Annotated in this window: 56 protein-coding genes and 1 tRNA gene (1 of these 57 only partly in view); 30 read left to right on the forward strand and 27 right to left on the reverse strand. The window is 30.8% G+C overall.

Annotation, left to right across the window (positions count from 1 at the left end):
* Positions 1–9 precede the first annotated feature (9 nt).
* From DPIF8902391_RS09845 to DPIF8902391_RS09880, 8 genes are all read left to right on the forward strand, one after another.
* Entirely contained in the window at positions 10–774 is a 765-nt protein-coding gene (locus DPIF8902391_RS09845) for a hypothetical protein (protein WP_172505721.1), read from the forward strand.
* Between the two features lie 2 nt (positions 775–776).
* The gene (locus DPIF8902391_RS09850; protein ID WP_193706203.1) at positions 777–1,409 is read left to right on the forward strand and encodes a leucine-rich repeat domain-containing protein; all 633 of its coding nucleotides are present in this window, start codon (positions 777–779) and stop codon (positions 1,407–1,409) included.
* A 32-nt stretch (positions 1,410–1,441) separates the two neighbouring features.
* Positions 1,442–1,753 (forward strand): hypothetical protein, encoded by a 312-nt coding sequence (locus DPIF8902391_RS09855; RefSeq protein ID WP_172505723.1) that lies wholly within the window; start codon positions 1,442–1,444, stop codon positions 1,751–1,753.
* Between the two features lies 1 nt (position 1,754).
* The gene (locus DPIF8902391_RS09860; RefSeq protein WP_172505724.1) at positions 1,755–2,198 is read left to right on the forward strand and encodes a M23 family metallopeptidase; all 444 of its coding nucleotides are present in this window, start codon (positions 1,755–1,757) and stop codon (positions 2,196–2,198) included.
* Positions 2,195–2,812: a hypothetical protein gene (locus DPIF8902391_RS09865; RefSeq protein WP_172505725.1), complete on the forward strand. Its 618-nt coding sequence runs from the start codon at positions 2,195–2,197 to the stop codon at positions 2,810–2,812. Before DPIF8902391_RS09860 ends, DPIF8902391_RS09865 begins: the two co-directional genes overlap by 4 nt.
* A gap of 75 nt (positions 2,813–2,887) precedes the next feature.
* Positions 2,888–3,631: a hypothetical protein gene (locus DPIF8902391_RS09870; protein WP_172505726.1), complete on the forward strand. Its 744-nt coding sequence runs from the start codon at positions 2,888–2,890 to the stop codon at positions 3,629–3,631.
* On the forward strand, positions 3,624–4,145 hold the full coding sequence (locus tag DPIF8902391_RS09875) for a hypothetical protein (RefSeq protein ID WP_172505727.1): 522 nt from the start codon (positions 3,624–3,626) through the stop codon (positions 4,143–4,145). The genes DPIF8902391_RS09870 and DPIF8902391_RS09875 overlap by 8 nt, the downstream gene beginning before the upstream one ends.
* 27 nt (positions 4,146–4,172) lie before the next feature.
* The gene (locus DPIF8902391_RS09880) at positions 4,173–4,727 is read left to right on the forward strand and encodes a hypothetical protein (protein WP_172505728.1); all 555 of its coding nucleotides are present in this window, start codon (positions 4,173–4,175) and stop codon (positions 4,725–4,727) included.
* A 67-nt stretch (positions 4,728–4,794) separates the two neighbouring features.
* Here the strand turns inward: DPIF8902391_RS09880 and DPIF8902391_RS09885 are convergent, their stop codons facing one another.
* On the reverse strand, positions 4,795–5,061 hold the full coding sequence (locus DPIF8902391_RS09885; RefSeq protein WP_172505729.1) for a helix-turn-helix domain-containing protein: 267 nt from the start codon (positions 5,059–5,061) through the stop codon (positions 4,795–4,797).
* A gap of 127 nt (positions 5,062–5,188) precedes the next feature.
* Between DPIF8902391_RS09885 and DPIF8902391_RS09890 the strand changes: the two genes are divergently transcribed.
* The 6 genes from DPIF8902391_RS09890 (at position 5,189) to DPIF8902391_RS09915 (ending at position 14,118) form a co-directional block, all read left to right on the forward strand.
* Positions 5,189–5,722 carry a phage antirepressor N-terminal domain-containing protein gene (locus DPIF8902391_RS09890; protein WP_172505730.1) on the forward strand — a complete coding sequence of 178 codons (534 nt, stop codon included), beginning with the start codon at positions 5,189–5,191 and terminating at the stop codon, positions 5,720–5,722.
* 167 nt (positions 5,723–5,889) lie between these two features.
* Entirely contained in the window at positions 5,890–6,141 is a 252-nt protein-coding gene (locus DPIF8902391_RS09895) for a hypothetical protein (protein ID WP_172505731.1), read from the forward strand.
* 103 nt (positions 6,142–6,244) lie between these two features.
* Complete coding sequence (locus DPIF8902391_RS09900; protein WP_172505732.1) at positions 6,245–6,688, forward strand: hypothetical protein; 444 nt, start codon at positions 6,245–6,247, stop codon at positions 6,686–6,688.
* On the forward strand, positions 6,688–10,263 hold the full coding sequence (locus DPIF8902391_RS09905; RefSeq protein WP_172505733.1) for a phage tail tape measure protein: 3,576 nt from the start codon (positions 6,688–6,690) through the stop codon (positions 10,261–10,263). The genes DPIF8902391_RS09900 and DPIF8902391_RS09905 overlap by 1 nt, the downstream gene beginning before the upstream one ends.
* A gap of 1 nt (position 10,264) precedes the next feature.
* A complete protein-coding gene (locus DPIF8902391_RS09910; RefSeq protein ID WP_172505734.1) occupies positions 10,265–12,343 on the forward strand; it encodes a hypothetical protein in 2,079 nt (692 codons plus the stop codon).
* Positions 12,340–14,118, forward strand: coding sequence for a hypothetical protein (locus DPIF8902391_RS09915; RefSeq protein ID WP_172505735.1), 1,779 nt, complete (start codon positions 12,340–12,342; stop codon positions 14,116–14,118). The genes DPIF8902391_RS09910 and DPIF8902391_RS09915 overlap by 4 nt, the downstream gene beginning before the upstream one ends.
* Here DPIF8902391_RS09915 and DPIF8902391_RS09920 read toward each other — a convergent pair.
* Both DPIF8902391_RS09920 and DPIF8902391_RS09925 read right to left on the reverse strand, forming a co-directional pair.
* Complete coding sequence (locus tag DPIF8902391_RS09920) at positions 14,115–15,293, reverse strand: tyrosine-type recombinase/integrase (protein WP_172505736.1); 1,179 nt, start codon at positions 15,291–15,293, stop codon at positions 14,115–14,117. The two genes, DPIF8902391_RS09915 and DPIF8902391_RS09920, sit on opposite strands and share 4 nt — an antisense overlap.
* A 128-nt stretch (positions 15,294–15,421) precedes the next feature.
* A tRNA-Met gene (locus tag DPIF8902391_RS09925) sits at positions 15,422–15,495 on the reverse strand.
* Between the two features lie 112 nt (positions 15,496–15,607).
* On the opposite strand from DPIF8902391_RS09925, the gene DPIF8902391_RS09930 reads away from it, so the two are divergent.
* The gene (locus DPIF8902391_RS09930; protein ID WP_058886225.1) at positions 15,608–15,991 is read left to right on the forward strand and encodes an START-like domain-containing protein; all 384 of its coding nucleotides are present in this window, start codon (positions 15,608–15,610) and stop codon (positions 15,989–15,991) included.
* A gap of 150 nt (positions 15,992–16,141) precedes the next feature.
* Positions 16,142–16,972 carry an aminotransferase class IV gene (locus DPIF8902391_RS09935; RefSeq protein WP_058884533.1) on the forward strand — a complete coding sequence of 277 codons (831 nt, stop codon included), beginning with the start codon at positions 16,142–16,144 and terminating at the stop codon, positions 16,970–16,972.
* Here the strand turns inward: DPIF8902391_RS09935 and DPIF8902391_RS09940 are convergent.
* The 8 genes from DPIF8902391_RS09940 to DPIF8902391_RS09975 form a co-directional block, all read right to left on the reverse strand.
* A complete protein-coding gene (locus tag DPIF8902391_RS09940) occupies positions 16,969–17,526 on the reverse strand; it encodes a YqgE/AlgH family protein (RefSeq protein ID WP_101915887.1) in 558 nt (185 codons plus the stop codon). The genes DPIF8902391_RS09935 and DPIF8902391_RS09940 overlap by 4 nt on opposite strands.
* A 75-nt stretch (positions 17,527–17,601) precedes the next feature.
* Complete coding sequence (locus DPIF8902391_RS09945; RefSeq protein ID WP_058884535.1) at positions 17,602–18,351, reverse strand: LytR/AlgR family response regulator transcription factor; 750 nt, start codon at positions 18,349–18,351, stop codon at positions 17,602–17,604.
* Between the two features lies 1 nt (position 18,352).
* The gene (locus tag DPIF8902391_RS09950) at positions 18,353–20,344 is read right to left on the reverse strand and encodes a sensor histidine kinase (protein ID WP_172505737.1); all 1,992 of its coding nucleotides are present in this window, start codon (positions 20,342–20,344) and stop codon (positions 18,353–18,355) included.
* A gap of 88 nt (positions 20,345–20,432) precedes the next feature.
* Positions 20,433–20,648, reverse strand: coding sequence for a hypothetical protein (locus DPIF8902391_RS09955; protein ID WP_058884537.1), 216 nt, complete (start codon positions 20,646–20,648; stop codon positions 20,433–20,435).
* Positions 20,649–20,763: 115 nt separating this feature from the next.
* Positions 20,764–22,968, reverse strand: a complete 2,205-nt coding sequence (locus DPIF8902391_RS09960) for a PepSY domain-containing protein (RefSeq protein ID WP_172505738.1) — start codon at positions 22,966–22,968, stop codon at positions 20,764–20,766.
* Positions 22,969–22,981: 13 nt separating this feature from the next.
* The gene (locus DPIF8902391_RS09965) at positions 22,982–23,455 is read right to left on the reverse strand and encodes a DUF2271 domain-containing protein (protein WP_058884539.1); all 474 of its coding nucleotides are present in this window, start codon (positions 23,453–23,455) and stop codon (positions 22,982–22,984) included.
* Positions 23,456–23,503: 48 nt separating this feature from the next.
* Positions 23,504–24,994, reverse strand: coding sequence for an ankyrin repeat domain-containing protein (locus DPIF8902391_RS09970; protein ID WP_172505739.1), 1,491 nt, complete (start codon positions 24,992–24,994; stop codon positions 23,504–23,506).
* A 5-nt stretch (positions 24,995–24,999) separates the two neighbouring features.
* Positions 25,000–25,902 carry a DUF6607 family protein gene (locus DPIF8902391_RS09975; RefSeq protein ID WP_058884541.1) on the reverse strand — a complete coding sequence of 301 codons (903 nt, stop codon included), beginning with the start codon at positions 25,900–25,902 and terminating at the stop codon, positions 25,000–25,002.
* A 100-nt stretch (positions 25,903–26,002) separates the two neighbouring features.
* Between DPIF8902391_RS09975 and DPIF8902391_RS09980 the strand changes: the two genes are divergently transcribed.
* Entirely contained in the window at positions 26,003–28,072 is a 2,070-nt protein-coding gene (locus tag DPIF8902391_RS09980; RefSeq protein ID WP_172505740.1) for a TonB-dependent receptor plug domain-containing protein, read from the forward strand.
* 30 nt (positions 28,073–28,102) lie between these two features.
* A complete protein-coding gene (locus tag DPIF8902391_RS09985) occupies positions 28,103–28,738 on the forward strand; it encodes an HmuY family protein (protein ID WP_172505741.1) in 636 nt (211 codons plus the stop codon).
* Between the two features lie 79 nt (positions 28,739–28,817).
* Here DPIF8902391_RS09985 and uvrA read toward each other — a convergent pair whose 3' ends face one another.
* A complete protein-coding gene (gene uvrA / locus DPIF8902391_RS09990; protein ID WP_172505742.1) occupies positions 28,818–31,616 on the reverse strand; it encodes an excinuclease ABC subunit UvrA in 2,799 nt (932 codons plus the stop codon).
* Positions 31,617–31,840: 224 nt separating this feature from the next.
* Between uvrA and DPIF8902391_RS09995 the strand changes: the two genes are divergently transcribed.
* A complete protein-coding gene (locus DPIF8902391_RS09995; RefSeq protein ID WP_058884545.1) occupies positions 31,841–32,428 on the forward strand; it encodes an RNA polymerase sigma factor in 588 nt (195 codons plus the stop codon).
* 239 nt (positions 32,429–32,667) lie between these two features.
* Here the strand turns inward: DPIF8902391_RS09995 and DPIF8902391_RS10000 are convergent, their stop codons facing one another.
* A complete protein-coding gene (locus DPIF8902391_RS10000; protein WP_058884546.1) occupies positions 32,668–33,342 on the reverse strand; it encodes an endonuclease III domain-containing protein in 675 nt (224 codons plus the stop codon).
* A 139-nt stretch (positions 33,343–33,481) separates the two neighbouring features.
* Here DPIF8902391_RS10000 and bcp point away from each other — a divergent pair, with 139 nt between their 5' ends.
* Entirely contained in the window at positions 33,482–33,934 is a 453-nt protein-coding gene (bcp, locus tag DPIF8902391_RS10005; protein ID WP_058884547.1) for a thioredoxin-dependent thiol peroxidase, read from the forward strand.
* 139 nt (positions 33,935–34,073) lie between these two features.
* Here the strand turns inward: bcp and DPIF8902391_RS10010 are convergent, their stop codons facing one another.
* From DPIF8902391_RS10010 to DPIF8902391_RS10025, 4 genes are all read right to left on the reverse strand, one after another.
* On the reverse strand, positions 34,074–34,712 hold the full coding sequence (locus DPIF8902391_RS10010; RefSeq protein ID WP_172505743.1) for an alpha/beta hydrolase: 639 nt from the start codon (positions 34,710–34,712) through the stop codon (positions 34,074–34,076).
* A 77-nt stretch (positions 34,713–34,789) separates the two neighbouring features.
* Positions 34,790–35,116 carry a hypothetical protein gene (locus DPIF8902391_RS10015; protein WP_058884549.1) on the reverse strand — a complete coding sequence of 109 codons (327 nt, stop codon included), beginning with the start codon at positions 35,114–35,116 and terminating at the stop codon, positions 34,790–34,792.
* 2 nt (positions 35,117–35,118) lie between these two features.
* Positions 35,119–36,378, reverse strand: a complete 1,260-nt coding sequence (locus tag DPIF8902391_RS10020; protein WP_172505744.1) for a dihydroorotase — start codon at positions 36,376–36,378, stop codon at positions 35,119–35,121.
* Entirely contained in the window at positions 36,375–38,318 is a 1,944-nt protein-coding gene (locus DPIF8902391_RS10025; protein WP_172505745.1) for a BatA domain-containing protein, read from the reverse strand. Before DPIF8902391_RS10025 ends, DPIF8902391_RS10020 begins: the two co-directional genes overlap by 4 nt.
* 565 nt (positions 38,319–38,883) lie before the next feature.
* Between DPIF8902391_RS10025 and DPIF8902391_RS10030 the strand changes: the two genes are divergently transcribed.
* Genes DPIF8902391_RS10030 through rlmF form a run of 3 tightly spaced genes read left to right on the forward strand, consistent with a single transcriptional unit; the run spans position 38,884 to position 41,993 of the window.
* The gene (locus tag DPIF8902391_RS10030; RefSeq protein WP_172505746.1) at positions 38,884–39,537 is read left to right on the forward strand and encodes a class I SAM-dependent methyltransferase; all 654 of its coding nucleotides are present in this window, start codon (positions 38,884–38,886) and stop codon (positions 39,535–39,537) included.
* 4 nt (positions 39,538–39,541) lie between these two features.
* Entirely contained in the window at positions 39,542–41,134 is a 1,593-nt protein-coding gene (gene bshC, locus DPIF8902391_RS10035; RefSeq protein WP_172505747.1) for a bacillithiol biosynthesis cysteine-adding enzyme BshC, read from the forward strand.
* A gap of 1 nt (position 41,135) precedes the next feature.
* Positions 41,136–41,993 carry a 23S rRNA (adenine(1618)-N(6))-methyltransferase RlmF gene (gene rlmF / locus DPIF8902391_RS10040; protein ID WP_058884554.1) on the forward strand — a complete coding sequence of 286 codons (858 nt, stop codon included), beginning with the start codon at positions 41,136–41,138 and terminating at the stop codon, positions 41,991–41,993.
* Positions 41,994–42,214: 221 nt separating this feature from the next.
* Here rlmF and DPIF8902391_RS10045 read toward each other — a convergent pair whose 3' ends face one another.
* The 6 genes from DPIF8902391_RS10045 to DPIF8902391_RS10070 form a co-directional block, all read right to left on the reverse strand.
* Positions 42,215–42,826: a WbqC family protein gene (locus DPIF8902391_RS10045; RefSeq protein WP_172505748.1), complete on the reverse strand. Its 612-nt coding sequence runs from the start codon at positions 42,824–42,826 to the stop codon at positions 42,215–42,217.
* Positions 42,827–44,407: a signal peptidase I gene (gene lepB / locus DPIF8902391_RS10050; RefSeq protein ID WP_058884556.1), complete on the reverse strand. Its 1,581-nt coding sequence runs from the start codon at positions 44,405–44,407 to the stop codon at positions 42,827–42,829.
* 93 nt (positions 44,408–44,500) lie between these two features.
* On the reverse strand, positions 44,501–45,202 hold the full coding sequence (dapB, locus tag DPIF8902391_RS10055) for a 4-hydroxy-tetrahydrodipicolinate reductase (protein WP_058884557.1): 702 nt from the start codon (positions 45,200–45,202) through the stop codon (positions 44,501–44,503).
* A gap of 1 nt (position 45,203) precedes the next feature.
* Positions 45,204–45,740 carry a DUF5683 domain-containing protein gene (locus tag DPIF8902391_RS10060; protein WP_198912941.1) on the reverse strand — a complete coding sequence of 179 codons (537 nt, stop codon included), beginning with the start codon at positions 45,738–45,740 and terminating at the stop codon, positions 45,204–45,206.
* Positions 45,741–45,963: 223 nt separating this feature from the next.
* Positions 45,964–47,082, reverse strand: a complete 1,119-nt coding sequence (gene dnaN, locus DPIF8902391_RS10065) for a DNA polymerase III subunit beta (RefSeq protein WP_058884559.1) — start codon at positions 47,080–47,082, stop codon at positions 45,964–45,966.
* A gap of 84 nt (positions 47,083–47,166) precedes the next feature.
* Positions 47,167–48,114: a lipid A deacylase LpxR family protein gene (locus tag DPIF8902391_RS10070; protein ID WP_172505749.1), complete on the reverse strand. Its 948-nt coding sequence runs from the start codon at positions 48,112–48,114 to the stop codon at positions 47,167–47,169.
* Positions 48,115–48,183: 69 nt separating this feature from the next.
* Here DPIF8902391_RS10070 and ppk2 (DPIF8902391_RS10075) point away from each other — a divergent pair, with 69 nt between their 5' ends.
* Both ppk2 (DPIF8902391_RS10075) and ppk2 (DPIF8902391_RS10080) read left to right on the forward strand, forming a co-directional pair.
* Positions 48,184–49,041, forward strand: coding sequence for a polyphosphate kinase 2 (gene ppk2 / locus DPIF8902391_RS10075; protein ID WP_101915865.1), 858 nt, complete (start codon positions 48,184–48,186; stop codon positions 49,039–49,041).
* A 1-nt stretch (position 49,042) separates the two neighbouring features.
* Complete coding sequence (gene ppk2, locus DPIF8902391_RS10080) at positions 49,043–49,822, forward strand: polyphosphate kinase 2 (protein ID WP_058884561.1); 780 nt, start codon at positions 49,043–49,045, stop codon at positions 49,820–49,822.
* 1 nt (position 49,823) lies between these two features.
* Here the strand turns inward: ppk2 (DPIF8902391_RS10080) and DPIF8902391_RS10085 are convergent, their stop codons facing one another.
* Positions 49,824–50,456, reverse strand: a complete 633-nt coding sequence (locus DPIF8902391_RS10085) for a low molecular weight phosphatase family protein (protein ID WP_172505750.1) — start codon at positions 50,454–50,456, stop codon at positions 49,824–49,826.
* Between the two features lie 82 nt (positions 50,457–50,538).
* Between DPIF8902391_RS10085 and DPIF8902391_RS10090 the strand changes: the two genes are divergently transcribed.
* The 3 genes from DPIF8902391_RS10090 (at position 50,539) to DPIF8902391_RS10100 (ending at position 53,371) form a co-directional block, all read left to right on the forward strand.
* On the forward strand, positions 50,539–51,087 hold the full coding sequence (locus DPIF8902391_RS10090) for a Smr/MutS family protein (RefSeq protein ID WP_058884563.1): 549 nt from the start codon (positions 50,539–50,541) through the stop codon (positions 51,085–51,087).
* A 15-nt stretch (positions 51,088–51,102) separates the two neighbouring features.
* The gene (locus DPIF8902391_RS10095; RefSeq protein ID WP_058884564.1) at positions 51,103–52,266 is read left to right on the forward strand and encodes a cysteine desulfurase family protein; all 1,164 of its coding nucleotides are present in this window, start codon (positions 51,103–51,105) and stop codon (positions 52,264–52,266) included.
* A 181-nt stretch (positions 52,267–52,447) separates the two neighbouring features.
* Positions 52,448–53,371 (forward strand): PorP/SprF family type IX secretion system membrane protein, encoded by a 924-nt coding sequence (locus tag DPIF8902391_RS10100; protein ID WP_172505751.1) that lies wholly within the window; start codon positions 52,448–52,450, stop codon positions 53,369–53,371.
* 109 nt (positions 53,372–53,480) lie between these two features.
* Here DPIF8902391_RS10100 and DPIF8902391_RS10105 read toward each other — a convergent pair whose 3' ends face one another.
* Positions 53,481–54,251, reverse strand: coding sequence for a zinc ribbon domain-containing protein (locus tag DPIF8902391_RS10105; protein ID WP_058884566.1), 771 nt, complete (start codon positions 54,249–54,251; stop codon positions 53,481–53,483).
* A gap of 6 nt (positions 54,252–54,257) precedes the next feature.
* A complete protein-coding gene (locus DPIF8902391_RS10110) occupies positions 54,258–55,352 on the reverse strand; it encodes a Nif3-like dinuclear metal center hexameric protein (protein WP_172505752.1) in 1,095 nt (364 codons plus the stop codon).
* Between the two features lie 572 nt (positions 55,353–55,924).
* On the opposite strand from DPIF8902391_RS10110, the gene lpxK reads away from it, so the two are divergent.
* Complete coding sequence (gene lpxK / locus DPIF8902391_RS10115) at positions 55,925–56,953, forward strand: tetraacyldisaccharide 4'-kinase (RefSeq protein WP_172505753.1); 1,029 nt, start codon at positions 55,925–55,927, stop codon at positions 56,951–56,953.
* Between the two features lie 56 nt (positions 56,954–57,009).
* On the forward strand, positions 57,010–57,483 hold the full coding sequence (locus DPIF8902391_RS10120) for a thioredoxin family protein (protein WP_058884568.1): 474 nt from the start codon (positions 57,010–57,012) through the stop codon (positions 57,481–57,483).
* A gap of 63 nt (positions 57,484–57,546) precedes the next feature.
* Here the strand turns inward: DPIF8902391_RS10120 and DPIF8902391_RS10125 are convergent, their stop codons facing one another.
* On the reverse strand, positions 57,547–57,671 hold the final stretch of the coding sequence (locus tag DPIF8902391_RS10125) for an ABC transporter ATP-binding protein (protein WP_172505784.1). It continues 553 nt past the right edge of the window; 125 of the gene's 678 nt are visible here — the last part of the coding sequence; its start codon lies beyond the right edge, outside the window — the gene reads right to left on this strand; its stop codon occupies positions 57,547–57,549.

Below are 57,671 nucleotides of genomic sequence, written 5' to 3' on the forward strand. Positions count from 1 at the left end.
CTAACATCAATGAATGAGGTTGTTCAAATGCTGCTTAATAATCCTGACGTTGAAATTAATTCAATACAGGAGTTATTAGCGGAAATGACCACGGCAGATAATGCTTTAATTTCATCAATCGCTAATAAAGTTAGCTACGTCATTTCTCAAAATTTAACGCCAAACCAAAAAAAAATGGCCCAGGCGAATATTGGTATTTTTAATACCTTCTTAAAACTGTCAGGTGGAAGAGTTAAAGGAGATGTCACACTTGAAAATTCAAGACTTTTTATTGAGAAAACAGGATCTAGTAAGTTTGGCTTTACCGCGGACAATCTAGGTATGTTTATTTATGATTATATCAGAGGTGGTTTAGCTGTTCGAATCAAAAACGATAAAGATGTTGATTTTTATGGCGTAACGTCAAGTTTAGGTGGCTTTAAAGTAGGCGATAAAGACGTTTATCACGAAGGAAACTTACCAAAACAAACCGTTGCACCAATATCAACAATAACAAGCTACACGGCAAAAGCTTCTGATGTTGGTAGTGTCGTACCACTATCAAACGCAAATGCACAAATAATCCTAAACACCGCATCATTCCCACGAATTGGCGACACAGCTAAATATTTATATAAAGGAACAGGAACGTGTAAAGTAGCTACGTCAGGAACGGCAACTGAATTGTGCAATATAAACGATACGCTCGAATTTGATGGGCAAAATTCAATGATTGAAATAACCAAAACAGGAGCAAATGAGTATTTCGTTTGCGGTCAATTAATTAGAGCGTAATTATGGGAATGGCAAGTTCAAGAAGATATGGGGGGCAAGAAATTACGATGGTTACTACGAGTAATGCGAGTGATTGGAAGGTTTCTAAAGATAAAAGTCAAAGACTTGTTAAGTGGAGTGTTTTGGGTAAGCTTCATACTCAGGAGGTTACTCAAAACGGAGTAGGGATACTAATAATTGATTTTAGCGGAAATACAGGAAGTGAAACTGTTGTTGTTACCTCTAGTCGGGGTTTGACTAAATTCTATTGCAACAGAATCCAATTAACGGCATTAGATGTTAGTAGAAGTATTAGTCTGGAGAATTTATATTGCTTCAACAATAGACTAACAGAATTAGATGTAAGTAAAAATGATGAGTTGATTTATATACATTGCGCAAATAACCAATTAAAGGTGTTGGATGTAAGTAAAAATGTTAAACTGCGTCAGTTGATTTGCTTCAACAATAGACTAACAACATTAGATGTAAGTAAAAATGTTAAGTTGACTCATCTCAGTTGCACCAATAACCCAACCCTAACAACAATCTACGTAAACCAAAATCAATTAAATATTTTAAACGGCGTAGCGCCACAGCTTATCGCCTGGGATTGGTTAAAACCCGCACATACAAAATACATACTAAAACAGTAATAAAATCATCAAAAGAAATAAATAAAATAAAAATGAAGGAAGAATTAATAAATATGGTTAATAAATATAGCGGATATGTTATTGGCGGATTAATTGGTGCAATTGTTCATCGGATAAGAAACACGATGAGTTTCGTTACGTTCTTAGGAGTATTATTCATATCAGCATTTATAGGATTTTGCGTCGGAGTAATCATGCGAAACTACCTGAACGCTACAGATGAAGTAATATTCGTTGCTTGCTCTATATCTGGAGTATTTGCAAAGGATATATTGACGGAAATACAACAGGTAATTGCATTTATCTCTATTTATATAAAAACCAAATTGAAAATTGAAGAATAAAATGCACGCACCACTAAAAAAAATAATAGACAGAGGAAACGACCCAACAGGATTTGGGCATTTTGGCGCCAAAAGAGGCTGGCGAAATGGAAAAAGACGATACCATCGAGGACACGATATTCTTTCCGTTCCTGGCGAAAGTATTACTTCCATGATTTACGGAACAGTTACAAAAGTTGGCTATATGTACAGCTCGCCGAAATCATCACATTTGCGATATGTAGAAGTTACCAACGATTTATTCAGAATAAGACTTTGTTACTTGGAATCTTGTGTAAAAGTAGGGGATGTAGTTTGTGCAGGGCAACGTGTTGGATATGCCGAAAATGTGGCTAAATATCACAATAGAAACAAGAAAAAAGGGCAATCTTTAATGCTTAATCACTTGCACGTAGAAATGTATAAAGATGGTGTTTTAATTAATCCTAAAGAATATTTGATATGATGCAGATACTCAGTTTACTTAATTCTAATTTCATTAAATATGCGTCAGTAGCAGTTGTTATTGGTTATGTTATTTTACTGCAAAAGCAAAACATCGAGCTTTTAAAAGATAATGAAAGAATTGCAGATAATTATACGAGTGCTTTAAAAATAGACTCCTTAAAAGTTGCTGTTTTTAAAGTTAAAAATCAAAATGAATTAGAAGAATTAATTAATCAAAATAAAGAACTATCCGAATTATTAAGCAAGACGAACATCCGCAAAAAACGCATTCAGAATTTATATTATCAACAACAAAAATATGTAGATTCAGTAAAAAAGAAAATGGATGTTAGCGGTTTAGTTTCATCAATTAGAAAAGATATTCCTGCAACGCTAAAATGGAAAGACAGTTCTGAATGTTTGTCGATAAAAGGCACCGTAAATTATAATAACGATAGCCTGAATGTTACTGTAAACGATAAGAAATATCAAAATAATATTATTCTACTGAAGCATAAAACCAAGCGAAAAAGGATAAAATGGCTATTAAATTTACGACTTGGCGAACGGCGGTTTAATTTTACACAAAAATCTAAATGCGGCACGGGGAAAGTTACTGTGATTGAAAAATAAAACAAGCATGAAGCAATATTTAATAAAGCTGGGGGGCGGTGTAATATTGTGGAGTGCTTGTTTAATGTGTTAAATATGAAAAAAACTATAAATATTCCAACATCTTGGAATGAATTATCGGATTATCAATTAAAGAAAATAGCAGGTATTATGTATGGAAATCAAGGTGAATTAACTGATGTTAGGATATTTTTTACACTTTTAAATATCCGATGGTGGAATTTCCTAAAAAAGAAAACAGCACGTCTTATTTTAAGAAATGTTAGTTTATCAGAATTGAAGAAGCATTATTCTTTTATTTATGAAAATCAAAAACGAGCCAATTTTATAAAATCATTTAAGGTGAAAGGTAAAACTCTCTACGCTCCTGGTGATCGCATTAACAATTTAACGGTTGATGAATTTTCGCATACTGAAGATTTATATTTAGGATGGATGCGAACGCAAAATATAGAATTCCTTCATTATTTAACGGCTGTTTTGTATCGTATTAAAGGTAAGGACGGCAAGCGTGTTTTATTTGATAAAACCACTTTAGAAAGTGATGCAAAAGCACTATCTAAAATTGATAAAAATAGATTTTATGCAACATTAGTAACTTATCAAGGTTGCCGTGAACATTTATATGCGCAATTTCCAATTGTATTTCCGAAATCAACATCAAAAAACCCTAAAGTGCCAAATTCTAGTGGTTTTGGAAAATTAGCATTGCATCTGTCTGGCAAGAAATTCGGAACGCATCAAGAAACCATCAGTACGAATATTTATGTTTTTTTAAGTGAATTTGAAGAACAATTAAAAGCCCAACCAAATGCCTAGAATAGATTTTAAAACAATCACAAATTACTTAGAGAATTTAGCAGATGCAAATATTGATATTGCATCCAAATACCGATGGAATGTTACGGAGTTTACAGGGAATCTAAGAAGCGGCATTGATTTGCCTGTTAAATTAATTGACGCCGTAGAAGTGCAAACTTCAGGAAATAACACGCAACGTTCGCATAATAATATTGTAGCGTTTACTGTTTTAGACAAGCCAAACACAAGAACAGGAAATGCCAACGAATACGATGCTCAAAACGAGGTTTTAAACCGTTGCCAAAATATTTGTTTTGATATTGAAACAAGAATTTTACACGATGCCACCAATATTAAAGATGCTGATGGAAATAAAAACTGGCTTTACGGACGTGTTGAAGAAGGTTCTTTTCGCTTTTACAAGATAGGACCCATTTTTACAGATACTTTATATGGTTATCGTTGTGAATTTGCCTTGAAAAATCAAGTTTGTAAAATTCCTGATGCGTCGAAATGGAATGATATGGAATAAATGTACATTTGTTGTAAAAATTAAATTATGAGAATATTATTATTACTTATCGTTGTTTTATTTACTGGATGTAAAAAACAAGTTCACTATATAAGAGGGTCTGAAATACAAGAAAACTTCATCTCTTTTGTATATCAAAAATACCCTCTTTTTTCAAAAAATGAAATTCAAAAAAATGAAATGGAAAAAGTGTTTACAGAGGACATGAAAAAATACATTTCTGATAGCTTAACTAATATTGATGGTTTTTTAATGAAAATTAAAAGGATTGATTTCCATCAACTCAAGCATGAAAAACAGATTAAAGTTGTTTTAACTGATTACAGAAAGCACTTACTAGATATTGATTACCATGATTTCAATCGTATAGATGAAACTGAGAAAGATGAAACAAGTGCGTTATATAAATCTTTTATTGATAAAAAAGTAAATGATTATGTTTTCGTCTATGGAAAACTAGATAAGGTTCTAACCTTAAAGAAGCCTTTTCAGAAAGAAGATTACAAGATAAATATAGATTCTGTTCGGTTAGTTAAAAATATAAAGCTAATTTATGAAAGAAGAAAAAAATTATACTATTAATATAAAAAATCATCTAAATAAAAAAACCACTCGTAATTGAGTGGTTTTTTTATGATTTTTAATTGCTCTATATTTCTTTTGCAAAGTTTTTAAAATCTTCCTTTGAATGAAACGTAAATAGTTTTTCTTCGATTACGACAGTTATTGTTGCATCTCCTTTAAATAATTCTTTGATATTTACATCTAATATTTTTGCTATTGCCTGAAGAGTTGCTACGTTAGTACTATCTCCAGAGTTTATTCTACTTAAAGTATTAGCTTCAACACCTATTTGTTTAGCTATTTCTTTCATTTGAATTCCTTTACTCTTTGCTATTTCTTTGATTCTATACATGTGGTAAATATACGTTAAATGGTTATTTATAATAAAAAATATACATTTAATTAGTATAGATGTAAATTAAATGTATATTTGCGATAGGTAATCATCATTAAATGATTATTTATAAAAACATAAAGCAATGAGTACTCAATTAATTACAGTAAATGAAAAACAAATTCCGATTGTAACTTTATCAAATGAAAAGTATGTGGCAATTAAACCAATTTGTGAAGCGATTGGTGTGGATTATGATAATCAAATCGATAAAATAAATAATGATGAAATCTTAAAGCAACTAACCCCCTTAAAGGGGGTAGTTGCAGCTGATGGTAAAACTAGAAAAATGCGTGTAATTTCTTTAAGATATGTTTTCGGGTGGTTATTCACTATCAACCCAAACAAGGTTAAGCCAGAAATTAAACAAGATGTTATAAACTTCAAAAAAGAATGTTACGATGCTCTTTTTGACACTTTCACAAAACGTACATCTATTTTAAAAGAGAAAACTAATTATCAAATAGAAATTGAGAGATTAGAAGCTAATTGGAAACAAACAGATGATTATAAAGAAATAGAGAAATTAAAGAAACAGCAAAAAAATGCAACACAAAGATTAAATAGTTTAGATAAAAAAATTGTTACCGAACAATTTGATTTGTTCAAAAAAGAATAACAATTAATTCATATATTTGCAACGCCAGATAAAACAAATATTTAAAATGTATCCACAAAATAAAAATCAAATCCCGTTCATGACAGATGTAAAAATCTGTAATCATCAATTCATTTTGAATGTTTTTTCTGGCGAACATGTTCGGGTATTTATAAAAACAAATAATCATGCCAGAAAAAACATTCAAAAACACTCCAAACGACCAAGCATTACATTTATTAGAGGATTTACTTTCTAAAACTGATGCTAAAAATTTACGAGAAGATTTAAATAGAATTTTTTACGGTTATATTTCTTCTGATGAAGCAGATGACCAACGAGAACGAAACATGAAAGGTAGTACTTATATGGCTCTTGTTAATTTTTTAACTAAAATTTCAAACATACCAGAAATTGACCGCTGGTCAAAAAAAGCATAATATATTTTATTTCACCCCAAAAAAACACTCCTAGCTGAGTGTTTTTTTTGTGTCCTATTTTAAAAAGTTGCCCGCACTTAAATTGCAATAAATTAAGTGCAATATGAGTAACAATATTGATTATAAAGCTATAAAAAAAGCAGAACGTAAAATAGGGCGTACAGCTTCTAAAATGATAGAAAGCCGTATAACCCAACAGCTACGCTCCTACGGGTTAATTGATACACATGAGTTAGAAGAAAGTGTGAAAACAAGACCTGTAATGGGGGAATTGCGTTTGTTTAGAATTAGCACCAAGATGGAACGCCACGGTTACATTTTGCAACAGGGTATAAGTAGTAAAAGAACAGGGCATACACGTCATAACGAAAAATCAAAACTATTCTACACTGTAAAAGAGCATCGAATGATGATGCAAGGAAAATCATTTATCACGGAAGGAATAGAAGATTCTGGAGCTTTTCAATATTTATTTGATGAAATAGGAAAACTTCGGATGAAAGAAATTCCTGTAATTTTTAACGGTGCTAATATCGACTTGAACTAATGGCGTACAAGAAAAAAGGAGTTTGGGATATTGATATTGTTATCAATGGAAAAAAAGTGAAAAACACGTTAAGTGGTGTTGGGGCTGAAGTTGCAAAGCTTAATAGAGATTTAAAGAAATTAACACCAGGGACTGAAGAGTTTATTAAGAAATCAGAAGAACTTAAAAAAGCAAGGGAGCATTTTCAAGCGATAAAAACAGAAATTAACGGAACAGTTTCCGCTATGGATAAAATGAAAACTAAAATCAAAGGTATTGGTCCTATGATTTTAGCCGCTTTTTCTGTGGGAGCTGTTTTAGAATTTTTCAAAACAATTGCGGATAAAGTAAATGTTTTGATGAAGTTAAAAGGTGTTATTTCACAGGTAACTAATTTACAAGGAAATGCTTTAGATAAAGCAACATCAAAAGTAAAAGCAATGTCTGAAACTTTTGAAGCTGATACTCAAAAAATGACTGAAGCAGCGCATAATTTCGCTGAAGGAATGGAAATTGATTTTGTAGATGCCTTGGAAAAAATAGAAGATGGTTTTTTAGCTGGTGCTGATGCTAATGGCGAGTTTTTAGATAAATTAAAAGAATACCCTGTTTTATTAAAAGAAGCAGGTTTTTCAGCAGATGAAGCAATTGCTTTAATGTCGCAAGAAGTAAAACTAGGTATTTACAGCGATAAAGGAGTTGACGCGATAAAAGAAGCAACACTACGATTGCGAGAGATGCCGAAAGCAACAATTGGAGCTTTAAACGCAATTGGTTTGAGTTCGAAAACTATTCAGAAAGAATTGAAAAGTGGCTCGAAAACAACTTTTGAGATTATGCAGAAGGTTTCTAAAAAGATGTCAAAGTTACCGAAGCAAAGTCAGGTAGTAGGGCAGGCAATTGCAGATATTTTCGGTGGTCCTGGGGAAGACGCTGGTTACAAGTATTTATCAAATTTACACGCAATAGATCTAACAACTAATTCCTTAATTGACACTACTAATAATCATGTAAAAGCTAAGAAACTAGAGCTTAAAGCAAATGAGGCTTTGAATAATGTTTGGGTGAAATTAACAGGCGTAGGTAGTGCTATGAATGTAATGTATAGCTCAATGAAGATGAGTTTAGCAAGTTTATTAGGGACATTAACAGGTGTAAAAGATGAAGCCGACGAAGCAAAAGATTCTTTTGATGAGCAAGCAAAAAAAGTAGTAAATCTAAATAAATCATTAACTCCTTTAATTACTGAATATGATAATTTAAGTAGTAAAACCAATTTAAGCAAACAGGAACAAAACCGTTTAAAAACAGTTATTCAGCAAATAGGTGGGATAGTACCAACAGCAATTACAGCATTTGATAAATATGGTAAAGCAATTGGTGTTTCTTCAGACACAGCAAAGGAGTTTATGAAAAACCATAAAGCGATGCTGAAATATAGAAACGTTGACGTTATAGACGAAGAAACTAAAAAATTAGCGAAATTAAATTCAGAATTAACGAATATTAATAAATCCTTAGCTCAAAGAGATAAAGATGGCGACATTATAAAGCTATCACATGATATTCGACCTAATAATGTAATTACAACAGAAATTAAACTTGACGGAAATGAAATAGCAAAGCTACAAGCGAGAGCTACCGAAATAGAAGGAATACAAATTGGTGTTCAAGCTAGTTTAGATGAACATACTGGAGACTACTTGACAAAGTTTGTTGCTACGGAAGTTAAAAAAACTAAAAAAACAGAAGAACAGGTTATTGCTAGGGATGCGCTCGAAAAAACAGCACATAAATTCAAAATCAAAAACATTGAAGCATCTACAGATGAACAACTTCAATTAGAAATCAATAAAATAAGAGCTTCAAATAAAGAAAAGGCAATTCTAAATGCTAAAGTAGCGGAAGCGAAAACTAAAGCAGAAGAAAAAGCAGCAGAAAAAAAAGCTACTTTATTAGAGAAGCAAAAAGAAGATGAGCTAGCTTTTAGGGATAGCGTTTTGTTAAGTTCAAAAACAGTTATAGAAAAAGAGGTTGCCGCTTATGAAGATAGATTAAAAAAAGCTGGTTTGTTTGGTAAGGATAAAAACAAACTAACTGAGTTGGATTTATTAATCAAAGAAAAACTAGAAGCCCAGCATCAAGTTAAAGTTGCTAAAATTGAAACGGAGGCTATTAATGATTTTTTAGCGAAAAAAGCGAAAAGTTATGAATCTGAAAAAATCAAAAGGCAAACATCATTTAATAATGAAATAGCAAGTGTAACAGATTTAGCGAAAGCGAAATCTCTTTTAAGTGAAACATTTAGTAATGAAGAACTTGATAAAATAGATTCTATTGAAACTGCTAAAAATGGATTAAAAAGACAACACGAATCTTTAGAGCTTCAAAAACAAGCAGCATATTTTCAAGACTTAATAAATTTATACACTACCGCTTTAAATACAGGGGAAGTAGAAGGTGTAAATTTTGCGGATAATATTCTTACAGAAGAACAAAAAGAAGCTTTAAACGAAAAGCTGGAGGAAGTTCGTTTAAAATTATCAGACGTAAATGTAGCTAAGAGTGGTTTAAAAGGAGGTGGTAATGAAGATGCTGAAGATGATTCCGCCAATTCAAATGATTTTGATTTTTTTGGAATGACACCAGATCAATGGGATAAATCTTTTGAGAATTTAGACACAGCAAAGGGGCAAATAGAAGCTGTTGGAGCAGTTCTTAATGGTTTGCAGGATGCTTGGGGAATGTATAATCAATCTTTGGAAGCAAACGAAAAAAAACAATTACAAACCTTAGAGAAATCCACTAACGAAAAGAAAAAAGCTTTAAAAAAATCTGAAGAAGAAAAGAAGAAAGCTTTAAAAAAACAACTAGATGATGGTCTTATTGATAAAGAAAAGTACAATAAGCAAATACAATCTTTAAAAGAGAAATCTAATAAAGAAATAGAATCTTTAGATGCTGAATTAGAAAAAAAACAGGCAGAAATAGAGTATAAAAAGGCTAAAAGAGAAAGAACGTCTGCTTTATTTTCAATTGCAGTAAGTACAGGAATAGGTATCGCTAAAGCTGCTGCCGCTAGTCCTTTAACTGGTGGTTTGCCGTGGACTGCATTAATTGGGGCTATGGGAGTTGCACAAGCTGCATTCGTTATGTCAAAACCTTTACCAAATAAAGGGCATTTTGTTGGAGGGCACACTGGCGATAAAGCATTATACCACGATGGGCAAGATGGCGTAACAGGACCAGTTCACGTTGGTGAATGGGTTGCGCCAAAATGGATGAACGATAACCCACGATACGCACCAACTATTCAGTATTTAGAAAACGAACGAATAAAAGGCCCAGGGTATTTTGATGGCGGTCATGTGGCACCACCAACATCATCAGGAGTTAGTGATTATGACGAAACTGACGAAACCGAAACATTTGAAGATAATAATTCACCAATGTTACTAGAGCAATTAACACGCTTAAATAATCATTTAGATAACGGTATAATTTCCTACGCTCTAATTGGTGATGAAGAAATTCAAGAATTGAAAATCCGTACTAAAAAAATTAATAATTCACGCGAAAACGCAAAAATTCAATAAAATGGCAGTTACACCAGATAAATTAGTATTTAATTACAAAAAAGGTAACGCATTTCCTCCTGGGCAACCGGTACGCCTGCAATTTGATTACGCTCACCAACATACAGGGAATATAACGTACAGTTACACAGGAGCTGACTGGTTAAATATGCTTCCAGCCTACTTAATGCCAACAGTAAATTACGATGAGTCATCAGGTTCATCAAAGCATTCGAAAACGGTTTATTTATCATTAAAAGACGTAGAGGATTTAGATGTAGGTGAGTATTCTGTAACTATTAAATTTTACAATAGTTACCCTGATTATCATTTTTCGAAAAACGATGACCGTTCAACAATTATAGACGATTTTATTGGTGAATTAACCGTAGTATTGAATGTAGGGGAAGCGTTTTTAACTATTTCTCCAGGGAATTTAACTTATAATCATGTTGTAGGTCGCGCTTCGGTTGCGTCGCAAAAGATAAAAATCACGTCTGATAGTGATTGGACTGCGGATTTTACTAAGTGCGAATGGATACCTTTAGGAATGGTCAACGGAAAGGCTGGAGCGAATAAGGAATTGATTATTGAAGTAGTACCGAATGATTTAACTCAAGGTGATTATACGGAAAACATTACCTTTACGAATACAGGTGGTTTATTGAATGATGATGATGATGATGACAGTGGTGGTACAAATCCCGGTGGTGGTGTGGGTGAAGCTCCTGACCCAGACGGCTACATTCCTCCTGTATCAATATTTGGAATTTCTACCTCTTTAGAAATCAAACTAGAAGTTTCTTTGGGTGATCAAGGAACTGGGTATTGCACACCAACACACTTGCTTTTTAACTATACTGTTTCTGGTAATTTACCCGCGGCAAAAAGAATAGAACTAAACGTGTCAAAAGAATGGGTAGCAACAACTGAAGATGATTGGTTGTTGTTAAGTAATGCTAGTGGTGATGCAGGTGTTGGTTTTTTTGATGTTTCTGTTGAAAAAATCGCAGGATTTGCAGTAGGTAGATACTCAGGAACTGTTAAGTTAACTACTGGTGATATTGAGCAACTAATCAATGTAGTGTTGGTGGTGCATGAGTTTACCAAAGAAACATTGTCAGAAACAACACTCTATTTTTCAGATGACCAAAATAATATTGTTATTTCATCAGAAGGGCTAGCTACATATTTAGCTATTGATGTTGTCACTGAGTACAATAATGAAACGTTTAAATATCCGTCAGCAGTTCCTTTTTTTAATGGAATTGCAAAAAAGAGAATTGGTGCGGTGGTTAATAAAATAATTAATAACGAACCTGATTTAGTTTTAGATACAATCTCTTTAAAAACACCCTACTCACCAGCTTTGCTAACGATTGATGTTCACGAAGCTGAAGTGTATTCAGATAAAGTAATTGAAGGTGTTAAACTAAATAAGATACCATTTGTAAAAGGAGTTACGCCTTTTGATAATTGGCTTAGTGATAATACTAAAGAAATGTATTTAACCAATAAAGGAGTAGTTTCTTTTAATTTTTTCAATCCATTACTAACAGCAGTAACTGAAATAGAAATAACAGGTTCGATAAATAAAACAGTTACATTTCCTGCTGTTTCGAGTTATTTTAATAATGTTAAAATACCTTTAAATTTATTAGATTTAAAAGAAGGTGACGCTATTATCATAACCGCCCACAATACTATTGTAACCGTGTTTATAAAACCAAATACTGCAGACAATGCGCTTGTTTTTTGGGAGAATAAATGGGGAGTTTTTGATTCGTTGGAATTTACAGGTGATTTAGCGGAAAAAGATAATTATAAATCAGAAGATTTCAGTTACCGAAAAGACCATTTAACTACGGAAACAAAAGTGTTATCTGTAGTAAATAAAACCAGTTTTAAATTAAATACTGGGCCGTTATATACGTATGAAAGTATTGAAGTTGTAAGTAAAATGTTAAAATCAAAAAACATAAAATTAATATATCAAAATGAAATAATCGCTGTAAAATCAACAACGAAAACACTTTCACGCCCAAATATTTCAGAAAATAACAAGTCTTTTAATTTAACGTTTGAAAAATTAATAAAATGATAGAGTTTTTAAGTAAGACACCAAAATCATTTCGTTTAGATTTGACCGATGTTAATATTACGTTAGTTGAAGAAAACCCGATGTTTTTTAATTATTTCGTTAAAAGATACACTTGGCCATTCTCAAAGCAGTTAGATGATAAAACTACCGCCTCTTTTGGTTTTTTAGACCTTGACAACGTGATTAAGTACGCCACTAAATTTCACGGAACACTAATAATTGATGATGTGTTTAATGAAGCGTATTTAGTAATATCACAATTGAATAACGGTAAAATGGAAGGTAGTATCTATTACGGAAAAGAAACAAAAGTGTTGTTTTCTAAAAAGCTTTCAAAACTTCCGTTTAAATTAATTTCAGCCGGCAAGTTGTTTGTACACGCAAAAGAAACCATTACGAAAAGCTATCCTGAGGTTGGTTATAATTTTCCGATGATTATCGATGCTGAAAAAAAGGGAAATAGCAATTACGAACAGTTTGAAGGTATTGTAAATAATTTTGAAGAAGGTAGTTTTAAGATAAACGACAGCAGCGTAGTTGATGGTGAGAAAGTAATTAATAATAGAAACTTAATTGTTCCGATGCCTTATTTAATGGAAGTGTTAAAGGTCGGTTTTGCGAGTGAGAACATCATTATGAATGGTAGTTTTGTAAGTGATATTGCAAACAATAAAGTTTTACTCTATACAGATAAAATACTTGAAAAGTTTTATTCAGGGATACCAGATAGCTTTCAGTTTACCACAACAAGTGAGATTATTAGTGGCACCGATGTTGTTGCTGAACATTATCAAACATTTCCTATTACTCAAAAAGCAAACTATGAAATAAATATAAATACTTCTATACCTGTAAATATCGAAGTATTAGAGTTTAAAATCACTTACGGTTCTCTAACAATTTACACATCTAAAAATAATTCAGTAGATGAAAAATTGTTTATTAATTCAGAAGACGTTGACGAATCAAAGTTGCTTCAAATCACGTTAACTTTAAGTAAATTCTACTTCGGTACATCTGTAGGTATCGGTAATATTTCAGCCTATAACAATATTTCTTTTGATTTAACGGATGGTGAGTTAAATGTATTTCCAAACACATTTTCATTAAGTCAGTTAATGCCAGATATTACTTTTGGTGCTTTTTTAAACAAAGTAAAAAACTGGCTAAACCTGGAAATTACTTTTGATAAGAACGTAGTGAATATCAATTATATTGAGCAAAAATTTTTAGAAACTGATTTAAAAGACGAACGTCATTTAGAGCCAATAAATGTGAGTAGGGTATTTAATCAAAATAAATTATATGAATTAAAAGATCACCTGAATGCGTTGTATATTTCGTCAGATGGTTTGCAAGATGATAGTCAAGGTTATAAATTGGAAGATATTACAACTATCGATGTAGGTTTTAAGAAAATGAGACGAACCTCTTTAAACGGTGTTTTTACAGCGACAAAAACAAAAGAAGAAGATGGTTTTTCTTTTGTTTTATTTGACGGCTTGCAAAACGGAATGCCCGTTACTGTAGATGAGATTGATGGGCGTAATTTCTCACTGGAAGAAAACTACGAACGGAATTGGCGTAAATGGTTGCAATTCCGTTTAAATTCAGAAACGTATAAAGACAAATTTCCAGCGCATATTCTAGAAAAGTTCCAAATCGGCGCTGGACGTTTTAAGTATAATAAAAAGCATTTGTACAAATCGATAAAGAAAAAAAGAATATCAAATAATCATTGGCAGTTAGATGTTGAAAGCGAAACAATGCTTTAGAAATTTAATTTTGCACTTTGAATATTGCCAACAGCTTTTAAAATGTGTTTCGGTAAATATTGTTCTGTTTGTGAAATTGAATAGTGTCTGGCTTGATTCTTTACGTCAATTGTAGGTATTCCTAATTGCAAATAGTTTGTAATACCAGTGTCTTTTAAGGAGTACCAATGATATGTATCATTAAATTTCAGATGTTTACGTGTTTTTATCCAAACATCTGAAATTTTCTTTGGGTTTAAAATAGCTATCCCTGGCTTAAAATCATCCGCAGAAAATAAATAATCAGTATTGTTTGCTGTTCTTAAATGAATAGCTAAGTCATTTATTAACTCTAAAGGAATTGTTACGATTTGCGATTTTCTATTCTTACTAGCTTCCGCTGGTACATTAATAATTCCGTTTTTTAGAATAACATCAGCAACTTTTAGTTTAGTAAATTCTGTTCGGCGAATTAAGCAATAAAAAGCTGCTTTGCATAATGTAGCATACGCAGGGTTTGTTTCTGTTAAATAGTTGAAGATTTGCTCACGAGCTTCTTTTGGAATAATTGTTCGTTTTTTATCCCCTTGTTTTATTTTGCTAATTAAAGAAGTGAAATCTACTTTTAAATACCTTCTTTTAACTGCCCATCTTGTAAATACACCGATAAAAGCAAGATAATTATTATGTGTTCTTGCTGAATTATTTCGTTCGTAGAATATCATATCTAAAAATTCACGACACAGTCCTTCTTTAAAGTCAACAATAAAACACTCTTTTCTGTTCGTTTCTATCATAAAGGCCTTCATGTTGCTTATGTAGCTCCTGTATGCCCTTAAAGTATCTGAGCGCAATGAGTCTTTATCAACCTGTTGTTCTATTTGACGAATATAAATATCAAAAACATCAAATAACTTAGTAAATAATTTAGTGTTGTCATCTTGAATAAAAGGAGTCCAGCCAATTTGAAGTTTCTTATTTAAATTAGCTACGATATGTTTAGCGTGTTTACGGCGTTCACGAATATTCGGCATTGGTTTTACGCGATGACGTTTTCTTTTTAGTTGCTTTGTTGGGTTTGTTTCATAGGGGTCTTTTGCGTAAAAGATGATTTCCCAACGGTTATTTTCTCTTAATTCCGCAGGAACATAATCAATAAACGGAATAATATTTTTTGAGGTTTGGCTTTTTTGCATTTTTTTTTTACATCAATCGTTGTTAGATTAATTGTAAAGTGCATGAAATCGGAATGGTGAGTTATTGGTGCGCTTTTTTCTAAAAAAGAACTGCATCCCTTTGTTTGTAAGGGATGCAGAGTTTAGAGTGGCGAGAAGCAGATTTGAACTGCCGACCTCAGGGTTATGAATCCTGCGCTCTAACCAACTGAGCTATCTCGCCATTGCGGGTGCAAATATACAACTTCTTTTTAGATACACAATAAAAAATGTAATAAAAATGAATTTTTTTTTAAAAAAAAATATATATACCTTGCCATACTAAGAAAAAAAAAATGACAAAAGTTAAATACGAATTAGAATTTCCTATACACGCATCACCAAGTATGCTGTTTAATAGTTTGGCAACCCCTTCAGGATTAGAAGAATGGTTTGCTGATAGTGTTAATTCTCGTGGAAAATTAATTACTTTTACTTGGGATGGTTCAGAAGAGGAGGCTAAAATTTTAGCAAAAAAAGCAAACGAACGCATAAAATATAAATGGATTGAAAGTGAAGGTGATGAAAGTTATTTTGAATTTTTAATACAGGTAGATGCTTTAACGAAAGACGTAGCTGTTATTGTTACTGATTTTGCTGATGATCAAGACGACCTAGAAGAAGCAAAAATGTTATGGGAAAGTCAAATTGAAAGCTTAAAAAATAGTATAGGAGCGTAGTGTTTTATACCTTATAAAAATCACAAAAAAACTCGATATTGTAGTCTCTTATCATCGAGTTTTTTTACCGCGACTTTATCGAAATTATTCTAATTTTATTTTATAGTTTTATTATAGTTTTATTGTAGTTTTGCAATCAAATTTTGAAAAATGATTAACTTTAACGGGGAAATAATATCAGAAACAGCACTACGAATATCTAAAGATAATAGAGCCTTTAAATATGGCGATGCTATTTTTGAAACCATACGGGTACTCAATACCAAAGTTGTTTTTATGGAAGACCATTATTTTAGATTAATGGCTTCAATGAGAATGCTACGTATGAAAATTCCAATGAAATTTACGCTTGAATTTTTACAAGAAGAAATTTTAAAGGTAACAAATGAACTTCCTAAATCGTTAAATTATAGGGTTCGATTAACCGTTTATAGAAAAGATGGCGGCTTGTATAACCCAGCATCAAATGATATTGATTACTTAATTGAAGCAAGTGAGTTTCATCCGATAGAAAAAACGAGTTATAAAATAGATTTATATAAAGATTTTTATAATTATTCGGGGTTGTTATCAACTATAAAAACAACTAATAGAATGCTAAATACCTTGTCGGCTGTTTTTGCTGATGAAAACGATTTAGACAACTGTATATTGCTTAACGAACGAAAAGGAGTTGTTGAGGCTACTAACGGGAATATTTTTGTAATAAAAGACGGCGTTATAAAAACACCTGCTTTAACCGAGGGATGTATAAAAGGAGTTACTAGAAAAAAAGTGTTAGAAATTTTAGAAAAACATCCTAACTATACTGTTGAAGAAACCGTTATTTCTCCATTTGAATTACAAAAAGCAGATGAAATTTTTATTACAAATGCTATTATTGGTATTCAATCAGTTACTAATTATCGAAAAAAAGTATTTACATCAGAAATAACTAATAAAATAAAGAGCAGCCTTAAATTATTAGCTATTACTGGTTAATTCATTTGAATATCGCTTGGTGCATTTGCCCAAATTTTATATTTACCACCTTTTTGAAGTAGCTTATTTTTCCAAAAGCTCTCGTTATTAGTTGTTAAAATATTTTTGTAATCATTTTCGGAAATAAACCAAGAATCAATATTTAATTCATCAATTAATTGGTTTGTTTCCCATCCTGAATATCCTAAAAAGAAGCGAATATCTGTTGGTTTTAACTTGTTTTCAACCAACAGTTCTTTTAAATTTTCAAAGTTACCACCCCAATAAATACCATTAGCAACTTCAATACTATTGGGTATTAGTTGAGGAACCTTATGTATAAAATACAGGTTATCTTGCTCAACAGGACCACCTTGATACACTCTAAAATCACAGTCAATTTCAGGTACCAAGTCGTTCAAAGTATGCTGTAAGGGTCTGTTTAAAATAAACCCAACAGAGCTTTTTGAGGTATGTTCAGTTAGTAAAATAATAGTTCGTTTAAAAGAACTATCGTTTAAAATAGTAGGTTCCGCAATTAACAACCTACCTTTTTTGGGCTTCAGTGCAACCATATATTTATTGTTTAGTACAAGACCAAAATAGGTAAAAATTAATGAAACTAATGGAATTTATAAAAAAAAATAGATTTATATTTTTCCTAAAAGTGTAATAACCTCATTTCGTTTTCTAACAGATACAGGAACTGTTATTTTGTTTTTTAAAACTAAATATCCGCCATCTGATTTGATGAACTCTTTGATGTATTGTATGTTCACTAAATGACTTTGATGAATTCTTATAAAGTTAAATTCTTTTAGCATATCAGCAAAATACTTGAGGGTTTTACTAACTAAAAGATGTTGCCCATCGATAAAAAAAAACTCCGTATAGTTATTGTCAGATTTGCAACGAACAATATCATCTAAATTAACCACAACAATTTTATCCGTAGTATTTAATGAAATCTTTTTAGGGCGTAAATTAGGTTGCTTTATAGATTCTTGTAAAACGCTAAGTTGTTCTACCGCTGGTTTAATCTGTTTTTTTGCCTTATCAATAGCCGTTGATAAATCATCGTTTGAATAGGGTTTTAAAATATAATCAATAGCTGCAAACTTAAAGGCTTTTATAGCAAATTCATCACTGGCAGTAACAAAAATAACCTTTGAAGTTAAGTTTGGATGAATTTCAAGAACATCAAAACCAGTGCCGTCACCAAGCATAATATCTAAAAATAAAATATCGGGCTGTAGTTTTTGTAATAAAATAGCTGCTTCTACAACGCTTTTTGAAGTTCCTATTATTTCAATTTCTTGATGATGCGTTAAAATATCATTTTGTAACATTTCTAAAGCACTAGGCATGTCATCAACAATAATTGCGGTAAGTTTTTGCATATTAAAAATCTGTTTTTAAAGGGATTTTGAAAAATATTTTTGTTCCGATAATAGCTTTGTTTTTAGAAATTTCGGCAATAGAAAATGCACTTTTTTTAGAAAGTGTTTTAATGCGTTCTTCGGTAATTTTAATAGCAACAGAATTATGAGAACTTGATTTTATTTGCAGTTTTGATTGCTGAATCCCAATTCCATTATCAATAATACTACATTCTAAAAATTGATTTTTTGTTGAAAAGATAATCGAAATTTTATTGCTTTTTGATACTTTAAAAGCATGTTTAATACAGTTTTCAACAAAGGGTTGAATTAGCATTGGAGGAATTAAAATTTCTTCGGCATCAAGGTTTATGTCAGTATTAATTTCGTATTCAAAAGAAGTAGCATTTATCTGTTGCTCTAGCGAAATATAATTTTTAAGAATACTTATTTCATCTGCTAAATTAATTTCTTCTTGCCTCGAATTATTTAAAACAGCTCTTAAAAGAATAGCGAATTTACTTATTGTATTGTTTAATTCAGTTGTTTTACCAGCATTTCCAAGGGCTTTAATTCCGTTTAAAACATTAAAAATAAAATGCGGATTCATTTGTAATTGCAAGGCTTTTTGTTCAAGCGATAATAAATGATTTTCCGCTTGTAATTTTTCAATTTTCGTTTTGTTTTTCACTTTTATTTTTTTGATATAAAATAAGATTCTTCCTAGTAATAATAAGCTTATTAAAGTAGCAATAAGCCACTGAAACCATTTTTTTTGATGTATCGGAGTGTCAATAAAAAACTGAAAATGAATGGGTTTACTTTTTATTTTTCCGATTTTAGATTGCGCTGTAAAAGTGTAATTTCCTGGCGTTAAATAAGGGAAATCAACCGTGTTTTTACCACTCCATTTACTAAAACCTCTGTTTAATTTATAGCGGTATAAAATATTCCCAGGCGTATTTATATTAACCGATTTATAAGTAAATGAAACATGATTTTTAGACGCTTTTAGTGATAGAATTTTTGGGTATTCATTAATATTTATGCTGTCTAATGTTTGATAAACAATTTCGATGTTTTGAAAGGTAATTACAGGTTTTTTTCGAACGATATTCTTACTCTTTAGCCTGTAAATCCCATGATTATTTGTGGCAATCCAAATATTTTTTTCTTGGTCTTGAAAAACGGTTTGTATTTGATTTGTTTTTAATGTATTGTATTTATTAATGCTTTTGATGAAGTTAAAATTGGAATCAAGTATTTCAATTCCTTGATCTTCGCTAACAATCCAAAACTGTTTGTTGATGTATTTTATACCCGTAATATTTTTTAAAGCTGTGCTTATCGTTTTAACTTTAGTATTAATAATTAACTTAATTCCATGGTTATAAGTTGTGGCAATAATTCTTTTTTTATTAATAAGTATAGCGGTATAATTACCAAGCTCAATTCTTTTTAAAACCGTTGGATTAATTATTTTATCGAGTTTCCATAAAGCTTTGTTGGTTGCTATCCAATAAAATTTTCCATCAAACTTTAAATCGTTAATTTTATTTAAATCAATTTGAAAATTGGTTCTAATATTCGATAAAAAATCTTTACGAAGCCTAAGAATCCCTTTGTTTGTTCCTAGAAAAGTTTGTGAAGGGCTTGTTACTATGCAGTTTATTCTGTCACTCTCAAACTGTTTGAATTTGCCATTAATTACGGAACAAAAACCCTTGTTTGTACCAATAAAAACAGCCTTTTTTTGAGCAGAAATAACCGTTGTGTTATTTGAAATTAAACCATTTTTACGAGTATAAGTTTTAAATTTATTACCATCAAAACGAATAATTCCCTTACTAGAGCTAAACCATAAGTAACCATTATTATCTTGAGTAATATCAGTTATTTTTAAACTAGGCAAACCACTTTTTAAAGTGTAGTTTTTTAAGTTATTTTGTTGAGGTATAACAGTTTTGGTAATAAATAAAAAAACAAATAAAAGTAGTGATTGTAGCAATTTCATAGTAACAAACTTAATTAAATTAAATGTTATTTCTGAATTTTTTATGCTTCTATACGGCTTTTTTCCTGCTTGAAAATTTCAAGAATTATTACTGCTCTAATATAATGGTCATATTTTTTTCTAAATGAAAACTATTTGATATTTTATTTAAAATTTTAGGTAAATTTCGGTCGTTAATCCACTGTCCATTTTCTTGTTTTTCAATAGAAGCGATAAACCCGTTGTTGTTAATTTGTAATTTTAAACGATTGTATTTGTTTAAATACATTTTTAAGATAGAAGAATAATTGCTGTTTGACCACATAATACTTGTTTTTATATCATCAAAATTAGTAAGAAAATTTGGTGTAACTTACTGTTAATTAGAATCCGTAAGAAACCAATTAGAATTCGTTAAAAAACATATTTTTATAAGATTTTTAATAGCAATCTGTTTTAATTTGCTGTTTATAAGTAGCATTAAATTTATCAATTGGAGTATTTAATTTTTGCAAAGCAATTTGAGCTAAAACTTTTAAAACGCCATTCATCATGGCAACAGAACCACAAATTAGAATACTTCCATTATTTTTTAAGGTATCGGCAATTAAATCGGGTTCATTAAAAATGCTGTCTTGCACATATTGTTTTGCGATCTTATTTTTTTCTTGCGAATAAGAAATGTGAATATTTTTAGGGTTTAAATCCGATAAAAAAGGTAGGTATATTTTTAAGGATTCTTGCGTTCTTCCGCCCCAAAACAAGTGGGTTTCACCACTGTTATTTAACATTCCTAAAAAGGGAGCAATTCCTGTTCCGTTGGCAATTAAAATAACTTTTTTTGATTTCTTCGGATATTGAAACGCTTTATTTTTTTCTATTTTGGCTTTTAAAATTGTGTTTTTTTCAAGATTTGAAAGTAAATTAGAACACACGCCAAATTCATGTTTTTTGACGCTTAATAAAACATCATTTTCAATTTTACCAACAGAATATAAGCGTTTAACACCATCTTTTTTAGGAATGATAGCCATTAAATCGCCCGAGGTAAATTTTATCTTTTTAATAGGTTTTAATCGAATTAAAAAACAAGCATCATTGTTTAATAAGGTTTTACTAACTACCGAAAATTGTTGTTGTTTTTTATGTTTTTGGATGTTTAATTTTAGCTGTAAATTAATACCTGTTTTTTGACACCATTCTAATTCCCATTTTTTAAAGGCTAAAAAATCTTGATTATTAATTTTATAAAGAGCTGTTATTTTTTCAAATTTTGGATGCTTTTCAAGGGCATTATCAATATCAATGGCAAATTTACAATAGTCTTTATATGCCAAAGAACCAAAACCAATTACGGCATATTTTATATTGTTTTCAGGTGTTGTTTTTTGTAATAAATTTAAAAAATTTGTAGCATTAACAGGTGCTTTTCCTTCGGCGTAGGTAGAGGTTAATAATAGTAAATGTTGTGCCTTTTTATAGGAAGTATAATCGTTTAAATGCGCTATGAAAACTGATTTTTTGCTGATAATAAGCGCATTATATAAAGAAGTTGCATTTCTAAAAGATTCACCAGTTTCCGATCCTACAAGGATGATAATTTCGGCAATATCTTTTTTAATAGTATTTTTAGGAAGCAGGCTTTTTTGCTTTCTTTTTAAGGCGATAGCAAAACCTGAATAGCTAAAAAATAAAATAGAAATAGCTGTTAAAAGTAAAATAATCGCCCAAAAAATAGTGCCACGTCCTGTGTGTAAAAATAAACTCCAATCAACTAAAATAGCTGTTAAAGAGATATTTTTAGCACTAATAATTTTACCTGAATATTGATGTATAATTAGTTCTTTTGAGTGTAATTTTAATAAAAAATAATCTTCATTATCATCAGAAAAAGGAAATTCAATGCTTTTTAATTCACTTAATTTGATGTTTTTAAAACTAGCGAAATCTTCAATAGGAATTTTTTTAACAGATTTTTTATCCGAAGAAAAACCCGTAAAACTACTCGAATTAAAGGTGTGTTTAATTTTAGTATTAGGTAAAATATTAAATTTTTCTAAAGATAAATAAACACCTGTAACAGTAATGATAATAATAGGGATTAAGGCAAAACGCCCAATAACTACGTGGTAATATTGCGCAAAATTCTCCTTAACAACTTTGCTAAAAAAGCGTTTAATTCCGCCTTGTCTTTTAATAATTAAAATACTTCCTGTTATGGTAATTAAAAGTAGCAAGAAAGAGAATAACCCAACTAAAAACCGCCCTGTAGATTTTAAAAATAACGATCTGTGTAGGTTTGTAGCCCATTTATAAATCTTTGATTTTGGAATAATATTGTTTATTTTTTTACCAGAAATAGGATTGATGTAAAAGCGTTTGTTTTTCCCTTTTTTGGTAATTACCGAAGCAATAACGAAGTTATTTTGAGTAACCTCTAGTGTAATAATTTCTTGATATTCTCTTTTTAAAGATGATATTGTTTGAGAAAGGCTAATTTGATTGGTAGGTATTGCGTAGGGTTTTAACTGATTTGAAATAGGTTCAAAAGCTAAAATAATACCTGTAATCGAGGCGGTAAGGATAAAAATAAAAGAAGATATAGCCAAAGTTAAGTGGCTATACCTCCAAATTGAAATGGTCATTTTTTATTGAAATTTATTGTGCAATCATGCGAATATATCGGATAAACCCTTTGCCTTCCTTTTTATTTTTTAAGTTTTCTGAAGTCAGTTCAAATTCAATATCATCTTTATAATATTCTTGGTCTTCCACGGCCGATTCAAACCTGATTTTATAGCCTTTATCTAGTTTTTTACTATCAAATTGAAGCATGGTAATCGCTCTGTTTCCTGGGCTAATAGTTGCGCCTGTAATGGCATCAATATCTGTACGAACTTTCCCTTGAAAACCCCACCATTCGGTAATGTCTGAATACCATTCTTGGTCATCGCCTTGAACAGCTAAAGTTTTTTCATATTCGCCGTTTGGGTTGAGTAATGAAACAATAATATAGGCACCTTCGCCCGTATAATTTTTCATTTGGATCATACATTTATAGCTTAGCGCATCCGAAGTATTAAATGCCATAATTCCGAAGGCTACACTTAAAATTATAAGTACTTTTTTCATTTTTAAATTTTTAATAATTTACTAAATCAAAAAAAATAAGTTTTTTGATTATTTTAAAAAATTGATATCAGTATTTTTTAAAGCTTCATTCTCTTTTGCTAAATCGTATAGCGTTTCTTGAAAAGCTGTTTTTACATTTTTGCGAGCACCTTGAGCAATTAAATACTTAATAATAACGCTGTTTTTAGCAATTAATACGGCTTCTTGCAATGCTGTTAAACCTTTTTCATTTTTAGTATTGATATCAATTTTATACTTTTTGATAAATTTTAACATCGCTAAATGTTGTTTTTGAACTGCCAAATGATACAAGGTATTTCCATTTTTTTGAGCTTTACCAACCTGTAAGCCTTTTGCTTCTAATAGGGTTAATTTTTGTTCAAATTCAGCTTCTTTTTTATCATTAAATGTTTTGAATAAATGATAGTTTAAACCATTTCCTTTGGCATCAATCACAGAAATGTCTGCACCTTTTTTTAGTAAAAATGCCACAATATCAGGGCTGTTTTTTAATGATTTTGTAAGTGCCGATTCCCCTTTTTTATTGGTCTGATTAATGTTTTTAGTTTTTGATGCTAACAATTTAATCACCGCTAACGAATTTCTAATAGCAGCATTTATTAGGGCGGTATTTCCTTGGGAATCTGTTTTGTTTACAGCAATTCCTTTACTTAAAAAGTACTTAAAAATAGCAATATCTTTATTACCGTAAGCCAAATTATGAAGTGGAGTTTCTCCTTTATTATTACTGATATTTGGATTGATTCCTGTATTTTCTAAGTATTTAAAAAAGGCAAGTGAATTATAGCCATTTCTTGAACCTTTTGAGGCTAGTAAAAACGCATTTCCACCGTTTTTATTTAATCCTTTAGAAGAAATTCCTTTTTTTATCAGCAATTCAAGCATTGTTTTATTTCCTTTTTTAGCAGCATAATTAAATGCGCCGTTTCCGTGATTATCTTCACTTTTTAACGATAATCCTTTAGAAATAAAAAAATCGATTAGCTTAAAATCTTTAAAATGAGGCATGGCTAATAAAAGTGCATTTGCACCATTTTCATCAAAATCATTTTTAATATCAATCCCATTTTTGATAAACAAATTATAAATTTCGATATTTGTTTGCCCTGTTGCCGCGGCAAAAGTTAAGGGCGAAAAATGATGTGAATCTTTAATGTTTAATTTGGCGTTATTCTCTATAAAATGTTTTACCAACCCAACATTTCCTTTATAAGCCGCCCAAAAAACATAGGTTCTTTTATCGTGTGTAAGTTTTTCAATGCCATTGCCTTTTAAGCTTAGTAAATAGTTGATTGTAGCATTCGAAACGTTCTCTAAAATAGCGTAAGTAACTGCATCAAATCCGTGAGAATTTAATGCAGTAGCGTTATTTTTTTCTTGTATTTTTTGATTTATTAGTTCAATACTAGGGTTTGTTTTCCAAAAATCTCTTTGTAAAAAAATGTTTGTGTTTTGAGAAAAAACCAATGTACTAATGCAGCAAAGACTAGCTAATAAAAGTTGTTTAAATAATTTCATTTGAATTATTTTTTAACAAAGGCTTCAATAATGTTATTTATATCTTTATCGGTAGCTATTTTATCTGAAAACAAGTGTTTATATAAAGGTTTATTTTTAACTTTTTTCTCTAAAGAAAGATCGGTATTTTTAGCATATATGTCACTCCATTTATTTCTAACTAACTGCCATTTTTCTTGGTTTTCTTTCCACCATTTTTGTGCAGGTTTACATTTAGAATCGGCAACTTTAACATAGGTATTATATCCTTTTTCGTATGCTACAATTACATCTTTTTCACCTGTTTTTCTGATGATTTTTTTATTGTCTTGATCGTGCAACCATCCATAGTTTGTAATTTCATGACGGTTTCCTCTTTCGGTTACATTATAATCACTTCTTTTGGTGTATTCTCTACGAGGTAAAGGTGCGTCAGTGGTGCTTTCCCAGTAAGTTTTCCCATCAACATGTACCCATGACCCTGAACCTTCATAACGAGGGCTGTCATCTACTTGATACACTTTTTGTGTCCATTGTTTTTTTACACTTGCTTTAGTTTTATTTTCATACAACCAATTGTTGTCACCATTAAACATATAAAAATCTTGGTTTTGATATTCCCAATCTTGTCGCCAATGTTTTACGATGTGCGGTTTTGCAGGATTACCAACTTGCAATAAATGCTGTATGGCAATTTTGTTATTTTCATCTTCAATTAATTCCGCCCATTCTAAAGCAGTATCAATTTTTATTTTCGAAGGTTTGTATAAGGAGTCTTTACTATTATTAAAGGTTTCTGCAAAATTAAAAGTTACTTCAAAACAACCACACATTTTTTTGATAGCCTCTTTATCTTTTGTTTTTTTACTTTGAGAATTTGCCGAAACAGCGAAAAGAAGTACTAAACTTCCCAGTAATAAATTTTTCATTTTAAGGATTATTTTTGATGTAATAAATTTTTTGTAAAAATATACAATTTATTTAGATTGATTAATAATAAGAATATATATTTGCCGAAAATTATTAAGAATGTTTCTACATAGGAAGTTTGTAAGTGTATTTGCCTTTATCAGTTTAACTGTTTTTTCACAAGAAAAAATGGCTACTGACAATGGTTGTACCGCTTCTTATGGTTTAGAAGAAGTGGTGGTAACAGCAACAAGAACAAAGCGTCAGTTATCATCAATACCCATGCCTGTTACTTTAATTTCGAAAGAACAATTACAAAAATCAGGTGCGGTACGACTAAAAGATATCTTATTAGAACAAACAGGTATTACTTTAGTATCTGATTTTGGAGGCTCTCAAGGCGTACAAATTCAGGGAGTTGCTGCTGATTACACCTTAATTTTAATCGATGGAGTTCCTGTTGTAGGAAGAGCATCCGGAAATATTGATTTAAGTAGGCTGAGTGTAAACAACATCAAACAAATAGAAATTGTTAAAGGACCGTCGTCATCTTTGTATGGTTCTGAGGCGATTGGTGGTGTTATTAATATCATTACCGAACAGCCAAAAAATGGTGAAATAGAAGGTTTTGTAAGCTATTTAGCAAAAGGTGGCGCAGCAAATGAATTAGATATTAACAGCAATATTAAGTTAAAAAAGAAGCGATTTGGGTTGGTTTCTGGTATTAATTTAAATTCGAGCAATGGCTTTGATTTATCTCCAGAAACCACTTCAAAAACAACAGAAGCGCATCAGAATTTTACAGGAAATTTAAAGCTAAGTTATGATTTTTCTGATCATTTAAAAACCGTAGTTTCTTCACGATTTTATACACAATCGCAACAAGCTATTAAATCAGCTAAAAACAAGCGAACAGATTGGAATATTAACACCAATATACATCATAAAATAAAGGATAATTGGAGTTTAAACTACCTGTTTTATACTACAAAATATACTACAGAAAGTGTTTTTAATGAACAAGATAAGCTATACAATGAAAAATTAATGCGTCCTGAAATTAAATCGACTGCTGTTTTTGGTGAAAACACCTTAGTTGTAGGTTTAGGATCAAATTTTAACTCATTAGAAAGAACGGAATTTAATAGCGTTAAAAAATACGATACGCCTTATGTTTTTGGGCAGTTTGATTTTAATCCGAATGCCAAGTTAAATGTAATTATTGGTGCTAGATTTGAAAAAAGTAATCAATATAAATCGGCATTTACTCCTAAGTTATCTTCTAGCTATAAAATAAATAAATGGTTTACCGCAAAAGGGTCGGTTGGTTTTGGTTTTAAAGCGCCTGATTTTAGACAGCTTCATTTCAATTTTAAAAATTCAGCAAACGGATATGTTGTTTTTGGAACGCAAACAATACATCAGTTATTTCCAGATATTTCTGAAATAAAAACCATTGAAAAAGAGTTAAAACCCGAAAGTTCGATTGGTTATAACTTCGGATTTCAACTAAAACCTACTCGAAAGTTAAAATTAGATGTCAATATTTTTAGAAACGATTTAAAAGATATGATTGATTTTTTTGACACCCGATTAAAACCACTTTCTTTAGGATTGCCAATAGGAACGAGAGTTTTTTCTTATAGAAATAGAAACCAGGTTTATATGCAAGGAGTAGAATTAAATATCAACTATAAAATTACATCAAATTTTAGCATTTTAACAGGGTATCAATTTTTAGATACAGGAGATAAAATACAAGAAGATCAGCTGAAATCGGGGGAGATATTTTTTAGAAAAACAAGTACTTCGCCTTCTCAAAAAATGAAACTTTCAAATTATTATGGCTTGCCAAATAAATCGAAGCATATGCTAAACTTTAAAGTTTTTTATGAAAATTATGCCCATGATTTTTCGGCAAATATTAGAGCTGTTTATCGAAGTAAATACGCCTTGTTTGACACGAATAATAGTCAAGGAGTTATTGATGAATTTGATGATTTTGTAGCAGGAAATACACAAATAAATATTGCCGCTACCAAAACATTTTTTAACAGAATGAATCTTCGAGTAGGGGTTAATAATTTGTTTAATGAAAAGGGAGAAGAAAATAAAAAAACATTTAAAAATAACGACACCGTTTTACAGTTAGGAACAACTTTTTACGGAAGTCTTCAGTTTAATTTTTAGATAAAAAATAATCAAGTAAATATATATAAAATGAAAATTTTAAAATCAATTTTGCTAATCGTTTTAGTTGCTTTTGTAGCTGTTTCTTGTAGTGATAATAGCAGTGATGATGTTTTTGAGCCAGTTATGGCAAAACAAATTAAAAACTTACACGCAAAACAACTTACCGATTATGCGGTAAATCCTCCAACGGCTTCAGGTGAATTTGTAAAGTTTAGCTTTAAAAAAGGAGGAATTGTAACCGATGATAATTGGGATATCGCCTTTAGAGCCACCACAATTATCGTTAATGGAGGAGAATCGACAGGAGTTAAAGAAGAGCCAAAAAGAACAGGAGAAGCAAGTGTCGCTTTAGCCTTAGGAACTTTTTCAGAGATTACAAAAGCCCCCGAATCTGCTCGTTTTAAGCAAGATGAAAAAGGAATGTTAGCCTTGCCAAAAAGTTTGTGGTACACTTATAATTTTTCTGACCACAGTATAAATCCTGTAGCAGGAAAAGTACTTGTTGTAAAAACGATTGATGGGAATTATGCTAAAATAGAAATTTTAAGTTATTATAAAGATATGGACAGTTCAAATTCTGCCGATCCTAAAAATTCAGGTGCACAATATTATACTTTTAACTATGTGTACAATCCGACTGTTGGTGATAAAAACCTTCAGTAAGTAAGAACTATTGAGTTTTGTTAATTTTTGTTATGTTAAAGCTGCTTATCCCGAAAAGGTTAGGCAGCTTTTCTATTTTTTATATCAATTTATCGGCTAAATAATGCGCTGTAAAAGAGTCTTTATTTTTGATTAAATCTTCTGGAGTTCCTGTAAAAATTAAATTTCCACCATTTTTTCCGCCTTGTAAACCAAGGTCAATAATATAGTCGGCACATTTAATTAATTCAATATTATGTTCAATTACAATAATCGAATGACCTTTATTTATTAAGGCATTAAAAGAGGTAAGTAATTTTTTAATATCATGAAAATGAAGCCCTGTGGTAGGTTCATCAAAAATAAATAAAGTTTTATCCTTGGTGTTTCCTTTCATTAAAAAAGAAGCTAACTTTATACGTTGCGCTTCTCCACCCGATAAAGTTGATGACGATTGCCCTAATTGTACATATCCTAAGCCAACATCTTGCAAGGGTTTTAGTTTACGAGAAATTTTAAATTGTTCTCGTTCTTCGAAAAAAGTAACAGCATCGTCAATGGTTAAATTTAAAATATCATCAATAGATTTTTTACCAAAATGAACTTCTAAAACCTCTTTTTTAAAGCGTTTTCCGTGGCAAGTATCGCATTGCAAATGCACATTAGCCATAAACTGCATTTCAATAGTAACTATTCCCTCGCCCTTACAAACCTCGCAACGTCCTGCATCAACATTAAAAGAAAAATGTTTTGGTTGATAATTTCTGATACTCGCTAATTTTTGAATCGAAAACAATTTTCGAATATCATCGTAGGCTTTTATGTAAGTTACCGGGTTTGACCTTGAAGAACGTCCGATAGGATTTTGATCGATAAATTCGACGTGTTTTATGCTTTCAAAACTTCCTGTAATCTGGGTAAATTGCCCCATTTTTTCGCCATATCCAAGCAGTTTTTTCTGCATCGCAGGATATAAAATGTTTTTAACGAGTGTGCTTTTTCCACTTCCAGAAACTCCTGTAATAACAGTTAAAGTATTTAGCGGAAAAGAAACATCAATATTTTTTAAATTATGCTCACGAGCACCAATAATATTGATGGTGTTTTTTGATGTTTTACGTGTTTTTGGAATATCAATTTTAAGTTCTTCTGATAAATACTTAGCCGTTAAAGAATCCGATTTCATAATAGCATCAAAAGTTCCTTGGGCCACCACATTACCGCCATAAGTTCCTGCTTCTGGGCCGATATCAATAATATAATCGGCGTGTTTCATAATATCTTCATCGTGTTCTACCACAATAACGGTGTTTCCTAAATTGCGTAAATTTTTTAAAACTTCAATAAGTTTTTCGGTATCTTTCGGATGTAACCCAATGCTCGGTTCATCTAAAATATACATAGAACCAACTAGTGAACTACCTAAGGATGTTGCTAAATTTATTCGCTGACTTTCGCCTCCAGAAAGGGTGTTAGAGGTTCTATTTAAAGTTAGGTAATTTAAGCCAACATCGGTTAAAAATCGCAAACGATTATTAATTTCAGTAAGTAATCTTTTTGCGATGGCATTTTCGTGTTCATCGAGTTTTAAAGTATTAAAAAATGCTGATAATTCATCTAAAGGAAGTGTTACTAAATCGGAAATTATTTTTCCATGAACCTGTATATAATTGGCTTCTTTTCGAAGTCGTTTTCCATTGCAATCGGTACAGCTTGTTTTCCCTCGATAGCGAGAAAGCAATACTCTATTTTGAATTTTATAGCTTTTTTCTTCCAATTTATTGAATAAATCATGTATTCCTTCAAATTTATTGGTTCCGTTCCAAACCAATTCTTTTTGAATTTCAGAAAGTTCAAACCAAGGTTTATGAATAGGAATATCAAAATCCATGGCATTTAAAACCAGCTCATTTTTATAGTGTTTATAGCTGTCGGTTTTAAAAGGAAAAATAGCATCTTCAAAAATAGATAAACCTGTGTTTGGAATCACTAATTCTTTGTCAATACCTACAACACTTCCGTAACCCTCGCAGGTTGGGCAAGCTCCGTAGGGATTATTAAAACTAAATAAATGGGTATTTGGTTCTAAAAAAGTAATGCCGTCTAATTCGAATTTATTGCTAAATTCTGTAATTTTTTTATCGCCTAAATTTTCAATAAAACAAGTTCCTTTTCCTTCAAAAAAAGCGGTTTGAATAGCATCAGCTAAACGATTGTAAAAATCATCTTCATTTTTAGTAACAATTCTATCAACAACTAAAAAAAGTCCTTTTTCTTCGGATGTAGCATAGTGATCAATAGGGAAATCTTCAATTCTTAAAACATTATTATTGTATTTTATACGGGCATATCCTTGTTGAGTTAACACCTGTAAAACGGTTTTTAAATCCCTTTTTTCGTTGATTGTTATAGGAGATAAAAGTAATAATTTACTACGTTCTTCGAATGTTTTTATAAAATTGACAACATCAGAAACCGTATGTTTTTTTACTTGGCTACCCGATATTGGCGAAATGGTTTTACCAATTCGAGCGTATAAAAGTTTTATATAATCGTAAATTTCGGTTGAGGTTCCTACCGTAGAACGAGGATTGGTAGAATTTACTTTTTGCTCAATAGCAATTGCAGGTGAAATACCTTTAATATAATCGACCTTTGGTTTGTGTAGTTTTCCTAAAAATTGACGGGCATATGATGATAAACTCTCTACATAACGTCGTTGTCCTTCGGCATATAAAGTGTCAAAAGCTAGGGTTGATTTTCCAGAACCTGAAAGCCCTGTTATTACTACTAATTTATTACGAGGAATAACAACATCAATGTTTTTTAAATTGTGTAAGCTAGCTCCTTTTATAATAATATTTTCTTTGGGATCGATGGCAGAAAGGTCTCTTTTCATGTACTTAAAAAATAAGCGATAAAAGTACGATTTCTCGATTAAATAAGCGGAAAAGGCTTTGTAGTTTTTTTAATAAAAATGGAATAATTCTTGTTTTTATCGAAAAAAAATCACATATTTGAAGTCTAATAATCAATTAATTACAGCCTATACCTAAAAAATTACTTTTAAGAATCCTCCCCCTTAACAAAAGAGCGCTTAAGGTGCTCTGTAAAAAAGTAATTATGGTATATAAAGATATTGTAAGCGATAGCGTTTTAGTAAAAGACTACATTAACGGAAAAGAATTGGCGATAGAATTATTAATTAAGCGTCATCAGCAGCGTTTGTACAGTTTTATTTATAGTAAAGTACAAAATAGAGACACTACAGAAGATTTATTTCAAGACACTTTTATAAAAGTAATCAAAACATTAAAAAAAGGAAATTATAACGAAGAAGGGAAGTTTTTACCTTGGGTTATGCGTATTTCTCATAATTTAATTATTGATTTTTTTAGAAAAAATAACAGGATGCCTAAATTTAAAAACACGGAAGATTTTGATATTTTTTCGGTGTTAACAGATAGTAGTCTAAATGTAGAAAACAAGATAATAAAAGAGCAAATATTGGCAGATGTAAAAGAGCTGTTAGAAGAATTACCTGAGGAGCAAAAAGAAGTATTAAAAATGCGTATTTATAACGATATGAGTTTTAATGAAATTGCTGAAAATACGGGGGTAAGTATCAATACAGCTTTAGGAAGAATGCGTTATGCTTTAATTAATATGCGAAAAATAATTGAAAAAAATAATATAGTTCTAGTTAATTAGGCAATAACGCTTAATTTTTATCGTTAAATACTTGAAAACAATAGGTATATATGATGAAAGTTTACTTAGATAAATCTTCCGATTTCAAAATGAACCCCAACAAAGAAACGATTCAGTTTTTAATTAACTTTTCTAAATCATTAAGTGTAATTAAAACTAAATCTAATTATCTGATTGAATTGAATTTGAATTAGTTTGAAAAAGCTTCAACAAAATAAATTGTTGAAGCTTTTTTATGCCTATAATTTGCTTTTTTCTAGATTATTTTTCTTGTAATAATCATCTAAAACTGATTTTCTTCCGATGGTTTTGGTAATAATATCTTTTTCTAAATCCCAACCACGAGCAGGAGAATATTCCCGTCCGTACCAAATTATTTGTAAATGAAGATCGTTCCATATTTCTTCAGGAAATAAGCGTTTTGCATCTTTTTCAGATTGCACAACATTTTTTCCATTGGTTAAATTCCAACGATATAATAAGCGATGAATATGTGTATCAATAGGAAATGCAGGAACTCCAAATGCTTGGCTGATGACCACGCCCGCAGTTTTATGCCCAACGGCAGGTAATTCTTCTAAATACTCAAAACTTTGAGGAACTTTACCGTTGTGTTTTTCAATCAATATTTTTGATAAACCGTGAATTCCTTTTGATTTCATTGGCGATAAACCACAAGGACGGATAATTTCCTTAATTTCTTCGACACTCATTTTTACCATATCGTAGGGATTATCTGCCTTGGCAAACAATAAAGGCGTAATTTTATTTACTCGAACATCGGTACATTGTGCCGATAATAACACCGCAATTAACAAGGTATAAGGATCTTTATGATCTAAAGGAACAGGTATTTCTGGATATAATTCAGCTAGTGTATCAATAACAAATTGCACTTTTTCAGCCTTGGTCATTCTTTGTATTTTTTAAGATTATTTGACAAGAAATAAGTCTCAAAGATACAAACTAACAAAGAACAAGTGTCAATTTATTGATAATTCAAAGCAACGTTGTAACTTTGATAGTAGAACGAACTATTCAAACTCAAAAATTATGACAACATTACAAGTAGGAGATGCCGCGCCAAATTTTGAATCGGTAGATGAAAAAGGAAATGTGGTAAAACTTTCAGATTATAAGGGTAAAAAATTAGTCTTATTTTTTTATCCGAAGGCAAGTACGCCAGGTTGTACTAATGAAGCCTGCGATTTAAGAGATAATTATCAATCTTTCTTGGCAAAAGGCTACGCTATTTTAGGAGCAAGTGCCGATTCGGCAAAGCGTCAACAAAAATGGATTGACAAACATGATTTACCTTTTCCTTTATTAGCAGATGAACAAAAAGAAGTAATTAATGCTTTTGGTATTTGGGGACCTAAAAAATTTATGGGACGTGAATATGATGGTATTCACAGAACCACTTTTGTTATTGATGAAAATGGAATCATCGAAGATATTATCAGTAAAGTAAAAACAAAAGAACACGCAAGTCAAATATTAGGCTAATTTTTTGCTTATTTATGATAAAAAAACATCAAAAAAACCGAGTTTTAAGCTCGGTTTTTTTTAGTAAGAGCCTGTTTAAATTTCATCCGTCAACCTGAATTTAGTTCAGGTATGACAAGAAGCTACTCTTTATTCAAATTTACAAACGATTTTCTATCCAAGTTTTAAAACTGTAAAAATTTTGAGGCGCAACACCATGCCCAACATTATATTCTGAATAGTCATTTTTTAAGTTGTTTTCCTCTAAAAATACAGGTGCTTTTCTAGCCCAATCCACAGGAATTACTTGGTCAACCGTTCCGTGAGAAATATAATAATCAGTTGTGATTTTAGTGTTTTCTTGCTGATTTTTGATTAAATTTTCATCAATATAACCACTAAGCGCAATAACATGTTGCACTTTATTTGGGTAATTTAAACTCAAGGCATAACTTAAAATAGCCCCTTGACTAAAGCCTAAAACAAAGGTTTTATCAGGATTCGTGTTGTATTTTTCTTTAATTTTATCAATAAAACTAGCAATTTTAGTTACAGATGTTGCTGCTTGTTCTAAATCTGAAAACTTACCTTTAACGGCATCAAAATTAATGGCATACCAAGCAAAAGCACCGCCACCCATTTGGTAAGGAGCTTGTGCGCTAACAATTAGTAAATCTTCAGGTAATTCTTGTGCAAACGAAAATAAATCGTCTTCATTACTACCATATCCGTGCAATAAAATTAATAACGGTGGATTAGTAGTTGCCTGTTTAGGCTCTCTTATAATGTAATTTAGCATTTTAATACATGTGTTTTAATAAAAAAATATGCAAATAAATAATAAAATCTATTCGCATATTTATGATGTAATTTATTTTAAATTCCTTTAAACCAATCTTGAAATTGATCTCCTAAAAATGGAATTAATTTTCGTTCCCCTTTAATGGCAGCCATAAAGCTGATAATCCAACTAACAAATAATAATATACTTACAGCATAGCCAGCAAAACCTCCTAAATATTTAAAAATAATTAATCCATTTAAAAAAGAAAGCAGGTGTATACCAAGCATTTGTTTAGTGTAAAAACTAGCAAAACTATTTTTTGTATTTATGTTTAGTATAAAAGCAATAATAGTTCCTATAATCCAAAAATGACTAATTATTGCGGTCATTTTTCCATCGCTTATAGTAACACTATTCATAATTAGTTGTTCAAAATTAGTTGCTTATTATTATAAATACCATAAACTTTTCCTTTTAACTCTTTTTCTAAAAATACACTATTTTTTGAGGTTGATAAAATATCTTCTTCCGTAAAAATAGCAGTTCCTTCAGGAGTAAAAAACGATAAATTAGCAATTTCATTTTCTTTGATACTTGTTTTTTGAAGTCCAAAACGTTCTTTCGGATTATCAGATAAACAAGTTACAATCGTTTCTAAATCTAAGACTGAATTTAAAACCCCAAAAGCAGTTTCTAAACCAATACTTCCATCTTTTGCGTTCGAAAATTCTACTTTTTTATGCTCAATATCAATCGGATTATGATCGGAAGTAATCATGTCAATCGTTCCATCTTTAATTCCTTTTAATAAAGCATTAATATCATCCGAAGTTCTTAAAGGCGGATTTACTTTTTTATTTCCATCAAATTGATGCAATTCATCATCGGTTAAAAACAAGTTATGAACCGCTACACTACAAGTAACATCCAAGCCTTTCTTTTTAGCTTCTTTAATTAATTGCACTGATTTTTTAGTGGAAATAGTAGGAATGTGTAATTTTCCACCTGTATATTCTAATAAAAATAAATCACGAGAAACTTGTAATTCTTCGGCTAAAGCAGGGATTCCTTTTAATCCTAAAAGTGTACTGTTTTTACCTTCGTGAACGACACCTTCGCCAGCAATCGAATTATTTTTAGGAAAACTAAGTGCTAATCCGTTGAAGTTTTGCGTATAAAGTAAGGCTACTTTTAGTAAGTTATCGTTAACAATTGGCTTTTTATAATCGCCAAAAGCAATTGCGCCAGATTGTTGCATATCGTACAATTCCGCCATTTCAATACCTTTCGATCCTTGAGTTAAGCTACCGATTGGATGCAAATTTGTGGCAAATCCGTTGGCTCTATAAATTAGAAATTCAACCGCTGCTTTGTTGTCAATAACAGGGTTTGTGTTTGGGTTTACAGCAATATCTGTAAAACCACTTTTAGCTGCTACTTGTAAACCATTTTTAATGGTTTCACGCTCTTCGTAACCTGGTTCTCCCAAGCAAACACTAGTGTCAAACCAACCCGTAGAAACGTGTAAGTTATCAAGTTTTATAATTTGATATTCTTGTTTGTCGGCAATATTACTATCAATTTTAGTAATAATTCCGTCGGTAATTAAAATATCTTTAGTTTGTTGGTGGTAAGGGCTATGAGCATCAATAATAGTTGCCGATTTTAATAGCGTTGTCATGGTTTAAAGAATTTTAAGATCAAAATTTCAACAAGCAAAGATACAATGGCAATTAGTAAAAACCATTTCCAAAGCCATTGAATTTTATGTTCGTTGTTACTATTTATTAAGGTTTGTTTTACCGAATTAGAAATTGTTTTATTTTCAAGGGTTTTTATATTTAAAAAATGCAACAAACTCTCTTGCTTCGGATAATTAAACGCCATGTTTTTTAAAACGTTTTCTTGTTGTTTTATCTGATAAAAACCAGCGCTTAAAGGCTGGCTATTTGTAGTGATTTTCACACTATTTTGAAGCGCTTGTTGTAGCGGAATAAACGAGTTTTTAGTATTTGAAATGCTAAGAATATTATTTTTTGAAGTTACGCGATTAATAGCAATACTATTTTGTGTATCAATGGTATAATAACTTTTAGAAAGTTGTAAACTATGTTTGGCAATACTATAAAAAACAGGCACAATTAAAGGCGAATTTATAAAATTACTAGCCTTTTTATTTAGCGGAGAAGCCAGAAAATAGACTGTTGAATTTTCCGTATTTACTTGCTGTATAAACGGACGTTTGTTTTCAAAAGACAACATGGTATTGGCGTTTTTAAAAGCCGTATTATAAGCTGTTTTAACAAAAGGATATTGAAAATTTTTAATTTCTTTTTCAAATACATTTTTAAATAACGGATGCTTGTAATTAATTGTTGTAATTTTTAAACTATCGTTTTTTTGATGGTTGTTTGTGGTATTTATACTGCCTATTTTAAGTTGTTTTAATAAATTATTGTAAGAAGAAATATATGCATTTTTAGATGGGATAATAACTAAATCGCCTCCTTTTTTTGAAAAATCAACCAAGCTTGCAATCAATGTTTCAGGTAATTTATCAATTTCATTTAAAACAATAAGATGTTGTTTTTCAATTAAATTATAATTTAAGTTTTGTGTGTTTAAAGCTTTAAAATCAAATTCATCATCACTATAAATTCGTTTTAAAAAGTTAGTATTTTTACCAATAGATAAAATTTTAATTTTAGAATTGGCATTAATTGCGAAATAAAACGAATTATCAAAAGAATAGGTATCTTTAAAGTTTAATTCAATTTTACCTAAAAAATCAGCCGTGTTAACAATCGAAAACACTACTTTTTTACTGTCATTTTCTGCAATAGAAAAAACCTGTTTATTAATTAGTTTATCGTTGTTATAAAGTGAAATTGGCAGTTCTTTTTTTGCATTTCCTTGATTTTTAATGCTAATTTCAATATCAAAATTATTGGTTGTACTGGTGTTTATAAAAATACTATCAATAGATATATTATTTTTTTCTTGCGGATTTAATTGCACCAAATTAGTGTTTTCAGGCAACTGATTAAGTGCTGTATTTTCAATATTTTGAAAATCAGAAATTATAATATTTTTGCTGTTTTTATTTTTTAATAGCTCGCTCGACATTTTTAAGAAAACCGTTTTTAACGCCATTTTTTTAGCCGTATTTTTAACGTTTAATAAAATATCTTTCAATTCATCAGCTGTTTTATGCTGAAAATAATTGGTATTTGTCAGCAAAGAATAGTGTGCTTTTTCTGACGTGTTTTCAATAATTTCTTGTATCGAAACTTGCAATAAATCGCCTTTTTCACCTGCTGTATTTGTACTTAAAGAAGTATCTAAATAGATGAAAAAATGTTGCTGTTCATCACTTTTATGATTGCCAAAATAAGGCTGAGCAAAGGCTAAAATTAAAGCGGTAAGCAACAATAAACGCGTAGCTAAGATCAACCATTTTTTTATGCGAGAACTTTTACGTGTTTGTGTTACTAATTTTTTTAAAACCGCCACATTGGTAAAGGTAACTTTTTCAAAACGTTGTAATTGAAATAAGTGAACCAATATCGGGATCAGTAAAAAGACTAAAAAATATAAAATTTCAGGATGTTTAAATTGCATAGTTTTTTGCTGTTATAAGCGTACTTTTTTAATGATTAATTAGCGTTTTTAAAGGTAGTAATTTTTAGTCAAACAGGTGTTTTACGATCTAATTTGATATTTTATTTAAAACCCTAAGATTAATTTGAAGCAATTTCCCGCTTTGCGCACTCGCTTTTTTTATTTTTTTTTAAAACGAAAAAATAAAACAGCCCTCAAACAAAGCTTCAATCGGGGCTAGGCATTTTTACAAACAAGTAAATTACTGCACAAAAAACCAGCTTTTTATTCCTTAGAATATTACAAGCTATCGGTTCGATAATTTTTTTAGCATCAAATAAAATAATTCAAATTCTCGATACAATTTTAATTCCTTTTAGTCATTAAAATCACTCGAATTGACAACTATTAACCAAAATCATCAAAAAAAAGCTAAAAACAACAGTAAATCAGCAAGCGAAACTCAACTAAATTTAGTTTGAAACTAGTGTCGCTATTAAAACCGTTTGAATTTATAAATTCATAAAAAAATGTTAGATTATTGTATTGTTTTCGGCATCCTATCAAATTTTAGTATTTTTGAACTATGACGACAAACAAAAGTGATTGTAAAATTTCACAACATAAAGCACATTGGAATGCTGCTTATACTAACAAATCAACGCAAGAATTAGGTTGGTTTGAAGAAAAATCAACAAAAACCATTGATTTAATTACAAAAACAGGTTTAAAATCAACAGCAAGTATTTTAAATATAGGTGTTGGTTCGTCCTTATTAATTGATGAATTATTAGCCGAAGGTTACACTAATTTAAAGGCAAATGATGTGTCAGAAAAAGCCTTGAATATTTTAAAGGAACGACTTGGCGAAACAGCGTCAAAAGTAACTTTTATTACCGATAATTTACTAGCGCCTAAAAAGTTGCAAAACCTCGCACCTGTTGATTTATGGAATGATAGAGCGGTGTTGCATTTCTTTTTAGAAGAAGCAGAACAAACAGCTTATTTCAATTTATTAAAACAAATAGTGGCGGATAATGGCTTTGTAATTATTGCTGTTTTTGCCTTAGATGGCGCTGAAAAATGTTCAGGTTTGCCCTTAAAACGCTACAACACCGAAATGTTACAAGAAAAGTTAGGTGCAGAATTTTCATTAATAACGGCATTTAACTACACTTTTATAAACCCGAATGGCGGAGAAAGACCGTATATTTACACCTTGTTTCAAAGAAAAAAATAAGTCTATGAAAGTAACAAATATCCCTTTTAAAAAAACTGGTTTTTTCTCTAAAACAATGCTCGATTATTTAGAGGAATCAGCAGAAATAACACCTTTTTATGATAATTTTTCATCTTTAGAAGGTTTTGAAAAGCAAATAGCAACGAAAAAAGCTCATTTTTCAAAAGACACAAGAAAAACACTTGTTACAGCCTTAGAAAAACAATATTTAAAAGTAACAACAACAGCAGGTACAGCGCAAAATATTGCGAGTTTATCTTCAGAAAACACCTTTACAGTAACCACAGGGCATCAGTTAAATCTGTTTACAGGACCGTTGTATTTTTTATATAAAATTATTACAGCCATTAATTTAGCGGAAGAATTAACGGTAAAATATCCGAAGCAAAACTTTGTGCCTATTTATTGGATGGCTACCGAAGATCATGATTTTGAAGAAATCAATTACTTTAATTTTAAAGGAAAAAAAGTACAGTGGAATTCTGATCAAACAGGGGCTGTCGGGCGTTTTTCAACCCAAGGATTGGCAGAAGTTTTAGCGGTGTTTTCAGAACATTTAGGCGCTTCAAAAAATGCGGTATTTTTAAAGGAATTATTCGAAAAAGCCTATATAAAACACGCAAATTTAGCCGATGCAACCCGTTATATTGCCAATGAATTATTTGGTGAATATGGTTTGGTAATTATTGATGCCGATGAAAAATCGTTGAAAAAAGTATTTATTCCGTTTATCGAAAATGAATTAAAAAGTCAAACATCGTATAAAAAAGTAAGCGAAACTATTAAAGATTTCGGTAAAAATTATAAAATTCAAGTAAATCCACGGGAAATTAATTTGTTTTATTTAACCGATAAAATTCGAGAACGTATTGTTTTTGAAAATGATATTTATAAGGTAAATAACACCGATATTTCTTGGGCTTTAAACGATTTACTAGAAGAAGTTGCTCAATTTCCCGACCGATTTTCACCAAATGTAATTATGCGTCCGTTGTATCAGGAGGTAATTTTACCAAATCTTTGCTATCTTGGTGGCGGTGGCGAACTGGCGTATTGGCTAGAATTAAAAAGTTATTTTGAAGCGGTAAAAGTGCCGTTTCCTATTTTATTATTACGAAATTCGGCACAGATAATTTCTGAAAAACAAGCAACTAAATTAACTAAATTAACCATTAGTTTAGAAGATATTTTCTTGAAAAAGAGTGAGTTGCTTAAAAAGAAAGTGTTAGAGATATCGGAAGAAAAAATAGATTTCACCGAGCAGAAAGAGTTTTTAAAGCAGCAATTTGTTACTTTACGAGCATTGGCTGAAAAAACAGATGTTTCCTTTGTAGGCGCTGTAAATGCACAAGAAAAGAAACAGTTAAATGGTTTAGAATCTTTAGAAAAACGCTGGTTGCGAGCAGAAAAACGCCGACATAAAAACTTTGTAGATAGAATTGTATTTTTGCAAAACGAAATATTGCCAAATGGAAGTTTAGAAGAGCGTCAACGAAACTTTTCTGAATATTATTTAGCGCACGGAAATATTTTGATAAAAGAATTAAAAAAAGGGTTAAAACCTTTACAATTAGAATTTACAGTACTGATATTTTAGCATGGAAGATAAAAAAGGATTACACGAGAATAACAAGCACAAAGATGGATACGATTTTAACTTTTTAAAAGAAAAATATCCTGCAATTTCGGAATTTATTATTGAAAAATTTGATAAAGAAACCATTGATTTTTCAAATCCAGTAGCGGTTAAAGAATTTAACAAAGCCTTATTAGCGGCATATTATAATATTAAAGATTGGAATTTTCCTGATGCAAATTTATGCCCTCCAATTCCTGGAAGAGCTGATTATATTCATCATATCGCCGATTTAATTAGCGATAAAGAAGAAAAAGTTACCGTTTTAGATATTGGTACAGGAGCAAGTTGTGTATATCCATTATTGGGTGCATCGGCTTATGATTGGAATTTCGTAGCGGTTGATATTGATTTAGATTCGTTAGATTTTGCACAAGATATTATCGATGATAATAATTTAAGCGATAAAATTACATTACGTCATCAAATTGATGAAATGAATATTTTAAAAGGAATTATAAATGAAAACGAGTCGTTTACTATAACGATGTGTAATCCGCCATTTTATAAATCGGCAAATGAGGCAAGAGGTGCGAATTTAAGAAAATCGAGAAATTTAGGAAATAGCGCCGTACGTAATTTTGCAGGAAATCATAATGAGTTATGGTATTTAGGAGGTGAAAAAGCTTTTTTACATACTTATTTATACGAAAGTTCTTTACAGCCAGAATCGAGTAAATGGTTTACAAGTTTAGTTTCAAGAAAAGAAAATGTGAAAAATTTACAGGTTTCTGCTAAGAAATTAAAAGTAAAAGAATTTAAAGTAATTCCGATGAGCCAAGGAAATAAAGTAACACGTATTGTGTGCTGGAGGTTTTAATTTTGTCAATTCGAGTGATTTTAATGACTAAAAGGAATTAAAATTGTATCGAGAATTTTAGTTTTTATTGAGTTTGAAGATAAAAAAGTTCTCGATACAATTTTTTGAAGGAAAAAAATCACTCGAACTGACAGCTTGTTTTGATTTTCTTAATAAAACTAAAAAATCTCAGATAAATTAATTTATCTGAGATTTTTTTTGTGTAAAATTTAAATAGGCTCTTAAATTGTAATATTTTCTAAAAAAGTACTTGCATTTGGGCCTTCCATAAAAAGTAAATCTAAAATGGATAAATTAGGAATAAATCCATGTTTGTCATCAAAAATTTGAATGTAGCGTTCCATTTCAATTTCAACACCTTTTTTAGCAATTGCCAAATTTCTGTAATCGGGAATATTTGGTGTTACTTGATAATCTACGGTTTTTGTAAACGAATCATCAATTTGTAAAGCATCGGTAATAAATAAATGTGCATCAATATTTACATCTTGTAAATACGTATATTTTTTATGAAATATTGCAGCAATATCATCTTCAAAAAACTCAAAAAATGGCGATGATTTATACGCCGATTGTAAGGATTTAAAATGCTGTTGTTGCCATGGAATATCACTTTCAACTAAGGTATCTTTACTCTTTTTTCTACTCTCTGTAAGTAAATGTTTTACAGGAATATTTAGGTTTAATTTTCCGTTAGCAGCATAAATAGCACATCGGTTTCGGTAGGTTTGTTTTTGATAATTATCTTCAAGTTCAAACACTACAGAATCAGCGTTATAAATTGCGGCGTATTGCGAAATAGGCGCAAAATAGGTAGGTATAAAAAGTGCCATTTATTTCTTTTTATCTTTTTTAAAACTATAAAGTGTGTACCCTGCAATTAGTAAAAGGGCTAACCATAAATATGAGGTAGGTTTTCCGCTTCCGCCAACTGTGGTAAACATTCTTTGCCAACGAATAGAATTTATTTTCGACATAAAATCAGGCGCGTTAGGATTCCAACTTAGCCAAATTAACACGGGTTTACCAACCACATGGTCAAAAGGAACATATCCCCAATTTCTTGCATCTAATGAGTTTTGACGGTTATCTCCCATCATCCAATAATAATCTTGTTTAAAAGTGTAGCTTGTTGCTTTTTTTCCGTTGATATAAATAGCATCCCCAAAAATGGTTAAATTATTATTTTCATACCTACGAATAATTTGCTCGTAAAAAGGAATGGTATCTTCATTTAAAGGAACTGTACTTCCTGCTTTTGGAATATAAAGAGGACCGAAATTATCAGAAGACCAAGCGTATTTTGGGCTGTGAGGAAAAACAGAAGCGTCATAAGTTCCTTTTGGTCTTATGCGTTTTGTAACACTTTTTACCAAGCTGTTTTTTGCTAAAGAAGCAGCTTCGTCATCGGTTAAATTAAAATAATAGATGCCATCATTAGACATTTTTCCTTCACCATTTATATTAAATTCGTTGATGGTTTCCATTGGTAATTTTACACCTTGGGTATCCACTTTAAAATACCATTGTGGCTTTGCTCTGTCTGGTAAAATTGTTTTTTTTCCGTTGATAAAGACATAGCCATCACGCACTTCTAAAGTATCGCCAGCAATACCTGTGGCTCTTTTTACGTAATTTGTTTTCTTATCAATAGGCTTATAAGTTGCTACGCCCGATTTATCGCCCCACATGGTTTTTAAACTATCCGCAGGCCAACTAAATACAACAATATCGTTGCGTTTAATTTTTTGAAAACCAGGAATTCTCATATAAGGTAACGAGGTTTTATTTAAAAATCCATCTTTATTTTTATCATCAGAAATAAAAGATTTTACACCTAAAACAGGAAGGGTATCATGTGCCATTGGTGCGGCAATTGTAGTACTAGGAATACGCGCTCCGTAGTGAAATTTACTAACAAATAAATAATCACCAACCAATAAAGTTTTTTCTAAAGATGAGGTTGGAATGGTATAAGGTTGCATAAAATAAGTATGCACCAGTGTTGCTGCAATAATAGCAAAAGCGATAGAACTTACCCATTCTCCTAAGGTAGAATTTGGCTGTAAACTACGGTTTTCAATATAAGGTGTATCGGTTAAATAATTGATATAATAAATATAAAAACCAAGTGTAAAAACCGCTAAAAGGGTGTCGGTTTTTTTATTAAAACCGAAACTTCTACAGGTTTCTATCCAAAGAATAGGAAACATTAAAAGGTTTACAACAGGAATAAATAATAAAATTACCCACCATTTCGGGCGGTTAATTATTTGCATTAAAATAATTGCGTTGTAAATAGGTAAGGCAGCTTCCCAAGCTTTTCTACCAGCTTTAACGTAGAGTTTCCAAGTTCCTAAAAAGTGGATTACTTGAAGTATTAAAAAGAATAAAAACCATTCTGAAAATGTCATAATGTAGCTATTTTTTTGTTCCTATAAAGTAGGAATTATATTCAATATTATTAGTGTTTTTATGTAGGCGGTTGTTACGTTCTTATACGATTATTAACCTAAATTTAACACATCTCTCATGGTAAAAACACCTGTTTTGTCAGCCAGCCATTCGGCAGCAATAACAGCACCTAAAGCAAAGCCTTGCCTGTTGTGAGCGGTGTGTTTTATAGCGATAGAATCAACAATAGAATCATAGGTTGTGGTGTGTGTGCCTGGTACATCGGGTGTTCTAATAGCGGTAATAGGAATGTTTTCTTCGGATGTTTTAGCGTCTAATTCCCATGCTTTTTTAGCGCTGTTTTCAATAATTCCTTCGGCTAAAGTAATTGCTGTTCCACTTGGTGCGTCTAATTTTTTTGTGTGATGAATTTCTTCAATAGAAATAGTGTATTGATCTAAAGTTTGCATCATTTTAGCGAGTTGCTTATTTAGTTCAAAAAATACATTTACGCCCAAACTAAAATTAGAAGCGTAGATAAATGCCCCTTGTTTTTGGTTGCATAATTCAACAATAGAATCGTATTTTTCTAACCATCCTGTAGTTCCTGAAATAACCGGAATTTGGTTGTTAATGCAATGACTGATATTATTAAAAGCGGCATCTGGAATGCTAAAATCAATAGCAACATCGGCTTTTGTAATATCGTATGTTGCTGTTCCTGATGCTTTAATTATTATTTCATGACCTCTTTGTAAAGCAATTTTTTCAATTTCTTTACCCATTCTGCCATAGCCAAGTAATGCTATTTTCATATTAAAAGGAATATTTTAAAGTTAAACCAACTTTTGGGGCTTCTATAAATAATGGGTCAGGGTAGACCATTGGTTGTAACGACAAACTATCGTCGGTATCAAATTGTAATAAATGGGCGTTTACACTTGCTTCTACAATTTGTAAAACATAGAATAAAACACCTGTTAATAAAGATAAATCTCTATTTTTTCGAAGTACTTTTTGTGCATTTTCTAAACCTGGAGTAGAAATTAATTCTTTACCTTCTGCATTGGTAAATTCATCTCTAACTCCTTGTGATCTTAGTTTAAAAGCAGTTCTGTAGCGATTATATTCATTACTATTATCAATATAAAAATAAGTTGGTATGGCTAAAGAAGCCCAAACAAAGGGTACTTTCCAGTATTTTTTATTATAAATTTGCCCAGCTCCAGGTAAAACAGCAGCATAAAAAGCGGCTTTACTTGGCGACAATGGATTGTATTTATTGCTACTTATTTGTAGTTGATTAGCTTTTACAGCTGTAGAATCTTTTTGAGCAACTAATATTTGACTCAAAAAAAGACTCCAAAAAACGAATATGAGAGTACGAGTATGCAATTACTTTAATAAGTTTTTATAGGGTTAAAGTGTTCTTATAAATAGCTTTGAAAAGCGTAAATTTACAATTATTTATCATTTTTTGAAGCGAAAAAGGATAAGAAAAAAAAGCTACACTATTTTTTTGATGAAAAAAAAGCCACATAGTTGAATATGTGGCTTTTGTAGTTATAAGTGTTTTTTATCCGTTTAACATTACTGGCATTACTAACATGGTAACTTGCTCACCCTGATCTGTTCCGTCAATAGGTGTTAAAATTCCGGCTCTGTTTGGTAAAGACATTTCAATTAAAACATCGTTTGAATTTAAGTTATTAAGCATTTCACTTAAAAAACGAGAATTGAAGCCTATTTGCATATCATCACCTTGATAATCACATTGTAAACGTTCATCCGCTTTGTTTGAATAATCTAAATCTTCGGCAGAAATATTTAATTCTGTTCCTGCCATTTTTAAACGAATTTGATGCGTAGTTTTACTAGAAAAAATAGAAACACGACGTACAGAGTTTAAAAAAGAAGCTCTATCAACAGTTAATTTATTTGGATTCTCTTTAGGAATTACCGCTTCATAATTAGGATATTTCCCATCAATTAAACGACAAACTAATACGGCATTTTCAAAAGTGAATTTTGCATTAGTGTCGTTATATTCTACTATAACATTGCTTTCTGATCCGCTTAAAATCCCTTTTAATAAGTTTAAAGGTTTTTTAGGCATGATGAATTCCGCTGGTTGTTCAGTAGTAACATCGGTACGGGTATATTTTACTAATTTATGTGCATCAGTAGCTACAAAAGTTAATTCTTTCGAATTAAATTGAAAAAACACACCACTCATTACGGGTCTTAAATCATCATTTCCCGCAGCAAAAATTGTTTTTGAAATTGCCGTAGCTAAAATATGTGACGGAATTTCAGTACTACTAGGTGCTGGTAATTCAACAGCTTTTGGAAATTCGTCACCGCTAAAATACGCCATGTCGTACTTACCTTGTTCTGAAATAATTTCAATAATGCTGCTTCCTTCTACGTTAAATGTAAGTGGTTGCTCAGGAAATGTTTTTAGGGTATCTAGTAATAAACGAGCATTTATAGCTATTGCTCCTGTATCGGTACTTTCTACGGCTATAATTGAACTCATCGTTGTTTCAAGATCTGACGATGATACTTGAAGTTCACTATTAGCTAGTTCGAACAGGAAATTGTCTAAAATAGGTAATGTGTTATTGCTGTTTATAACACCTCCTAAAACTTGTAATTGTTTTAATAACTGAGAGCTAGATACGATAAATTTCATTGAGTATGTTTTCTGTTTATTAGATGTGCAAAGGTATCGTAATTTGACGATTTTAAAAATTATTTTTTCATTCAGATAAACAATTTAATTAAATAGGTAATTAAATTGTAGTGTTCCGTAAAAATTGTAGTCAGGCACACGGACACTTTTTAGTTTTTTACTGTGATAATTTATAGTGTAACCAAAATTATACTGATTCGCTGTAAAACGAATTCCTATTTCTGTGGTAACTTTAAATGGAGTAATTTGGTAGGTAATCGGGCTTTTATTATCGCTTAAAAAACCGCCTTTAATGGTCGCATCGTAGGCAATATAATGAAGCATTGGTTTTATATAAATGAAAGATTCTATTTTGTTAGTATAAGCGGTTTTTTCGTTATTTAAATTTGCGTTAAAAGCAATCGAATTTGTAATTTTTTCAAGTGGTTTTAAGCTTAATCTTCCGTAAAAACCTGTGGCTAAATTGGTGTGAATTGTTCCAATATTAAAGCTGTTGATCCAGTTAATATCTGTAAATGTTTCTTTTGATAAGCTTTTTATGTAAGCTATTTTTAAATTGATGCCAACGGTGTTTTTAATTTGATATTTCCAACCTGTTATTTTAGTATAACCATACAAGTTGTGTACAAAACTTTGAAGCTCTTTACTTTTACTTGCTGCGCCAAGTATGCCTATTTGTAGGGTTGTTTTTAATAGGCTGTTGTCTTTATAAAATTTAGAAACAGCAAAACTTCCAAAGGAATACCCTGCAAAAGGACGGTCATGGTTTTTAGGATGTTCTACAGATGCTTTAAAAGGCGTGTACATTTGGTTTCCAACTTGGATTTCAATTACTTTTTTATCAATATTTTTAGGCCATTTTTTAGCCAAATACCGATACTTTAAAAAAAGCCCATTGGTGTAATACCTGTCTTGTTCTAGCGAAATATATAAATCGTTATCGGTTAAAATACTAAATTCTTTTGCCTGTTTTTGTTGTGCAAAAAGAGTTGTTTTACAGAGGATTAAAAAAAAAAAGATTTTTTGTTTCATAGCAATTATTATCGTCTTATTTTAGCAATGTAGGGTTAAATATAGCGTATTTCAACTTAAATTTTTTAAATGAAAAATAAAAAAATGCTTACCATTGAAGATTTTGAAAGTATTTCATCAACAGATGAATTAGTAGCTTTAATTGAACAAAAAGAAATACCAATACAGAAGGTTCTTGAAAAAATAACCTATGAAGAAGAGTTGAAAAAACTCCAGATAGAATTGGTGAAATTACAGCAGTGGATTGCCAAGAATAACAAGCGAGTAGCAGTTATTTTTGAAGGAAGAGATGCCGCAGGAAAAGGAGGGAATATCCGTCGTTTTATGGAGCATTTAAACCCTCGATCTATGCGTTTAGTAGCGTTAAATAAACCAACCGATGTTGAAAAAGGACAGTGGTATTTTCAACGTTATATTAAAGAATTGCCAAATCCAGGCGAAATTGTTTTTTTTGATAGAAGCTGGTATAACCGTGCTGTGGTAGAGCCTGTAATGGACTTTTGCAGTAAAAATCAATATAAAAAATTTCTTGCTCAGGTACCAGAATTTGAACACATGTTACATGAAGACGGTGTTACGATTATTAAATTTTGGCTGTCTATTTCAAAAGATGAGCAAATGCGTCGCTTTGATGCTCGAAATGACAATCCTTTAAAAAGGTGGAAATTTAGTCCTGTAGATAAAAAAGGACAAGAGCTATGGAGTAGATATACGTATTATAAAGAAGAAATGTTTAGTAAAACACACACTACGTACAGCCCATGGATTGTGGTGAAAACAAATGATAAAAAGAAAGCAAGAATAGAGTGCATCCGTCATGTATTATCGCAATTTGATTACCAAGAAGCATCAGAAAATAAAATAGTAAATAATCCAGATCCTAATATCGTAATGCGTTATTATCGTTCAGCAAAACAATTAGATTAACATGGAAAAATTAACACAAGCAGCCGTAAATAAACTGAATACAAATAAGGGGTTAAAGTCGTTATTAACGAATCCGTTAAACCTAGAAAAAGCTGTTCGATATGTAGATTACGAACGCAAGCTTAAAAAATTACAGGTAGAATTAATTCGCATGCAAACTTGGGGTATTCATAAAAATGAACGAATTATTGTTATTTTAGAAGGAAGAGATGCTGCCGGAAAAGGAGGTGCTATCCGTAGAATGACCGAAAGAATTAACCCACGTCATATGCGAATTGTAGCGCTGCCAAAACCTAATGAAGATGAAAAAGGACAATGGTATTTTCAGCGATATGTAGAGCAGTTTCCTAAGGCAGGCGAAATTGTTTTTTTTGATAGAAGCTGGTACAACCGTGCTGTGGTAGAGCCTGTGAATGGTTTTTGTACCGATGAAGAACATCAAATTTTTATGAATCAGGTAAACGATTTTGAAAGAATGATTTTAGAATCGGGCATTCGATTGGTTAAAATTTATATGTCAATCAATAAAAAAGAACAGGCTAAACGTTTTAAAGAAATTGTAAATAATCCATTAAAACAATGGAAAATTACTCCTGTAGATTTAAAAGCCCAAGAACTTTGGGATGATTATACTGACTACAAAAGAGCTATGTTTTCTAAAACAAATACCCAAATATCTCCTTGGAAAGTAATTCGAGCAAATAGAAAAACAATTGCTAGAGTTAACGTAATTAATCATGTATTAAAGAGTATTCCGTATGATAAAAATACCGTAGTATAAGCTACTGTTCTTTTTTTATCATCTCAAAAATATAAAATAACTCACCAGCAATTTGTTTGCTGGTGTTTAAATAGCTTTCAACAGTAGTATTGGTGTTGTCTGAACTTTTTGGATCGGTGTATGCTAGGTGAAATCGATCAATAGCATCGGCAATAAAAGGGCAGTTTTCATCGGCATTATCGCAGGTTGTAATGGCAATATATGGGTAACTATTATTAGGGTCGTCATAGGTTTTTGAAAATCCTAAAATGTTGTTTTTACATCCTTTAAAAGAAATTAAATATCGAGGGTTTTGATGCGAAAAATCTTGAATATTAAATTCAAAACCTGTTTTTTGCAAGCTTTTTACCGTGTTTCTATGAAAAGCAGTTGTTTCTGTTCCGCCTGAGTATGCAAAAATATTTTTTAAGTTAAAATATTCAATAGCAAAAAAACTCCAAACTTGTGCAAATTGGCTTCTTCTTGAATTGTGGGTACAAATAAAATTTAAATTTATTCTTTCTCTTTCTTGATATTCCTTGGTAATTAAGTGTGCAATATCAGTAAGTACTTCTTTGCGTTCAGGGCTAATTGTTATATTTTTTTTAGCTTGTTCAAAGAATATTTTTGTACTGATATTTTTAGTGTTTATCATTTTTTTAGAGTTCTTTTGTAAGATGCAATTTTTGCAAAAATACGCTGTAAAGCTCTTTTTTTAAATTAAATAAAGGTTAAGTATGTGTTTCGAAATAGGAAATAAAGTATCGGTGCTAGATGCTGATATTAGGGGGATTATAACAAGGAAAGAAAAGGAGCTGTTTTTTGTTAAAGATCAAGATGGCATGGAGTATCCTTTTTTAGCATCAGAATTAATTAAAATTCAGGTAGAACAATATGAATTAAGTAGGCAAACACGTGTTTCAAAAGCGCTGTTGCAACAAAAAACGCAAGAACCTGTTAAAAAGAAAAAATCTTTTTTTGTAAAAGACAAGAATGAAGTGGTTATGGAAGTAGATTTACATGCTAATAAATTGGTGAAATCTACCCGTGGCATGGATAATTACGAAGTATTGTCATTGCAGTTAGAAACCGCAAAGCATAAATTGGAATATTGTATTTCAAAAAGTATTTCGAAATTGGTGTTAATTCACGGAATAGGAGAGGGCGTTTTAAAAACCGAACTAGATTATTTGTTGAATAATTATCCTGTAAAATATTATGATGCTTCTTATCAAAAATATGGTAAAGGAGCTACCGAAGTTTACATTTATCAAAATCCGAATTAATTATATATTTATTTTATGAAAGCTGTTTATTTAGATAATGCCGCTACCACGCCCATGTTACCCGAAGTTGTTGCGGTAATCAATGCGTCAATGTTAGCAAATTTTGGAAATCCATCTTCTGTGCATCAATTTGGTCGAAAAGCCAAAGCAGCTGTAGAAACGGCTCGAAAAAATATTGCCAAACGCTTTAATGTATCGGCAAGCGAAATTATTTTTACAGCAGGTGGTACAGAAGCCGATAATTTAATTTTATACAATGCTGTTTTAAATTTAGGAGTCACAAGAATTATTACCTCTAAAATAGAGCATCATGCGGTGTTGCGTACTGTTGAATATCTTCAGAAAAAACACCAAATAACCGTAGAATTTATTTCTGTAGATAAAAAAGGTGCTATTAATTTAACAGAATTAGAAGCTATTTTAAAACAAAATACAGCAAACACGGCTGAAAAATCTGCCGAAAAAACCTTGGTTAGTTTAATGTATGTAAATAATGAAATTGGAAATTTATTAGCAATTGATAAAGTAGCAGAATTATGCACACAAAATAAGGCGTATTTTCATTCCGATACTGTACAAGCAATTGGTCATTATGAGTTAGATTTACAAAAAACACCGATTGATTTTATTGCCGCAAGTGCGCATAAATTTCATGGACCAAAAGGTGTTGGTTTTGCCTATGTAAAAAAGGGGATTTCGATAAAACCTTTATTATATGGAGGCGAACAAGAAAGAGGTGCTAGGGCGAGTACCGAAAATGTGCATGGAATTTTAGGGATGGAAAAAGCCTTGGCAATTTCATATGAGTCTTTATTTGAAGATAAAAAACATATTCAAAGCATAAAGGCGTATTTTATAGCACAGTTAAATACTAATTTTGAAAATATCGAGTTTAATGGTGCATCAGCAAATTTAGAAAAAAGTAGTTACACGATATTAAATGTCCGTTTTCCGATACAAGATAAAATGATGCTTTTTACGTTAGATTTACACGGGGTAGCGGCATCAGGAGGAAGTGCTTGCCAAAGCGGAGCTAGTAAGGGGTCACACGTGTTGCGAGCTTTTTTAAATGAAGAAGCAACTCAAAAAACTTCGGTACGATTTTCGTTTAGTAAATTAACAAGCCTTGATGATATTGATATTGTTATTGAAAAATTAAAAAAATTCAAGATTAGTTAGTTTTATCTTTTATCAAAATATATGATATATTTGTAACTAATTAATTTAAGGCTTCTTATCTTTTTGTAGAAGATTTTTAAATTTAAAAGCGCATTTTGGGAGCGCCTAAAAAAGTAAGAAATGAGCTTTAATACTAAATACGGTTACAATTCGTATTCATAAAATAAAAAAATTACATAAAATGAAGTTATTTTTAAGTATAATCTGTGTATTTGTATTTAGTATATGTACCATAACAACTACACAGGCACAGCAAGATCCTCAATATTCACAGTATATGTATAACACCATGAATATAAATCCGGCATATGCAGGTTCTAATTATTACGGCATTATTACGGTAATCGGTAGAACGCAGTGGGTTGGTTTTGAAGGTGCTCCAGAAACTCAAAATATAAGTTATCACACGCCTATAGGCTCTTCAGGTTTAGGTTTGGGGGTTAATATAATGAATGATGAAATAGGTCCATCAAAAGAATTTTACCTAGATAGCAACCTGTCATATACTATTCAAACTGATGTAGATGCTAGTTTAGCATTTGGTTTACGTTTAGGAGGACGTTTCTTAAATATTGATTGGAGTAAAGGAGAAGCAACTGATACAGAAGCTGCTTTTGGGCAAAATGTAAGTAAATTTTTACCAACTATTGGTGCAGGAATTTATTATTACAAGCCAGATTGGTATGTAGGATTATCGGTGCCGAATATTTTAAGAACAGAACATTACGATCAAGAAATACCACTAGGAAAAACAGCGGTTGAAAGAATGCACTTTTTTTTAATAGCAGGATATGTGTATGATATTAATTATGATTTTAAATTTAAACCCGCTGCACTTTTAAAAGCTGTTTCAGGAGCGCCATTATCGTTAGATTTATCAGCAAATTTATTATTTAAAGATAAATTTAGAGCAGGTTTAGGTTGGAGATGGGACGATGCGGTAAGTGTTCTTTTAGGTTTTCAAGCCTCAAACACCTTACTTATCGGATATTCGTATGATTTAACAACCTCTAATTATAATGTAACAAATTCAGGAACTCACGAAATTATGTTGCAATACGAACTATCGAGAGGTCAAAAGTATAGATCACCGAGATTCTTTTAATTTTAAGGCGAATTTTTATAGCTTTTTTACAATATTTTTCACTAAAACTACAACAATAAAAAAGCGCTCGAAAGAGCGCTTTTTATATATATTTAAAAATAAGAATTACTTATATAAATAAGCTATCAATCTTTTCTTTTTCTTCTTGAGCTAAAGCAGCATCAACTAAAATACGCCCACTATGCTCATCAATTGTAATTTTCTTTCTGTTTGCAATTTCTAATTGAATTTGCGGAGGAATTGTAAAGAAAGAACCACCAGCAGCACCACGCTCAATAGCAACAACAGCTAATCCGTTTCTTACTTTAGTACGGATTCTGTTATAAGCAGTTAATAAATGCTTGTCAATAGATAAGGCATATTCTTCAGATTTCTCTTTTAATAATTGCTCTTCTTTTTCAGTTTCCTTTAAGATACTATCAAGTTCATTTTTCTTGTGGGTCAAATGACTTTGTTGTTGCTTTACTTTTTCTTTGGTTCTGTCAACAACGCTACTCTTTTGAGTTATTTTAACCTTGTACTCTTTAATTCTTTTTTCAGATAATTCAATTTCTAATTCTTGAAACTCAATTTCCTTTGTTAAAGCTTCAAATTCACGATTGTTACGAACGTTTTTTTGTTGCTCTTCATACTTTACAATTAACGCTTTAGATTCGATAATTGCAGATTTTTTATTACTAATATCAGTATCTAAACTAGCAGCTTCTTCTTTTAATTTAGAAAGTCTAGTATTTAATCCGGCAACTTCATCTTCTAAATCTTCAACTTCTAAAGGTAATTCACCACGAACGTTTCTGATTTCGTCAATTCTAGAATCGATTAACTGTAAATCGTATAACGCTCTTAATTTTTCTTCTACCGTTACTTCTTTTTTTGCCATCTCTGTTTATATATAGTGTATTGGATTTGTACTTTCTTCGCTTAAAGTAATTGCAAAAGTACTAAATTTTTTACGAAGATAATCAATCAAAAGGTTTTTTGTAAACTGTTCACTCTCATAATGCCCAACATCGGCAAGGACTATTTTTCCTTCTGCCTGAAAAAACTCATGATATTTAAAATCGGCACTTATATAAGCATCGGCATTTAATTTGAGGGCATTTTTGATAGCAAAACTCCCTGAACCGCCTAAAACGGCTACTTTTTTAATCGGTTTTTCTAATAATTCGGAATGTCGAACACAATCTGTTTTAAATGTTTTTTTTACAAAGGCTAAAAAATCATGTTCATTCATCGGAGTTTTAAACTCGCCAATCATTCCCATTCCTATATTCTGGTGACTATTATCTAAAGTAATTATTTCGTAAGCAACTTCTTCATACGGATGATTATTAAAGAGCGTTTTAAGTATTTTTCCTTCTAAATTATTGATAAAACTCACTGAAATAGCGATTTCTTCTTCGGATATAAATTCGCCTTTTTCTCCTACCGTCGGATTTGAACTTTCAGCTCCTTTATAGGTTGTTGTTCCTTGAAAATTAAAAGAGCAATTGTCATAATTTCCGATATTTCCTGCACCTGCTTCAAAGAGTTTTGTGCGTAGTTTTTCGGCATTTTTAATTGGAACGTAGGTGGTTAATTTTTTAATAATTCCTTTTTTAGGAATCAATGTTTTGCAATTTTGAAGCCCTAAAACTTCACACATTTTAGCTGAAACACCATTGTTTACATTGTCTAAAGCGGTGTGAGTTGCATAAATGGCAATATTATTTTGAATGGCTTTTAAAACAACACGTTCAACATAATTGTTGCCATTTATTTTTTTTAATCCGCTAAAAATAATCGGGTGAAAGCTTACAATTAAATTGCAATTCTCAGCAATTGCCTGATCAACAGTTTTCTCTAAAGTATCTAAAGTTACTAAAACACCTGTAACTTTTGTAGAATAATCACCTATTAATAAGCCAACATTGTCAAAACTTTCGGCATAAGCAAGCGGGGCTAGTTCTTCAATATAATTGGTAACGTCTTTTATTTGCATTTTTTTGAGTTTAAAAAAGATGTTTCAAAGTTACTAAAATTGGATATAATCCGATTTTTATTTTAATAATCTATTTTTTGAAAGAAGATAGCGTCTGTTTAAAATTAAATTATTTAGTTAAACTCAGACCTCACAGTTTTTAAAAACCTGTGAGGTCTATTTATTTGAGTTTTTTTGAATGATTTTGTCAATTCGAGTAATTTTAATGACTAAAAGGAATTAAAATTGTATCGAGAATTTGAATTCTTTTATATTGATGAATTTTGATTTTTTTTGATGCTAAAAAAGTTCTCGATACAATTTTTTTGAAAGAAAAAAATCACTCGAACTGACAGTTTATTGAATTTTAAATAGGTTATAAATATTCGAAAAAGCTTAAAATTAGTAAAAATGCCTAGCCCCGATTGCAGCAATTGTTTGAGCTCTTTTTTATTTTTCTTTTCGAAAAAATAAAAAAAGCGAGTGCGGAAAGCGGGAAATAGCTTCAAATAATTTTTAATATATTCTGATGAAAAAAATAATTTAAAGAGATGCTTGTTTTTGCTAGTAAAATAATTTTTACTTTTGAGGCTATGAAATTACTACGTTTTTTACTGTTTCCGTTTGCCATTTTATACGATGTTATTACAAAAATTCGCAATTTGTTTTTTGATATAAATGTTCTAAAATCGACTAAATTTAAAGTTCCTGTTATTTGCGTAGGAAATTTAAGCGTTGGCGGAACAGGAAAATCGCCACAAATTGAATTTTTAATTCGTTTGTTAAAAGATGATTATAAAATTGCCGTTTTAAGTCGTGGTTATAAACGAAAAACGGAAGGTTTTCAATTGATAAATGACACACATTCTGCTGCTGATGTTGGCGATGAACCGCTACAATTTTATACGAAATTTAAAAATGATGCCAGCATTGCAGTTGATGCCGATAGAACTAACGGGATTCAAAATTTATTAAAAAATGATGCTGGTTTACAAGTTGTGTTATTAGATGATGCGTATCAGCACCGAAAAGTAAGGGCAAGTACAAGTATTTTATTGACAAAATATAATGATTTATATGTCGATGATTTTATATTGCCAACAGGAAATTTAAGAGAGGCGAGAAGTGGTGCCGATCGTGCAAAAATTATTATTGTTACCAAATGTCCTGAAAATTTATCTGAAGAAAAACAGCAAGAAATTAAGGAAAGATTGAAGCTTAAAAAGCATCAGAAATTATTTTTCACAACAATTTCTTATGATGAAAAGTTAAAGGGAAGTGATGCAAATTTGACTATTTCAGATTTAAAAAATAAAGAAGTTTTATTGGTTACAGGAATTGCAAACCCTACTTCGTTATTACAGTTTTTATCGGAAGAAAAAATAAAATATACGCATTTAAAATATCCTGACCATTATAATTTTACAAGCAATGATATTGAAAAAATAAAAACAGATTTCAATAAATTATCAGCAAATAATAAAATAATTGTAACCACCGAAAAAGATTATATGCGTTTGCAAGATCAGCTTAAAAAGGTGTGTTATATTTCGATAAAAAGTACGTTTATAAAAGATGAAAAATTATTTACTGATTTTATAATCAATGAAATAAATCGTTAATTTTTTAGTTTTTGGTATTATTTTTGATATTTTTGAGTTATAAAATGAGAATCACAATGAAAAAAATATTTTTAACTTTAGTGTTAATTTTAGGAGCACAAATATCTTTTGCGCAAGAACATACTGTAGCTCACCAAGCTGAATCACAAAAAATACAATGGGAAAGTTCTTTTAATACAGCTATTGAAAAGTCAAAAGTAGAGAATAAGCCTATTTTGGTGTTTTTTACAGGCTCAGATTGGTGTCATCCATGTAAAAGAGTTGATAAAGAACTGTTTGAAACAATGAAATTTAAAAACTTTTCTGAAGGGAATTTAATTTTTTATAAAGCCGATTTTCCTAGAAATAGAGACTTGGTTTCGGTAGCAGCTAAAAAAGAAAATGAGGAATTGCAATATAGGTACGGAATTAATGCGTTTCCTACAGTGGTTGTGGTTAATTCAAAAGGAAATGTTTTAGGAAAGAAAAAAGGGGCGTATATGGCGGAGTATTATTACCCGTTTTTAACGAAAATTATAAAGAATAATTAAAAATTTTGATAAAAAATAGAAAAGCGAAACACTTAAAGTTTCGCTTTTTTTATTTTAAAGTTTTTAAGATTTCGATAGTAAATCAACAATAACACCGTCTTTCATGGTCAGGGTTCTGTCTGCCATTTGAGCTAATTCTTTGTTGTGGGTTACTAGTACAAAGGTTTGCCCAAATTTGTCTCGTAATT

The organism is Tenacibaculum finnmarkense genomovar ulcerans, from assembly GCF_900239495.1.
GTDB classification, from domain to species: Bacteria; Bacteroidota; Bacteroidia; order Flavobacteriales; family Flavobacteriaceae; genus Polaribacter; species Polaribacter ulcerans.

What these genes read in the sequence shown, in the direction of transcription:
- DPIF8902391_RS10090 (WP_058884563.1), top strand. Translation starts at nt 50,539, where the DNA reads ATGTGTTTCGAAATAGGAAATAAAGTATCGGTGCTAGATGCTGATATT.
- DPIF8902391_RS09890 (WP_172505730.1), top strand. Translation starts at nt 5,189, where the DNA reads ATGAGTACTCAATTAATTACAGTAAATGAAAAACAAATTCCGATTGTA.
- DPIF8902391_RS10110 (WP_172505752.1), bottom strand. Translation starts at nt 55,352, where the DNA reads ATGCAAATAAAAGACGTTACCAATTATATTGAAGAACTAGCCCCGCTT.
- DPIF8902391_RS09995 (WP_058884545.1), top strand. Translation starts at nt 31,841, where the DNA reads ATGGTATATAAAGATATTGTAAGCGATAGCGTTTTAGTAAAAGACTAC.
- DPIF8902391_RS09915 (WP_172505735.1), top strand. Translation starts at nt 12,340, where the DNA reads ATGATAGAGTTTTTAAGTAAGACACCAAAATCATTTCGTTTAGATTTG.
- ppk2 (WP_101915865.1), top strand. Translation starts at nt 48,184, where the DNA reads ATGAAAAATAAAAAAATGCTTACCATTGAAGATTTTGAAAGTATTTCA.
- DPIF8902391_RS09910 (WP_172505734.1), top strand. Translation starts at nt 10,265, where the DNA reads ATGGCAGTTACACCAGATAAATTAGTATTTAATTACAAAAAAGGTAAC.
- DPIF8902391_RS09935 (WP_058884533.1), top strand. Translation starts at nt 16,142, where the DNA reads ATGATTAACTTTAACGGGGAAATAATATCAGAAACAGCACTACGAATA.
- DPIF8902391_RS10045 (WP_172505748.1), bottom strand. Translation starts at nt 42,826, where the DNA reads ATGGCACTTTTTATACCTACCTATTTTGCGCCTATTTCGCAATACGCC.
- DPIF8902391_RS09885 (WP_172505729.1), bottom strand. Translation starts at nt 5,061, where the DNA reads ATGTATAGAATCAAAGAAATAGCAAAGAGTAAAGGAATTCAAATGAAA.
- DPIF8902391_RS10015 (WP_058884549.1), bottom strand. Translation starts at nt 35,116, where the DNA reads ATGAATAGTGTTACTATAAGCGATGGAAAAATGACCGCAATAATTAGT.
- DPIF8902391_RS09900 (WP_172505732.1), top strand. Translation starts at nt 6,245, where the DNA reads ATGAGTAACAATATTGATTATAAAGCTATAAAAAAAGCAGAACGTAAA.
- DPIF8902391_RS09950 (WP_172505737.1), bottom strand. Translation starts at nt 20,344, where the DNA reads ATGAAATTGCTACAATCACTACTTTTATTTGTTTTTTTATTTATTACC.
- DPIF8902391_RS09845 (WP_172505721.1), top strand. Translation starts at nt 10, where the DNA reads ATGAATGAGGTTGTTCAAATGCTGCTTAATAATCCTGACGTTGAAATT.
- DPIF8902391_RS09905 (WP_172505733.1), top strand. Translation starts at nt 6,688, where the DNA reads ATGGCGTACAAGAAAAAAGGAGTTTGGGATATTGATATTGTTATCAAT.
- DPIF8902391_RS09945 (WP_058884535.1), bottom strand. Translation starts at nt 18,351, where the DNA reads ATGCAAAAACTTACCGCAATTATTGTTGATGACATGCCTAGTGCTTTA.
- DPIF8902391_RS09880 (WP_172505728.1), top strand. Translation starts at nt 4,173, where the DNA reads ATGAGAATATTATTATTACTTATCGTTGTTTTATTTACTGGATGTAAA.
- DPIF8902391_RS09980 (WP_172505740.1), top strand. Translation starts at nt 26,003, where the DNA reads ATGTTTCTACATAGGAAGTTTGTAAGTGTATTTGCCTTTATCAGTTTA.
- lepB (WP_058884556.1), bottom strand. Translation starts at nt 44,407, where the DNA reads ATGACATTTTCAGAATGGTTTTTATTCTTTTTAATACTTCAAGTAATC.
- DPIF8902391_RS09955 (WP_058884537.1), bottom strand. Translation starts at nt 20,648, where the DNA reads ATGTGGTCAAACAGCAATTATTCTTCTATCTTAAAAATGTATTTAAAC.
- DPIF8902391_RS09965 (WP_058884539.1), bottom strand. Translation starts at nt 23,455, where the DNA reads ATGAAAAAAGTACTTATAATTTTAAGTGTAGCCTTCGGAATTATGGCA.
- DPIF8902391_RS10000 (WP_058884546.1), bottom strand. Translation starts at nt 33,342, where the DNA reads ATGACCAAGGCTGAAAAAGTGCAATTTGTTATTGATACACTAGCTGAA.
- DPIF8902391_RS10030 (WP_172505746.1), top strand. Translation starts at nt 38,884, where the DNA reads ATGACGACAAACAAAAGTGATTGTAAAATTTCACAACATAAAGCACAT.
- dnaN (WP_058884559.1), bottom strand. Translation starts at nt 47,082, where the DNA reads ATGAAATTTATCGTATCTAGCTCTCAGTTATTAAAACAATTACAAGTT.
- DPIF8902391_RS09920 (WP_172505736.1), bottom strand. Translation starts at nt 15,293, where the DNA reads ATGCAAAAAAGCCAAACCTCAAAAAATATTATTCCGTTTATTGATTAT.
- DPIF8902391_RS09960 (WP_172505738.1), bottom strand. Translation starts at nt 22,968, where the DNA reads ATGACCATTTCAATTTGGAGGTATAGCCACTTAACTTTGGCTATATCT.
- uvrA (WP_172505742.1), bottom strand. Translation starts at nt 31,616, where the DNA reads ATGAAAAGAGACCTTTCTGCCATCGATCCCAAAGAAAATATTATTATA.
- DPIF8902391_RS10085 (WP_172505750.1), bottom strand. Translation starts at nt 50,456, where the DNA reads ATGATAAACACTAAAAATATCAGTACAAAAATATTCTTTGAACAAGCT.
- ppk2 (WP_058884561.1), top strand. Translation starts at nt 49,043, where the DNA reads ATGGAAAAATTAACACAAGCAGCCGTAAATAAACTGAATACAAATAAG.
- DPIF8902391_RS09975 (WP_058884541.1), bottom strand. Translation starts at nt 25,902, where the DNA reads ATGAAAAATTTATTACTGGGAAGTTTAGTACTTCTTTTCGCTGTTTCG.
- DPIF8902391_RS09970 (WP_172505739.1), bottom strand. Translation starts at nt 24,994, where the DNA reads ATGAAATTATTTAAACAACTTTTATTAGCTAGTCTTTGCTGCATTAGT.
- rlmF (WP_058884554.1), top strand. Translation starts at nt 41,136, where the DNA reads ATGGAAGATAAAAAAGGATTACACGAGAATAACAAGCACAAAGATGGA.
- DPIF8902391_RS09865 (WP_172505725.1), top strand. Translation starts at nt 2,195, where the DNA reads ATGATGCAGATACTCAGTTTACTTAATTCTAATTTCATTAAATATGCG.
- lpxK (WP_172505753.1), top strand. Translation starts at nt 55,925, where the DNA reads ATGAAATTACTACGTTTTTTACTGTTTCCGTTTGCCATTTTATACGAT.
- bcp (WP_058884547.1), top strand. Translation starts at nt 33,482, where the DNA reads ATGACAACATTACAAGTAGGAGATGCCGCGCCAAATTTTGAATCGGTA.
- DPIF8902391_RS09850 (WP_193706203.1), top strand. Translation starts at nt 777, where the DNA reads ATGGGAATGGCAAGTTCAAGAAGATATGGGGGGCAAGAAATTACGATG.
- DPIF8902391_RS09860 (WP_172505724.1), top strand. Translation starts at nt 1,755, where the DNA reads ATGCACGCACCACTAAAAAAAATAATAGACAGAGGAAACGACCCAACA.
- DPIF8902391_RS10095 (WP_058884564.1), top strand. Translation starts at nt 51,103, where the DNA reads ATGAAAGCTGTTTATTTAGATAATGCCGCTACCACGCCCATGTTACCC.
- DPIF8902391_RS09895 (WP_172505731.1), top strand. Translation starts at nt 5,890, where the DNA reads ATGCCAGAAAAAACATTCAAAAACACTCCAAACGACCAAGCATTACAT.
- DPIF8902391_RS09930 (WP_058886225.1), top strand. Translation starts at nt 15,608, where the DNA reads ATGACAAAAGTTAAATACGAATTAGAATTTCCTATACACGCATCACCA.
- DPIF8902391_RS09855 (WP_172505723.1), top strand. Translation starts at nt 1,442, where the DNA reads ATGAAGGAAGAATTAATAAATATGGTTAATAAATATAGCGGATATGTT.
- DPIF8902391_RS10070 (WP_172505749.1), bottom strand. Translation starts at nt 48,114, where the DNA reads ATGAAACAAAAAATCTTTTTTTTTTTAATCCTCTGTAAAACAACTCTT.
- dapB (WP_058884557.1), bottom strand. Translation starts at nt 45,202, where the DNA reads ATGAAAATAGCATTACTTGGCTATGGCAGAATGGGTAAAGAAATTGAA.
- DPIF8902391_RS09875 (WP_172505727.1), top strand. Translation starts at nt 3,624, where the DNA reads ATGCCTAGAATAGATTTTAAAACAATCACAAATTACTTAGAGAATTTA.
- DPIF8902391_RS10010 (WP_172505743.1), bottom strand. Translation starts at nt 34,712, where the DNA reads ATGCTAAATTACATTATAAGAGAGCCTAAACAGGCAACTACTAATCCA.
- DPIF8902391_RS09870 (WP_172505726.1), top strand. Translation starts at nt 2,888, where the DNA reads ATGAAAAAAACTATAAATATTCCAACATCTTGGAATGAATTATCGGAT.
- bshC (WP_172505747.1), top strand. Translation starts at nt 39,542, where the DNA reads ATGAAAGTAACAAATATCCCTTTTAAAAAAACTGGTTTTTTCTCTAAA.
- DPIF8902391_RS10020 (WP_172505744.1), bottom strand. Translation starts at nt 36,378, where the DNA reads ATGACAACGCTATTAAAATCGGCAACTATTATTGATGCTCATAGCCCT.
- DPIF8902391_RS10025 (WP_172505745.1), bottom strand. Translation starts at nt 38,318, where the DNA reads ATGCAATTTAAACATCCTGAAATTTTATATTTTTTAGTCTTTTTACTG.
- DPIF8902391_RS10120 (WP_058884568.1), top strand. Translation starts at nt 57,010, where the DNA reads ATGAAAAAAATATTTTTAACTTTAGTGTTAATTTTAGGAGCACAAATA.
- DPIF8902391_RS09985 (WP_172505741.1), top strand. Translation starts at nt 28,103, where the DNA reads ATGAAAATTTTAAAATCAATTTTGCTAATCGTTTTAGTTGCTTTTGTA.
- DPIF8902391_RS10105 (WP_058884566.1), bottom strand. Translation starts at nt 54,251, where the DNA reads ATGGCAAAAAAAGAAGTAACGGTAGAAGAAAAATTAAGAGCGTTATAC.
- DPIF8902391_RS10100 (WP_172505751.1), top strand. Translation starts at nt 52,448, where the DNA reads ATGAAGTTATTTTTAAGTATAATCTGTGTATTTGTATTTAGTATATGT.
- DPIF8902391_RS09940 (WP_101915887.1), bottom strand. Translation starts at nt 17,526, where the DNA reads ATGGTTGCACTGAAGCCCAAAAAAGGTAGGTTGTTAATTGCGGAACCT.